This is a genomic window from Candidatus Mycoplasma haematobovis (assembly GCF_001645765.1).
Classification (GTDB): Bacteria; Bacillota_I; Bacilli_A; order Mycoplasmatales; family Mycoplasmoidaceae; genus Eperythrozoon_B; species Eperythrozoon_B haematobovis.
Genome location: NZ_LWUJ01000010.1, coordinates 115344 through 173014 on the forward strand (window position 1 = coordinate 115344; position 57671 = coordinate 173014).

81 protein-coding genes (2 of these 81 cut by a window edge) are annotated in these 57671 nt (G+C 32.1%); 50 read left to right on the forward strand and 31 right to left on the reverse strand.

Going from position 1 to position 57671, the window contains the following annotated elements; translation table 4 throughout:
* A protein-coding gene (locus A6V39_RS01180) for a hypothetical protein (RefSeq protein ID WP_187149848.1) crosses the window boundary here: on the forward strand, positions 1 to 420 show its 3' portion. Its footprint begins 252 nt before the window's first position; the window shows 420 of its 672 coding nt (coding positions 253-672); the start codon falls outside the window, past its left edge; the stop codon is at positions 418 to 420.
* 8 nt (positions 421 to 428) lie between these two features.
* Here A6V39_RS01180 and A6V39_RS01185 read toward each other — a convergent pair whose 3' ends face one another.
* Complete coding sequence (locus A6V39_RS01185) at positions 429 to 734, reverse strand: hypothetical protein (protein WP_187149849.1); 306 nt, start codon at positions 732 to 734, stop codon at positions 429 to 431.
* Between the two features lie 220 nt (positions 735 to 954).
* Positions 955 to 1626: a hypothetical protein gene (locus A6V39_RS01190; RefSeq protein ID WP_187149850.1), complete on the reverse strand. Its 672-nt coding sequence runs from the start codon at positions 1624 to 1626 to the stop codon at positions 955 to 957.
* A gap of 54 nt (positions 1627 to 1680) precedes the next feature.
* Between A6V39_RS01190 and A6V39_RS01195 the strand changes: the two genes are divergently transcribed.
* The 8 genes from A6V39_RS01195 (at position 1681) to A6V39_RS01230 (ending at position 6175) form a co-directional block, all read left to right on the forward strand.
* Positions 1681 to 2175 (forward strand): hypothetical protein, encoded by a 495-nt coding sequence (locus tag A6V39_RS01195; protein ID WP_187149851.1) that lies wholly within the window; start codon positions 1681 to 1683, stop codon positions 2173 to 2175.
* Positions 2175 to 2786, forward strand: a complete 612-nt coding sequence (locus A6V39_RS01200) for a hypothetical protein (protein ID WP_187149852.1) — start codon at positions 2175 to 2177, stop codon at positions 2784 to 2786. Before A6V39_RS01195 ends, A6V39_RS01200 begins: the two co-directional genes overlap by 1 nt.
* Before the next feature lie 226 nt (positions 2787 to 3012).
* A complete protein-coding gene (locus tag A6V39_RS01205; protein WP_187149853.1) occupies positions 3013 to 3666 on the forward strand; it encodes a hypothetical protein in 654 nt (217 codons plus the stop codon).
* A gap of 10 nt (positions 3667 to 3676) precedes the next feature.
* Positions 3677 to 4072 carry a hypothetical protein gene (locus tag A6V39_RS01210; RefSeq protein ID WP_187149854.1) on the forward strand — a complete coding sequence of 132 codons (396 nt, stop codon included), beginning with the start codon at positions 3677 to 3679 and terminating at the stop codon, positions 4070 to 4072.
* 32 nt (positions 4073 to 4104) lie between these two features.
* Complete coding sequence (locus tag A6V39_RS01215; protein WP_187149855.1) at positions 4105 to 4437, forward strand: hypothetical protein; 333 nt, start codon at positions 4105 to 4107, stop codon at positions 4435 to 4437.
* Between the two features lie 369 nt (positions 4438 to 4806).
* On the forward strand, positions 4807 to 5187 hold the full coding sequence (locus A6V39_RS01220) for a hypothetical protein (RefSeq protein ID WP_187149856.1): 381 nt from the start codon (positions 4807 to 4809) through the stop codon (positions 5185 to 5187).
* Positions 5188 to 5304: 117 nt separating this feature from the next.
* Entirely contained in the window at positions 5305 to 5580 is a 276-nt protein-coding gene (locus A6V39_RS01225; RefSeq protein ID WP_187149857.1) for a hypothetical protein, read from the forward strand.
* 232 nt (positions 5581 to 5812) lie between these two features.
* A complete protein-coding gene (locus A6V39_RS01230; RefSeq protein ID WP_187149858.1) occupies positions 5813 to 6175 on the forward strand; it encodes a hypothetical protein in 363 nt (120 codons plus the stop codon).
* Here the strand turns inward: A6V39_RS01230 and A6V39_RS01235 are convergent.
* On the reverse strand, positions 6168 to 7097 hold the full coding sequence (locus A6V39_RS01235; protein ID WP_187149859.1) for a hypothetical protein: 930 nt from the start codon (positions 7095 to 7097) through the stop codon (positions 6168 to 6170). The genes A6V39_RS01230 and A6V39_RS01235 overlap by 8 nt on opposite strands.
* A 63-nt stretch (positions 7098 to 7160) precedes the next feature.
* On the opposite strand from A6V39_RS01235, the gene A6V39_RS01240 reads away from it, so the two are divergent.
* Positions 7161 to 7634, forward strand: coding sequence for a hypothetical protein (locus A6V39_RS01240; protein ID WP_187149860.1), 474 nt, complete (start codon positions 7161 to 7163; stop codon positions 7632 to 7634).
* Between the two features lie 2 nt (positions 7635 to 7636).
* Here the strand turns inward: A6V39_RS01240 and A6V39_RS01245 are convergent, their stop codons facing one another.
* A complete protein-coding gene (locus A6V39_RS01245; protein WP_187149861.1) occupies positions 7637 to 8221 on the reverse strand; it encodes a hypothetical protein in 585 nt (194 codons plus the stop codon).
* Between the two features lie 407 nt (positions 8222 to 8628).
* On the opposite strand from A6V39_RS01245, the gene A6V39_RS01250 reads away from it, so the two are divergent.
* The gene (locus tag A6V39_RS01250; RefSeq protein ID WP_187149862.1) at positions 8629 to 9120 is read left to right on the forward strand and encodes a hypothetical protein; all 492 of its coding nucleotides are present in this window, start codon (positions 8629 to 8631) and stop codon (positions 9118 to 9120) included.
* A gap of 31 nt (positions 9121 to 9151) precedes the next feature.
* On the opposite strand, the gene A6V39_RS01255 is transcribed toward A6V39_RS01250, so the two are convergent.
* Positions 9152 to 9715 (reverse strand): hypothetical protein, encoded by a 564-nt coding sequence (locus A6V39_RS01255; RefSeq protein ID WP_187149863.1) that lies wholly within the window; start codon positions 9713 to 9715, stop codon positions 9152 to 9154.
* Positions 9716 to 9732: 17 nt separating this feature from the next.
* Here A6V39_RS01255 and A6V39_RS01260 point away from each other — a divergent pair, with 17 nt between their 5' ends.
* On the forward strand, positions 9733 to 9873 hold the full coding sequence (locus tag A6V39_RS01260; protein ID WP_187149864.1) for a hypothetical protein: 141 nt from the start codon (positions 9733 to 9735) through the stop codon (positions 9871 to 9873).
* A 292-nt stretch (positions 9874 to 10165) separates the two neighbouring features.
* A complete protein-coding gene (locus A6V39_RS01265; RefSeq protein ID WP_187149865.1) occupies positions 10166 to 10711 on the forward strand; it encodes a hypothetical protein in 546 nt (181 codons plus the stop codon).
* 1 nt (position 10712) lies between these two features.
* Here A6V39_RS01265 and A6V39_RS01270 read toward each other — a convergent pair whose 3' ends face one another.
* Both A6V39_RS01270 and A6V39_RS01275 read right to left on the reverse strand, forming a co-directional pair.
* The gene (locus A6V39_RS01270; RefSeq protein ID WP_187149866.1) at positions 10713 to 11645 is read right to left on the reverse strand and encodes a hypothetical protein; all 933 of its coding nucleotides are present in this window, start codon (positions 11643 to 11645) and stop codon (positions 10713 to 10715) included.
* A gap of 3 nt (positions 11646 to 11648) precedes the next feature.
* Entirely contained in the window at positions 11649 to 12467 is an 819-nt protein-coding gene (locus A6V39_RS01275; protein ID WP_187149867.1) for a hypothetical protein, read from the reverse strand.
* Positions 12468 to 12567: 100 nt separating this feature from the next.
* Between A6V39_RS01275 and A6V39_RS01280 the strand changes: the two genes are divergently transcribed.
* The 4 genes from A6V39_RS01280 (at position 12568) to A6V39_RS01295 (ending at position 14540) form a co-directional block, all read left to right on the forward strand.
* Entirely contained in the window at positions 12568 to 12879 is a 312-nt protein-coding gene (locus A6V39_RS01280) for a hypothetical protein (protein ID WP_187149868.1), read from the forward strand.
* Between the two features lie 206 nt (positions 12880 to 13085).
* Positions 13086 to 13472, forward strand: a complete 387-nt coding sequence (locus tag A6V39_RS01285) for a hypothetical protein (RefSeq protein WP_187149869.1) — start codon at positions 13086 to 13088, stop codon at positions 13470 to 13472.
* Positions 13473 to 13503: 31 nt separating this feature from the next.
* A complete protein-coding gene (locus tag A6V39_RS01290) occupies positions 13504 to 14001 on the forward strand; it encodes a hypothetical protein (protein ID WP_187149870.1) in 498 nt (165 codons plus the stop codon).
* Positions 14002 to 14066: 65 nt separating this feature from the next.
* Positions 14067 to 14540, forward strand: a complete 474-nt coding sequence (locus tag A6V39_RS01295; protein WP_187149871.1) for a hypothetical protein — start codon at positions 14067 to 14069, stop codon at positions 14538 to 14540.
* Between the two features lie 13 nt (positions 14541 to 14553).
* Here the strand turns inward: A6V39_RS01295 and A6V39_RS01300 are convergent, their stop codons facing one another.
* The 4 genes from A6V39_RS01300 to A6V39_RS01315 form a co-directional block, all read right to left on the reverse strand.
* A complete protein-coding gene (locus tag A6V39_RS01300; RefSeq protein ID WP_187149872.1) occupies positions 14554 to 15477 on the reverse strand; it encodes a hypothetical protein in 924 nt (307 codons plus the stop codon).
* A 50-nt stretch (positions 15478 to 15527) separates the two neighbouring features.
* Entirely contained in the window at positions 15528 to 16475 is a 948-nt protein-coding gene (locus tag A6V39_RS01305; protein WP_187149873.1) for a hypothetical protein, read from the reverse strand.
* A gap of 100 nt (positions 16476 to 16575) precedes the next feature.
* Positions 16576 to 17499 carry a hypothetical protein gene (locus A6V39_RS01310; protein ID WP_187149874.1) on the reverse strand — a complete coding sequence of 308 codons (924 nt, stop codon included), beginning with the start codon at positions 17497 to 17499 and terminating at the stop codon, positions 16576 to 16578.
* Between the two features lie 72 nt (positions 17500 to 17571).
* Positions 17572 to 18516, reverse strand: coding sequence for a hypothetical protein (locus A6V39_RS01315; protein WP_187149875.1), 945 nt, complete (start codon positions 18514 to 18516; stop codon positions 17572 to 17574).
* 58 nt (positions 18517 to 18574) lie between these two features.
* Here A6V39_RS01315 and A6V39_RS01320 point away from each other — a divergent pair, with 58 nt between their 5' ends.
* On the forward strand, positions 18575 to 18994 hold the full coding sequence (locus tag A6V39_RS01320; protein ID WP_187149876.1) for a hypothetical protein: 420 nt from the start codon (positions 18575 to 18577) through the stop codon (positions 18992 to 18994).
* Between the two features lie 5 nt (positions 18995 to 18999).
* Here the strand turns inward: A6V39_RS01320 and A6V39_RS01325 are convergent, their stop codons facing one another.
* Positions 19000 to 19917 carry a hypothetical protein gene (locus A6V39_RS01325; protein WP_187149877.1) on the reverse strand — a complete coding sequence of 306 codons (918 nt, stop codon included), beginning with the start codon at positions 19915 to 19917 and terminating at the stop codon, positions 19000 to 19002.
* Between the two features lie 100 nt (positions 19918 to 20017).
* Here A6V39_RS01325 and A6V39_RS01330 point away from each other — a divergent pair, with 100 nt between their 5' ends.
* On the forward strand, positions 20018 to 20563 hold the full coding sequence (locus A6V39_RS01330; protein ID WP_187149878.1) for a hypothetical protein: 546 nt from the start codon (positions 20018 to 20020) through the stop codon (positions 20561 to 20563).
* On the opposite strand, the gene A6V39_RS01335 is transcribed toward A6V39_RS01330, so the two are convergent.
* The 11 genes from A6V39_RS01335 to A6V39_RS01385 are packed head-to-tail and all read right to left on the reverse strand — an operon-like array spanning position 20547 to position 32625.
* On the reverse strand, positions 20547 to 21545 hold the full coding sequence (locus tag A6V39_RS01335) for a hypothetical protein (RefSeq protein ID WP_187149879.1): 999 nt from the start codon (positions 21543 to 21545) through the stop codon (positions 20547 to 20549). The two genes, A6V39_RS01330 and A6V39_RS01335, sit on opposite strands and share 17 nt — an antisense overlap.
* Positions 21546 to 21591: 46 nt before the next feature.
* A complete protein-coding gene (locus A6V39_RS01340; RefSeq protein WP_187149880.1) occupies positions 21592 to 22998 on the reverse strand; it encodes a hypothetical protein in 1407 nt (468 codons plus the stop codon).
* 44 nt (positions 22999 to 23042) lie between these two features.
* Positions 23043 to 24113, reverse strand: coding sequence for a hypothetical protein (locus A6V39_RS01345; RefSeq protein ID WP_187149881.1), 1071 nt, complete (start codon positions 24111 to 24113; stop codon positions 23043 to 23045).
* A gap of 3 nt (positions 24114 to 24116) precedes the next feature.
* Positions 24117 to 25202, reverse strand: a complete 1086-nt coding sequence (locus tag A6V39_RS01350) for a hypothetical protein (RefSeq protein WP_187149882.1) — start codon at positions 25200 to 25202, stop codon at positions 24117 to 24119.
* Between the two features lie 43 nt (positions 25203 to 25245).
* A complete protein-coding gene (locus A6V39_RS01355; RefSeq protein WP_187149883.1) occupies positions 25246 to 26649 on the reverse strand; it encodes a hypothetical protein in 1404 nt (467 codons plus the stop codon).
* Positions 26650 to 26683: 34 nt separating this feature from the next.
* On the reverse strand, positions 26684 to 27673 hold the full coding sequence (locus A6V39_RS01360) for a putative sodium/potassium/calcium exchanger (protein WP_187149884.1): 990 nt from the start codon (positions 27671 to 27673) through the stop codon (positions 26684 to 26686).
* A 23-nt stretch (positions 27674 to 27696) separates the two neighbouring features.
* Positions 27697 to 28719, reverse strand: a complete 1023-nt coding sequence (locus A6V39_RS01365; protein WP_187149885.1) for a hypothetical protein — start codon at positions 28717 to 28719, stop codon at positions 27697 to 27699.
* 20 nt (positions 28720 to 28739) lie between these two features.
* The gene (locus A6V39_RS01370; protein WP_187149886.1) at positions 28740 to 29801 is read right to left on the reverse strand and encodes a putative sodium/potassium/calcium exchanger; all 1062 of its coding nucleotides are present in this window, start codon (positions 29799 to 29801) and stop codon (positions 28740 to 28742) included.
* A 25-nt stretch (positions 29802 to 29826) separates the two neighbouring features.
* Entirely contained in the window at positions 29827 to 30786 is a 960-nt protein-coding gene (locus A6V39_RS01375) for a midas domain-containing protein (RefSeq protein ID WP_187149887.1), read from the reverse strand.
* A gap of 24 nt (positions 30787 to 30810) precedes the next feature.
* A complete protein-coding gene (locus A6V39_RS01380; protein ID WP_187149888.1) occupies positions 30811 to 31842 on the reverse strand; it encodes a hypothetical protein in 1032 nt (343 codons plus the stop codon).
* 21 nt (positions 31843 to 31863) lie between these two features.
* The gene (locus tag A6V39_RS01385; protein ID WP_187149889.1) at positions 31864 to 32625 is read right to left on the reverse strand and encodes a hypothetical protein; all 762 of its coding nucleotides are present in this window, start codon (positions 32623 to 32625) and stop codon (positions 31864 to 31866) included.
* A 256-nt stretch (positions 32626 to 32881) separates the two neighbouring features.
* Between A6V39_RS01385 and A6V39_RS01390 the strand changes: the two genes are divergently transcribed.
* From A6V39_RS01390 to A6V39_RS01480, 19 genes are all read left to right on the forward strand, one after another.
* Complete coding sequence (locus A6V39_RS01390) at positions 32882 to 33139, forward strand: hypothetical protein (protein ID WP_187149890.1); 258 nt, start codon at positions 32882 to 32884, stop codon at positions 33137 to 33139.
* 53 nt (positions 33140 to 33192) lie between these two features.
* Positions 33193 to 33432 (forward strand): hypothetical protein, encoded by a 240-nt coding sequence (locus A6V39_RS01395; protein WP_187149891.1) that lies wholly within the window; start codon positions 33193 to 33195, stop codon positions 33430 to 33432.
* Positions 33433 to 33823: 391 nt separating this feature from the next.
* The gene (locus tag A6V39_RS01400; RefSeq protein ID WP_187149892.1) at positions 33824 to 34168 is read left to right on the forward strand and encodes a hypothetical protein; all 345 of its coding nucleotides are present in this window, start codon (positions 33824 to 33826) and stop codon (positions 34166 to 34168) included.
* Between the two features lie 118 nt (positions 34169 to 34286).
* Positions 34287 to 34448: a hypothetical protein gene (locus A6V39_RS01405; RefSeq protein WP_187149893.1), complete on the forward strand. Its 162-nt coding sequence runs from the start codon at positions 34287 to 34289 to the stop codon at positions 34446 to 34448.
* Between the two features lie 92 nt (positions 34449 to 34540).
* The gene (locus A6V39_RS01410; protein ID WP_187149894.1) at positions 34541 to 34924 is read left to right on the forward strand and encodes a hypothetical protein; all 384 of its coding nucleotides are present in this window, start codon (positions 34541 to 34543) and stop codon (positions 34922 to 34924) included.
* 106 nt (positions 34925 to 35030) lie between these two features.
* The gene (locus tag A6V39_RS01415) at positions 35031 to 35342 is read left to right on the forward strand and encodes a hypothetical protein (protein ID WP_187149895.1); all 312 of its coding nucleotides are present in this window, start codon (positions 35031 to 35033) and stop codon (positions 35340 to 35342) included.
* 203 nt (positions 35343 to 35545) lie between these two features.
* A complete protein-coding gene (locus A6V39_RS01420; RefSeq protein ID WP_187149896.1) occupies positions 35546 to 35815 on the forward strand; it encodes a hypothetical protein in 270 nt (89 codons plus the stop codon).
* Positions 35815 to 36195 (forward strand): hypothetical protein, encoded by a 381-nt coding sequence (locus A6V39_RS01425; protein ID WP_187149897.1) that lies wholly within the window; start codon positions 35815 to 35817, stop codon positions 36193 to 36195. Before A6V39_RS01420 ends, A6V39_RS01425 begins: the two co-directional genes overlap by 1 nt.
* Positions 36196 to 36248: 53 nt before the next feature.
* The gene (locus tag A6V39_RS01430; protein WP_187149898.1) at positions 36249 to 36719 is read left to right on the forward strand and encodes a hypothetical protein; all 471 of its coding nucleotides are present in this window, start codon (positions 36249 to 36251) and stop codon (positions 36717 to 36719) included.
* The gene (locus tag A6V39_RS01435; RefSeq protein WP_187149899.1) at positions 36719 to 37171 is read left to right on the forward strand and encodes a hypothetical protein; all 453 of its coding nucleotides are present in this window, start codon (positions 36719 to 36721) and stop codon (positions 37169 to 37171) included. The genes A6V39_RS01430 and A6V39_RS01435 overlap by 1 nt, the downstream gene beginning before the upstream one ends.
* On the forward strand, positions 37164 to 37598 hold the full coding sequence (locus A6V39_RS01440; protein ID WP_187149900.1) for a hypothetical protein: 435 nt from the start codon (positions 37164 to 37166) through the stop codon (positions 37596 to 37598). Before A6V39_RS01435 ends, A6V39_RS01440 begins: the two co-directional genes overlap by 8 nt.
* Before the next feature lies 1 nt (position 37599).
* Positions 37600 to 38037, forward strand: coding sequence for a hypothetical protein (locus A6V39_RS01445; protein WP_187149901.1), 438 nt, complete (start codon positions 37600 to 37602; stop codon positions 38035 to 38037).
* A gap of 9 nt (positions 38038 to 38046) precedes the next feature.
* Positions 38047 to 38346, forward strand: a complete 300-nt coding sequence (locus tag A6V39_RS01450) for a hypothetical protein (protein ID WP_187149902.1) — start codon at positions 38047 to 38049, stop codon at positions 38344 to 38346.
* A 107-nt stretch (positions 38347 to 38453) separates the two neighbouring features.
* On the forward strand, positions 38454 to 38927 hold the full coding sequence (locus A6V39_RS01455) for a hypothetical protein (protein ID WP_187149903.1): 474 nt from the start codon (positions 38454 to 38456) through the stop codon (positions 38925 to 38927).
* 39 nt (positions 38928 to 38966) lie between these two features.
* Positions 38967 to 39665, forward strand: coding sequence for a hypothetical protein (locus A6V39_RS01460; RefSeq protein WP_187149904.1), 699 nt, complete (start codon positions 38967 to 38969; stop codon positions 39663 to 39665).
* Entirely contained in the window at positions 39655 to 40113 is a 459-nt protein-coding gene (locus tag A6V39_RS01465; RefSeq protein ID WP_187149905.1) for a hypothetical protein, read from the forward strand. Before A6V39_RS01460 ends, A6V39_RS01465 begins: the two co-directional genes overlap by 11 nt.
* Positions 40114 to 40118: 5 nt before the next feature.
* Positions 40119 to 40574, forward strand: a complete 456-nt coding sequence (locus tag A6V39_RS01470) for a hypothetical protein (RefSeq protein ID WP_187149906.1) — start codon at positions 40119 to 40121, stop codon at positions 40572 to 40574.
* On the forward strand, positions 40561 to 41829 hold the full coding sequence (locus A6V39_RS01475) for an MIP family Ig-specific serine endopeptidase (protein ID WP_187149907.1): 1269 nt from the start codon (positions 40561 to 40563) through the stop codon (positions 41827 to 41829). Before A6V39_RS01470 ends, A6V39_RS01475 begins: the two co-directional genes overlap by 14 nt.
* Positions 41829 to 43172 (forward strand): MIP family Ig-specific serine endopeptidase, encoded by a 1344-nt coding sequence (locus A6V39_RS01480; RefSeq protein ID WP_187149908.1) that lies wholly within the window; start codon positions 41829 to 41831, stop codon positions 43170 to 43172. The genes A6V39_RS01475 and A6V39_RS01480 overlap by 1 nt, the downstream gene beginning before the upstream one ends.
* Here A6V39_RS01480 and A6V39_RS01485 read toward each other — a convergent pair whose 3' ends face one another.
* The 8 genes from A6V39_RS01485 to A6V39_RS01520 all read right to left on the reverse strand — a co-directional run bounded on the left by A6V39_RS01485 (position 43173) and on the right by A6V39_RS01520 (position 49723).
* Entirely contained in the window at positions 43173 to 44087 is a 915-nt protein-coding gene (locus A6V39_RS01485) for a hypothetical protein (protein WP_187149909.1), read from the reverse strand.
* On the reverse strand, positions 44077 to 44991 hold the full coding sequence (locus tag A6V39_RS01490) for a hypothetical protein (RefSeq protein WP_187149910.1): 915 nt from the start codon (positions 44989 to 44991) through the stop codon (positions 44077 to 44079). Before A6V39_RS01490 ends, A6V39_RS01485 begins: the two co-directional genes overlap by 11 nt.
* A gap of 41 nt (positions 44992 to 45032) precedes the next feature.
* On the reverse strand, positions 45033 to 45497 hold the full coding sequence (locus tag A6V39_RS01495) for a hypothetical protein (protein WP_187149911.1): 465 nt from the start codon (positions 45495 to 45497) through the stop codon (positions 45033 to 45035).
* 2 nt (positions 45498 to 45499) lie between these two features.
* Positions 45500 to 46042: a hypothetical protein gene (locus A6V39_RS01500; protein WP_187149912.1), complete on the reverse strand. Its 543-nt coding sequence runs from the start codon at positions 46040 to 46042 to the stop codon at positions 45500 to 45502.
* A 33-nt stretch (positions 46043 to 46075) separates the two neighbouring features.
* The gene (locus tag A6V39_RS01505) at positions 46076 to 46972 is read right to left on the reverse strand and encodes a hypothetical protein (protein ID WP_187149913.1); all 897 of its coding nucleotides are present in this window, start codon (positions 46970 to 46972) and stop codon (positions 46076 to 46078) included.
* Positions 46973 to 46978: 6 nt separating this feature from the next.
* Positions 46979 to 48265: a hypothetical protein gene (locus tag A6V39_RS01510; protein WP_187149914.1), complete on the reverse strand. Its 1287-nt coding sequence runs from the start codon at positions 48263 to 48265 to the stop codon at positions 46979 to 46981.
* 128 nt (positions 48266 to 48393) lie between these two features.
* Entirely contained in the window at positions 48394 to 48600 is a 207-nt protein-coding gene (locus A6V39_RS01515) for a hypothetical protein (RefSeq protein WP_187149915.1), read from the reverse strand.
* A gap of 4 nt (positions 48601 to 48604) precedes the next feature.
* On the reverse strand, positions 48605 to 49723 hold the full coding sequence (locus A6V39_RS01520) for a hypothetical protein (RefSeq protein WP_187149916.1): 1119 nt from the start codon (positions 49721 to 49723) through the stop codon (positions 48605 to 48607).
* Between the two features lie 53 nt (positions 49724 to 49776).
* On the opposite strand from A6V39_RS01520, the gene A6V39_RS01525 reads away from it, so the two are divergent.
* The 12 genes in view from A6V39_RS01525 to A6V39_RS01580 are tightly spaced (at most 9 nt apart) and all read left to right on the forward strand, a layout consistent with a single transcriptional unit that may run on beyond the window.
* Entirely contained in the window at positions 49777 to 50418 is a 642-nt protein-coding gene (locus tag A6V39_RS01525; RefSeq protein WP_187149917.1) for a hypothetical protein, read from the forward strand.
* A gap of 3 nt (positions 50419 to 50421) precedes the next feature.
* Positions 50422 to 51123: a hypothetical protein gene (locus A6V39_RS01530; RefSeq protein ID WP_187149918.1), complete on the forward strand. Its 702-nt coding sequence runs from the start codon at positions 50422 to 50424 to the stop codon at positions 51121 to 51123.
* Between the two features lie 3 nt (positions 51124 to 51126).
* Positions 51127 to 51771 (forward strand): hypothetical protein, encoded by a 645-nt coding sequence (locus A6V39_RS01535; RefSeq protein ID WP_187149919.1) that lies wholly within the window; start codon positions 51127 to 51129, stop codon positions 51769 to 51771.
* 2 nt (positions 51772 to 51773) lie between these two features.
* Complete coding sequence (locus tag A6V39_RS01540) at positions 51774 to 52457, forward strand: hypothetical protein (RefSeq protein ID WP_187149920.1); 684 nt, start codon at positions 51774 to 51776, stop codon at positions 52455 to 52457.
* 3 nt (positions 52458 to 52460) lie between these two features.
* Positions 52461 to 53180, forward strand: a complete 720-nt coding sequence (locus A6V39_RS01545; RefSeq protein ID WP_187149921.1) for a hypothetical protein — start codon at positions 52461 to 52463, stop codon at positions 53178 to 53180.
* 2 nt (positions 53181 to 53182) lie between these two features.
* Positions 53183 to 53899, forward strand: a complete 717-nt coding sequence (locus tag A6V39_RS01550) for a hypothetical protein (protein ID WP_187149922.1) — start codon at positions 53183 to 53185, stop codon at positions 53897 to 53899.
* A gap of 3 nt (positions 53900 to 53902) precedes the next feature.
* Positions 53903 to 54562 carry a hypothetical protein gene (locus A6V39_RS01555; RefSeq protein ID WP_187149923.1) on the forward strand — a complete coding sequence of 220 codons (660 nt, stop codon included), beginning with the start codon at positions 53903 to 53905 and terminating at the stop codon, positions 54560 to 54562.
* A gap of 9 nt (positions 54563 to 54571) precedes the next feature.
* The gene (locus A6V39_RS01560; RefSeq protein WP_187149924.1) at positions 54572 to 55234 is read left to right on the forward strand and encodes a hypothetical protein; all 663 of its coding nucleotides are present in this window, start codon (positions 54572 to 54574) and stop codon (positions 55232 to 55234) included.
* Positions 55235 to 55240: 6 nt separating this feature from the next.
* Positions 55241 to 55921 (forward strand): hypothetical protein, encoded by a 681-nt coding sequence (locus tag A6V39_RS01565; protein ID WP_187149925.1) that lies wholly within the window; start codon positions 55241 to 55243, stop codon positions 55919 to 55921.
* Between the two features lie 6 nt (positions 55922 to 55927).
* A complete protein-coding gene (locus A6V39_RS01570) occupies positions 55928 to 56572 on the forward strand; it encodes a hypothetical protein (protein ID WP_187149926.1) in 645 nt (214 codons plus the stop codon).
* Between the two features lie 6 nt (positions 56573 to 56578).
* Positions 56579 to 57256 (forward strand): hypothetical protein, encoded by a 678-nt coding sequence (locus A6V39_RS01575; RefSeq protein WP_187149927.1) that lies wholly within the window; start codon positions 56579 to 56581, stop codon positions 57254 to 57256.
* 6 nt (positions 57257 to 57262) lie between these two features.
* Positions 57263 to 57671, forward strand: the 5' portion of a protein-coding gene (locus A6V39_RS01580; protein WP_187149928.1) for a hypothetical protein. 269 nt of this gene lie beyond the right edge of the window; only the first 409 of its 678 coding nucleotides appear in the window; the start codon lies at positions 57263 to 57265; its stop codon lies off the right edge, out of view.

Genomic DNA, 57671 nt, shown 5'->3' on the forward strand with positions numbered 1-57671 from the left:
GATTTACCTGAAGATTTAATAGCTTTAAAGACCGAGAAAACTTGAAAAGACTTACAAGTTTGATGTTCAAGAAACAGTAATAACAGTTTTGAAAGGGAAGACGCTCCTGATTTTCGGAACTTCAAGAGTTTTTGTACTTGAAAAGTAGGTGACAAAACTTGAGATAAAAAAATAGATGCTAACAAAGAAGCTACACATGAAGATTGAGGTACTGCACATGCAAAACTAAAAGCCAAACAGGGTGTAGAAGAGGCTAATTTATCAGAAGGATTGAAAACTGCAAAACAAGCGACCGCGACAGAAAATAATCACGAAGATAGAAAAGCAATGCACTTGTGATGTACTAGCGCTTACAAAGAAATGTGAACAGACGATAATGCAAAAAGTTTTCTAGAAGTCAAAGAATATTGCAGAACTTAATAATTAATTTATTTCTTATTAGATAAAGCATCAACTAATCCATCAGCATCACAATTATTATCGGTACATGGCATTGTAAGCGCTTCAATGAATTTTTCAGTTAATGTTTCAATTTTTGCCTCTTTAGATCGTTGATAAGCTTTTTCTGCTGCAATTATTCCTAAAAACTCTGCTTTTGCAGAGGGCTTCTTAGATGGTCTTTTTCTTTCTTCATTTACGTCTGCCTCAAGATCTTGAATATATTTTGCAATTGCTTTTTTTGCAGAATTTTTTAAGGTTTCAAAAGAAAAATTAGAGGCAAGTAATCCTTTCAAAACAGCATTAACTGTATCGCTAAGTACAGCAGCTGGAGTAGGTGGCTGACCAGTTTTTGATGGCTTAAATTTTTGCTTTATCTCTTCTGCTGTTAATTGCTTTTCCTTCTCCTTTTCTTCCTCTGTTTTTTCTGCCTTATCAGATTTTTGCTCTTCTGTTTCAGCTTTCTTCTTTTTCTCTTCTTGATCTTTAATTAACTCTTGAGCTGCTTCATGTGCCTTATCAGGATCATCTAAATACTGTTCTAAAATCTCTTCAATTCCTTCTGCACCTAAATCTTCAAAAGCGTCTGGGATTCTCTTGAACTAAAGTATTAAAGTCATTTATCATTTCTTCAAATTTAGGATGTCCCATTAAATCACCTAATTTACTTCAATTAGCACTATTTCCAAACATAGCTCACAAAGCAGATCCTCCTCCCCCTCCTAAGAAAGTGCCTCACTTAAATAAAGATAACCTTAATTCCTTTCAATTCTTTACCATCTCAGGAATATTCCCAATAAATTTAAGAAACTTATTCGCAAATCATTCATAAACTATCTTTGCCCAAGCAACTAATTTCTCATAAAGCTCTAATGTCCCTGACTTAATTCCATCAATATTAAAGAATGATTGAAATCACTGTTGAAAATCATCTTTCTTGCCTACAACACTAGCGCCTCATTCACTAATAGTATTTCCTAATGCATTAATTCCTTTTCCAAAAGGAGTTAATGCTAATTGTGCAAAAGCTGGCCTAATTGCTTCATTTAATTTTGTAGAAATACTACTATTAAATACTAAGACAGAGCCAGATCCTACAATTACTGTTCCAGCTAAACAAGAAACTAATAATTGACGACAATTAAAACTTAATAATTCTGAAAATGGGGGAGTGAGCTTTAAATACAAAGTATTATTACCTAAATAAATATAGTTGCTTTTTAAAATTGAGATATTACTTACATGTCAGAATGACTAAATAAATGTTCTGTTGGTAGTTTAGTTTTTTCAGGATTATTAGGTTTAGGTGTAGCAGTACATTACAGAAGTAAAGTAACTATTGCAGAACACTTAAATAGTATGGGCTTACCCATACTAACAAAAGGTAGTCATGAATGAGGTAATGTATTCAAGCAATATCAAAAAGAAAAAAGTACATTAAGGATATCTGATCTTGAATCAGAAAATTGAAGTAATTTAAGAGATTGATGCCTAAATAAATCTAAAGAATACTTTAGTCATAAAAATAAAGATCTATTCTTCAAAATAAGTGCCTGATGCACACATCCCTATACCATTAGTGGATGAATAGAACATAATAAAAATAGATCCTTAATTAAAGACCCCCTAAAAAAACCACATTGTGAAACAAATAAAGATAAACATTTCAAACATGAAGAGGATCAAATTTATCTACAATTCATAAAAGATTGTACTACTTTAATAACTGATAAATAATGGCCCTATCAAAAGGAGGAATAATTACTGCTGGCCTACTGTCTACTGGAGGTATTGGTGGTTCAATAGCATTAGGATATTATTTAACAAACACTAGTAAAGAAACATTTAGAGATAAATTATCGGGAACATTATTAACTAATGAACAAGCTGATGATGCTAAATGAACCGCAAGAGTAACACTATTATCAAACGACAACTCAAATACACTAACACAAGAACTCAGAACAATAAAGGGTGAAACAGGAAATGATAAAGTACAAAAAATTAAAAATTGATGCAACAAAAACCTTAATAATAATTATTCTGACGATCAACAATTGTTAACAAACCTTCGAAAATATTGCGCTTACAATGTTAAAGACAAACTAACTAAAGCAATAGACACTGGTTCTTGGGATGCCAACACACACGATAAGAAACTTAAAGATGCACAAGAAAAAGACTTATCTGACAACATGAAAAACATCAAAATTAAGTTAACTACTTCGGGCACAGGGGCTAATACAAACGCACTTAAAGAATGGTGTGTATCGCTTGATAAAGTTGTATTTAAAGGCACAAACGACCAAAATTTCAAAGATGCTCAAGAATATTGCGAAACTCAATAGTTATGCATTACTTAGCTAAAGCAGAAATAGCTACTTTAGGTGGAGGTATTGCTGATTACTTACGCATGACAAAAAGACTTTTGTAAGTGAATTAAGCATATCTGTTCTTAAACTTACAGGAAATACAGATCAAACTGCCTGAAAAGCAAGAAAAAATACTTGAAAGGGAGATAATAATAATTCTTTTGTTAATGCTTCCACATATTGCAAAAACACATAGTCTTTAGTGAAGTCTATTGCAGTTAAAGTATTAATCGGAACGTTAGTTGCTGGAACAGTAGCAACAGGAGTTGTTTTTGCTAACTTTGAAGATAATTATGAAAGTTACTTAAGGAAACAAGGAAGAGAATTATTAACAAGTGGTTCTGATAAATGAAATACTTTAAAGACTAAATACTCAAAAGAAGGGGATGGGTTGTTAATAACTATTGAAGATAAGCCAGTTCAAAAAACTGATTTACAACCTGAACAACTAAAGGAATGGTGTTTAGCAAATAATAAAGGTAAGTTTACTAATACAAAAGATGAAATTTACCAAAGAGTATCGGCGTGATGTACTGAACCAAAAACTATTGTTGAAAAAATAGGACTAGAAAATATACTAGATGACACAGAACCTGCTACACCTTCTGGAACGGGTGTTGCACAAACTCTTAATCAAGCATTATGAACGAGAAAAGCACAAAATTACAATACAGAAGGAAATACAATATTAATAAAACAAATAAATAATAGTAGTGCAGAAGGAACAGAAGATATTAGAGTTAGCGCGGCTACCGAAGCAATACTAAGAGCTTGATGTAGATTCTCAAAAAACAAACATTTCAAACATGAAGAAGATGCACGTTACAAAGCTTACTTATCTTGATGTACTAAATAACTCAATTTAATTGGCTTCCATAAAGATTGACAAAACTTTAAAAAACATGGTAGTAATAGGAGGAACAGTCTCAACTGTGGCTTTTGGCTTTTCAATGGTATCTTCCAAAGCTAGCATGAATAAATCAATTAGTCTAGGATATCCGACCAGCAAATGAACTCCAAATGTAACAAATATTGATAGTGTTGATAACATTGAAGATCTTGAATTGCAAAAGGGGTGTAAATTCGTATTCTATAACAAAAGCGAAAAACAAACAGCATTCAGTGGTGGATTAGTAAAGGATGCCAGAAATTATTTAAATGGTGTTAGTGATGAATCAAAAAAACAAAAAATAATTGAAGAGGTTAGGAGAAATAAAGACAATTGTAACAAAGATGGATTTATTTACATTGAACTAGAATAGTGACCTTAAAAGGGGCAAGAATTGTAAGAAATATGTTATTAATTGGGGGAACTACCTCCACTATATCTTTTGCTTGTTCTTTGGCTAAATCAAGGTCTAATTTACCACATTTAGATTATCAAGCATACGAAGTGGGCAAAAATATAAAGACTATAGGTAGCATTGATAATATTGAGGATTTTGAAGCAAACAAAGGGTGTAAATTTTTCTTCTATCCAAAAGGAACTGGTAGATTTGATCAAAAAGAAATAAAGGATGCTAGAGGATTTTCAAAAGGAACAAACGATAGTGCAATAATAAGTAAAGCAGAGGAAAATAAAAGTAAATGCGCAAAAAATAGCTTTGTCTACATTGAAATACCGTAATAACTTTAAAGGACGCCCAAATTGTTAGAAATATGTTGTTGATCTGAGTGACAACAACTGCTTTTGGCTGTGCTTTGACTAAATCAAAAGATAATTTTAGTGCAATTAGACTATTCATTAAACAGCAGTAAACCTAAAGAAATAAAGGCCATCAGCAATATAAGATAATATTGAGAATTTTGAATTTCAAAAAAGTGCAAATTCCCATTCTACAAAAAGAAAGGAGGTAAATTTGACCCAGCAGAAATAAAAGGGGATAAAGAGTTTTCAGAATCAACAAAAACACAAGAGAGTGAAATAGTTAGCAAATTAAACACAAATAAAGAAAAATGTGAAAAGAATAGATTTGTCTATATAGGAGTTTCCATAATGACTTTAAAGGGTAGCAGAACTGTAAAGAATATGGTAGTAATAGGAGGAACAGTCTCAACTGTGGCTTTTGGCTTTTCAATGGTATCTTCCAAAGCTAGCATGTCTAAAATACACAATCTATCTTACTCAACAGATAAAGTAGGAAAAAATATAACAACTATTAGCAATTTTGATCAAATTGAGGATTTTGAATTTGCCAATGGTTGCAAATTTCTATTCTACAAAAAAGGAGATAAAGATGCCTTCAAAAATGGGGAAGTTAAAGGGGCTAGAAGTTTTTCTTCAGGAGAAAATAATAATCAAGAAGAAATAATTAAGAAAGTGCAAGACAATAAACAGAATTGTACTAAAGATAGATTTATTTACAGCGAAATTTAATGACCCTTAAGGGTAGTAGAACCTCCAAAAACATGATTGTTATTGGAGGTACAGTATCTATTGTGGCTTTTGGCTTTTGGCTTTTCAATGGTATCTTCCAAAGCTAGCATGTCCAAAGTGGCTAGTTTAAGCTACCACAATGGTAATTGAACTCCAAATGTAACAAATATTAGTAGTATTGACAATATTGAAGATCTAGAGCATTCAAAGGGATGTAAGTTTCTTTTCTACAAAAAGAACGAAAAAACTAATGCCTTTTCTCAGGGAAAAATAAAGGATGCAAGAAGTTATTCAACAGAAAATAAAGATAAAGAAAATAACCAAATACAACAAGTAACAACTCACAAAGATAAATGCGAAAAGAATAGATTCATTTATATTGAAATGGATTAATAGATTTCAAAATAATACATCTTTAAACAAGTAAAAGCAAAAAAAGAAATACATTAATAAATATGGAAAATTTACTTATTGCAATACTAATAATGCTATTAACTCAATTACTTAGAATTTAAAAAATAAGAAATCTGATATAATGCAGGAGGCTTTATTGTGTGTTCTTTATTGTTCCTTTTCGAATAGTGTTTTTCTAAATCAGGGCTTTAGGCTTAGTCCTTTGCTGTAGATGTTTATTTGATTATCCAAGACATCACTTGGAGTGTTGGCTGGTGCGCTGTCAATAACTGGTTTATCATTAGTTCATTCTTTAAAGATACCTACAATAAAGGAAGAAATGCTTAATTCAAGAAGAGTGCCTTTTGAAGGAAACTGAAATATCAAATTTATCTCAATGAAAAAACGTCCATGATTTAATAATCTTGAACAAGCTCTAAAAAAAGAAAATCCTAATCTAAGTTATTCTGATATGGAAAAAAATGGTGGCAACTTACTAGAAAAATGATGTAAATCTTTCTGAAATGAAAAAATTTCCTTTAATAAAGAAGAAAAAACTCTAAGTAATGCAAAAAAGTGGTGCTCAACTACTTAGATTTTGCTCTTTCTGTAATTCGTTGGATTTCTTGTAACACTTCTTGCAATCCCTTTAAAGTATTTTTTAATTCTTCTTGATTTACTGTTTCTTTTGTTTTACTTTGCATAGATTTTGCTTTCTCTAAATAAAGTTTTGCCCTTTTCTCTAAACTATTTAATTTCAATGCTCCTACTAGATCCTTTGTTCCAAGCCCTTTATTTGTACTATTCTCAGCCATTTTGTCAATTATTTCAACAGTTTCTTTAGGTTTAGCGCTGAAAGCATCCAATATATTTCCTACATCATCACTACCTAATTCATCCAAAACTTTTGGTTGTTTCTGTATTAAATTACCAATTGAAGAGGCAAATTTACCAAAATCCTCTTGTCCCATAGCTTCAAATAATTTGGTAATTAATAAAGCATCTCCTCCCTTGGCATCAAAAATATTTTTCAATATTGAAAGCAAATTAATTGCTTGCTCGCCATGTTTAGCTATTCATTCTTTAATTTTCTTTCAATCAAATTCCTGAATTTTTGAATAATATTCTCGAAAAGCCTCTAATGCAGTTGAGCCCCATCCATTTAAAGTAGTAAACATAGTCCTAGAACCATTTTGTAACTGATCTAATTTCAAATATTCCTTAGCTTTTTTACTTCATCCTTCTGTCTTATTTATTGCTGTTTTTGACCAATCAGATAAAGTACCAAATAACTCTGTTATTCCTTTGCCAAGCTTACTAGTAACAGGTTTAATTATTACATTAGCTTTACTAACTATTTCTTGTAATTTCTTATTTAATTCAGTATTTTTCCCACTTACATTTGAAGCTAAACCAACTGAAGATACTCCTGCTACTCCCAAAAGAAATGCTGGCTTTAAAGTACTAGAAAAAAGATAATTGGATAGGGGGGGGGTTGGAATTCTTATTGAAATCATGAATCTACTCTTTTATTTTCTAAAAAAATAAAGATTAAGAGTATAAAGAGCTAAGAATAATACATGTTCAGAGTCTTAATTAAATGCATTGGAATTTCTGGGATGTGTGGATGTGCAGTTTTAGCATCTACATCATTTACTAACGAAGACGAAAGAGAGTCGCCACATAGAGTTAGTTTAAATTCAGCAACTAAAAAAGTAGAAGAAATTACGAAACTAGAGGACATAGACGTTTGGGGTAAACAAAATGGTTGTAATTTTGTATTTATTGATAATTGAAAAAGCAAATTAATTTACAATGCCGAAGGATTTGCAACAGCTAAGGGGGGAAAAGAGAAAAAAATAGAGCCAAGTGAACAAGAAAATGAAATTACTTGAGAACAAGCAATTGTTCGAGATGTGAAAAAATTTCAACGTTACTGTGGCAATAAACTAAGAACCTTTAGCTTTCAATACAATAGTAAAGATAAAGAATTCTTTATCGCAAATCCTGATGATACTCCTGCAAAAATAAAAAACAGTAAACCAAATGCTTAATTTTATTTTGAATAATTTCCTAAAATCCGTTTAATTTCATCTAATAATTTATTCAAAGTTTCATGGGCCTTTTTGGCTTCTTCTTTTTCTCTTTCATCTAATTGAGATTTTAGAGTAAATTTCTTAGCATTTTCAATAGCTATTTGTACTCTTTCTCTTAAAGCAGAAGGTTTGAGAGCATTCATTAATGTATCCTTATTTGCTTTTTCGGTTTCAGGCTTATTTGAAAACTCTTTAATAATTTTTGTAGTTCCTGTTGGATCGGCATTGTAAGCATTAACAAAATCACCAAAATCCTTTCCATCCATTTCTCTAAATACATCTCCCTTCTTGGAAGCTAATTCTCCAGTAGCTGAAAGAAACTCTCCAAAATTAGGCTTTTCTAAAGCCTTAAATAACTGAGCTAACATAGACTCATTACCATCAAATCCTCCTTTGAAAATATTGCTCATGAAAGACAAGATATCTTTAGATAAAGAACCATACTGACTAATCAACTCTTTAGTCTTTGTCCAAGAAAACTCCTTAATTAAATTTGGGATATTCCTAGCTAAGAAAGGATAAGTCTTTGTTATTCATTGCTTCAATAAACTAAATATTTGTTTCGTTCCTTCTGGGACAGTATCAATTTTTGTAATCTCTTTAATTAACTTAATAGCATTATCTTTTTTATTAGTAACTACTTTAGCTCAATCGCCTAATTTTTCAAATAATCCACTAGCTCCTTTAGTAAATTCTTGAATAACTGGTGCAAATGGTTTAGATACTGTATCAAATGTTTCTTTAACTTTATTAATTGATTCTTTTGAAGGCGTTGAAGTGTAAAGAGCTAAAGAAGAAGTAGTTGCTACACCTAAAAATAAAGCTGGCTTAAACGAGGAAGTAGTGAATCAATTTCCTAAGGGGGGGGGGTGTGATTCTTAAAGGAATCATAAGAAATTCTTTTTGTTGAAAACTACAATAACCTATTTACTATAAAAATGAGGAATATACTATGTTCAAATTATTAATTAAGTACATTGGAATTTCTGGGATGTGTGGATGTGCAGTTTTAGCATCTACATCATTTACTAACGAAGACGAAAGAGAGTCGCCACATAGAGTTAGTTTAAGTAAGCGAGAAGGACGAATAACAGCTGTTAATAAATTAGAGGATATTGATGTATGAGGAAAACAAAATGGATGTAGCTTTGTCTTCATAGAAGATTGGAACAGAAAACAAATTTACAATGCCGAAGGATTTGCAGGCAAGAAAGGAGGAAAAGATAAAGAAGCATTCAAAACAACAAAAGACAATAGTAAACAAAATACTTCAACTACTTGAGAAGAAGCAATTGTTAAAGCAGTTAATGACTTTAAAGATTACTGCAAAATAAAACTAAATACATTCAGTTTTCAATGAAGCGCAAAACACAATAAATTCTATATAGCTGATCCAAATATTACTCCTAGAGCAGAAGTGGAACAAGTAGCAAGTAGAAGATAATCTTATTTTAAAGACCCAGACGATTGAGTCCTTAGTGTTTCTTTAATCATCTCTGATAATTTTTGTAATTCTTCATAAGCTTTTTTTCTTCAGTTTTGTCTGACTTAGTTAATTTTTGTTTAGCTGTAAAGTATTCGGCACGCGCAATTGCAGCCTTTATTTTTCCTATTAAAGCTGACGGTTTAAGGGCCCCTATAACATCATCTTTCTTAACTGTTCCTTCTGGTTTTTTTGCAAACTCTTGCAACTTTTTTGTTGTATCTTCTGGGTTTTGATTGTAGGCATGCATTAAATCTCCAAATTCCTGACCTGTCATACCTTTAAAAGCCTCGACTTGTTTTGAAGCCAATTGACCCACTGCAGATAAAAAATCGCCAAAATTCCCTTGCCCTAAAGCCTTAAATAACTGAGCTAACATAGACTCATTATTTTCAAAACCACCTTTGAAAATATTGCTCAAAAGAGAAAGAAACTCTGTAGCCTTTGACCCATATTCATTAATCAAAGGTCTTAACTTTTCTCAGAAATCTTTACTTCATAAAGAAGAAACATATCTCTTTAAGAATTCATAAGCAGTATTACCTCAATTAATCAATATACTAAATATTTCTTTTGCTCCTGCAAGCTACACCATCCAGCTTAGCTAGCTTTATTCAATTAGATACATTATCTTTTTGATTAGCTATTAATTTAGATCAATCACCTAAAGTTCCAAATAATCCCTTAGTTCCGTCTAAGACTTTATTTGCATAAGGTTTCAGTGGACCGGTTGCTTTATCTATATTACTACTTAAAATTCCAACTACTTTTTCAGGTCCTCTAGAAGTTGAAGTGACTAAAGCTATTGAAGAAGTTACTGCTACTCCTAAGAATAAAGTGGGTTTAAGAGATGCAGTACTAAATCAGCTCTCTAGGAGGGGGGGGTAGAGAATTGCATGCCTTTTAGAAAAGAAAATATATAATTTATTCGCCCAAAGCTTTAATAAGATTAATAAACGCCCCTATTTAGTATTAATATTTACTTAAATTAGTCTGGGGATTCCCAGTGAGTTCCGTTACCAAATCTGTACTAGTATCATCTACTCTGATAGTACTTACAAATCTTAGTTATTCGACCTTTAATGCATTATTAGCTAACCCAAATATGGGGACATATTTGGAAGCACAAGGCTATACTCCGCTATTCAATGCTAAGAAAGAAGGCTTTACTAAATGGAAAAGAAATTACTTAATTTACAAAGACGAACTAAGGCAATTAATTCCAGAATTAGAGGATAGCGATAAACATGGTGGTTTTCTTTTGAAACAATGATGTAGAGTAAGACTAAATCAACCCTTCTCTAAAGAAAACTACTATTACTTTGATTTAACTAAGAAATACTGTACTATGAATATACAGAACACTATTCTAGAGGAAGATGACATAAGAACTATAGATGAAATACCTATTGAAAAACAAAAAGAATTATTTAATAATCCAGAACAACTACTAAGTCAATGTAAAGATTGATTCAGAATTCCTTACACCTATCAAAATTATGAATTATTTACAAAAACCAAGAAAACTTGTGCAACAAAAAACTGAATCTAATTTACTTACTTAAACCTAATTGTTTCTTGGCGCTTGCAATAGTAGATTGAAGCTCTCTTTGAAGTTTTTGAAGATTATCAAAGACTTCTTTTGCTTCTTTTTTCTCCTCGGGAGACATGCCTGCACCTTTGCCTATTAATTCAGTGGCCCTTTTTTTAACTTCTTTTATTTTTCCAATTAATGAATAAGTTTTCAATGATGACATCAAATCATCTTTTCCTTTAATTACTCCCTCTTTTCCGAACTCTTTCATAACCTCTACTGTTTTATCTGGTTCAGATTTAAAGGCACTTAATATATCTCCTGCTTCTTGTCCAGATAAATCAGAAAGCACTTTTCCATTATTCTTTGCAATATCTCCTATAGCTGATGTAAAGTCTCCAAACTTTTCGTGCCCAACAGCCTCAAATAACTTAGCTATTAAAGGAGTGTCTCCTCCTGTATTAGCTTTAAAAAAATCACTTATTACAGATAAAGAATTTCAAACAATTGGAACATATTTTGAAAGAATTTCTTTAATTTGTTTTCATTCTTTAAGAAATGAAGGTAATATATCTTTAGCAAACTTAACTGCTGTTTCCGATCATTGTTTAAGATTACTAAATATTATTTTTGCGCCAGAAGCAACTTTTTGAACAGTAGGATTACCAGAAACCCATTCGCTAACTTTATCTTTCTGATTTACTACTATTTTTGCTCAATTGCTCAGCGATGTAAATAATTTACTAACTCCTCCACCTATATACTCTGTTGCAATATTTAATGGACCGCTTACTTTACTAAGAATTTCCTTTATTTTTTGTTTACCCTCAGAAGAATCTGAAGATAAAGAAGAATAAAGACTAGCTGAAGAAATAGTAGATAAAACAACAAATAATACAGGCTTTAAATTAAATGTAGGTGTCAAGAAGCTACCACTTAAAGACAACTGCATTAACTAACTCTTTTTCTTTATTAATTCATCAATCTCTTTCTTTAATTCAGTTAACTCTTGAATAGCTTTCTTTGCTGCCTCTTTATCCTTATTCTTTAATATTTCTTGTGCTCTTACCATCAAACCATTAACTTTGTTCTTTAAGTTAGCTATTTTAAGTTTGTTTAATAACTCCTGTTTAGTGGCTCCATTTTTATTACCTATTTCTTTAAGTACTCTTGAAGTTCCTTCTGGATCAGAGGCATAACTATCAAATATGTGGCCCATCTCATTTGCATTTAATGAAGACCATAAATCAAAACTATTAGAGAATAATACTCTTAAGCTTTTTAGGAACTCTAATAAATTCCCATTGGAAGTAACTTCAAATAATTTGGCAAATATTGAATTACTTCCAAATAACCTTAAAAGTAAATCACTATTCTTTATTGAAGATTTTATCTTCTCTAAACTATCTCATTCTTTCTGTAAAAGAATAGTTGCTTCTTTAAGTGATTCATATACAGACTCTGCTCAAGTGTTTAATTTATTAAATAATATCTTTGCTCCATCTGGCACACTCCCTCCTTCCCAATTATTTATTACTTCTTTTGAGTTATTAGCAATACTCTTTGTCCAAGTACTTAAATTTTCTCCTATTTTTTTAGTTCCTTCAAATACTTCTCCAATTTCAGGAGTATTAACTCCTACATAAACTTTCTTTACTTCCTCTTTATTAGACTTAATAGATAATGCTGATCCTAATGCTGTTAAAGTTGAAATACTGAATAAGATAGCAAACTTAAAATGTAGCGAACTAACTCAAGAGCGCAGTAATAACACTTACCATAAACATATGCTAACAAATTTAAGTTCAATACATCAGAGTTATTTATTTTCATTATTAAAATAAGGTGAATTTTCTATAGTTAAATAAGTAATAATGGCTTTTCTTAGTTATTTAAATTTTGCCGCAACATTAGCAACCTTTGGTTGTATTTCTTTTGCAGCAAGTAATTTTGGAGTTAAGTTAGGAAAAATTGCTGGTATCCAAAATACTCTAGGATATCAATATGTTTCTAGCTCTCAATACAAAGACAAAATATATGAGGCAATATCAAAGGCAAATGCCTCAATAAATGGTGCTCCTGATTGAGCTAAAGATAAGACAAAATTAGAAAAATGATGTTCAAATCACGAGAAATCTACAAGATACTGAAAAGATACTGAAAAGATACTTCGAAATATTGCTTAATAAAGAATACTGTTAGACATCAGTTATTAGCAAATGGTTCTACTTTAAAAGAAAATATAGGAACGGATGAATGTACTAATGAATTATTAGATTCATATTCTGATAATAGTAAGGAGTCTGTAAATTACTTATTTGCTAAGAATAAATGTGTGACATCTCCACAAACAGCATCAAAATAATTATCTATTAAAGAATAAGGTGTTAAATTGGGTAAAGTTACCAGTAACCAGAATACATTGGGATACAAATACATTTCTGATATCTCTGAAACAGACCGAAAAAATAAACTATACGAATCAATAATCAAAACTGGAGCCCCTAGTTGAGCAAAAAATAAAGAAGATTTAGAAAAATGATGCAAAAGTTATGAAAAATCTCCTAGATATTGAAATGATGCCTCAAAATATTGCATTTTGAAAAATAATATTAGACATCAATTGATATCAGATGGATTTGAGCCAAATGAAGAACAACCAGCTAAGTGCGCTAAAGAACTATTTGATTCTTATTCTGATAGTAGCAAAACATCTGAAAGCTATTTATTCGCTAAAAACAAGTGTGCTACTCAGTTTCCCAAACCAAAAGCAAAATAACCATTATTTCAAACTAAATTAATAAATCTATATGTCTTTCTTACAGCACTTAAATTTTTTTACGACAATTGCGACTTTTGGATGTGTATCTTTTGCAGCAAGTAATTTTGGAGTTAAATTAGGTAAGATTTCGGGAAATCAAAACACTTTAGGCTACAAATATATTTCAGAATCAGAACATAAAGATAAATTGTATGAATCAATAATTAAGACAAGTAATCCTACTGTAGCAAAAACAGCCGAAGAATTGAAAAATTGATGCAATAAATATGAGAAGTCTCCAAGATACTGAAAAGATACTTCGAAATATTGCTTAATAAAGAATAATATTAGACACCAACTAATAAGCAAAGGCTTTACAATAAAAAATCCACTATCTCAAGCGGTCGAAAAACCAGAGGAGATGTGCACAGATGCATTGTTAGATTCATATTCCGATAGCAATCACGATTCTGCAACCTACTTATTTGCAAAGAGTAGATGTGTTGATACAACAAAACCTCCAGCAGCAGCAGCAGCTAAGAGATAGTTGTTTATTATCTAGTAAATACGAAAGGTTAATTTAAAAACAAGAAGCGTATATTACTTAATTCAGTGTCATTTCTTAGCCATCTTAATTTTGTTGCAACATTAGCAACCTTTGGTTGTATTTCTTTTGCAGCAAGTAATTTTGGAGTTAAACTAGGCAAAGTCGTTAGTCGCCAAAATACATTAGGATTTAAATATATCTCTGATTCAACACACAGTGACAAACTATATGATGCAATAGTTAAAGTAAACTCTTCTTTAAATAACGTACCTTCCTGAGCTAAAGACAAAGAGCAGTTAAAGAAATGATGTTCGAGTTATCAAACATCTACAAGATATTGAAAAGATGCATCACAATACTGTCTAATAAGGAACAATGTTTGACATAAATTAATCGAAAATAATATCGAATTAAAAGAAATACCTGAAATCGGAACCAATAATGATTGTAATTATGAATTGCTTAATGCATATTCTGATGGAGAAAATTCTCTTTCTTATTTAATAGGTAAACAAAAATGTTCAAAACCAAAAAAATAACAAATAATTATCTTTATTTTGATTTGTGCTGTTGTTTGATTGTTTCAATTTCCTGCATAACTTTCTTTAAGTTTTCAATTACAGACTTTAATTCGCCTTGATCAATTGGTTTTCCGGTTCTTTTTTGTTCCTCAAATTCCTTTGCTCTACCTAAATAATGTTTTGCCCTTCACATTAAAGATCCTTTATTTAAAGCACCCATTAATTGATCTTTATCTAATTTTCCTTCCTTTTGCTCTAATTTTTGTAATGTTTCAACTGTTCCTTGTTCATCTCCATTAAAGGCGTCAAATATCTTTCCTACATCATCACTATTTAAGTCATTAAATGCTTCTGGCTTCTTCTGAATTAAACCTCCCATAGCGGATGCAAATTCTCCAAACTTCTCGTTGTTTATCGCTTCAAATAATTTAGTAATTAACAAAGTATCCCCACCTTTTGAGTCAAAAATATTCTTTAATAATGAAAGAAGATTCACTGCCTTATCTCCATATTGTGCTATTAATGATCTTATTTTTTCTCAATTTATTTTGGCTATTTCTGGAACATATTGTTTAATTACATCTCATACTTGTCCTGATCAAGTCCCTAATTTAGAAAGCATCATTTTTGCTCCTGTCGGAATCTCATTAATCTTTGCATAATCCTTTAATTTATCTCTTCACTCTGAAGATTTGTTAACTACTTTCTTTAATCAATCTTCTAAAGTTTCAAATAACTCTGAAATGCCCGTTCCTAACTTCTTTATTGACTCTTGTTCGCCTACTTTCTTAACAATGTCATCTACCATTGATTTAGCTAAATTATTACTAGAGCTTAAAGTAGAAGTTAGACCAACCGAAGATATTCCTGATACTCCTAAAAGAAAAACTGGTTTAAGTAAAGAAGAATAAAATCCAGCCTTTAGAGGGGGGGTTGAAATTTGAAGAGGAATCACTATCTATTTCAAAAATCTAATTAAGAAAGTCCTTAAAAAGTTAGTACTAACTAAGTTAATTTATATTTTGCAGTTATTTCACTAATTTCCGCTTTAACTTTTGTTAATTGTTCTACAAGTTCTATTATTTTTTGCTTATCTGTTGGCGATTTATCAACGCTGCTACCACTACTATATTTAGCAATCATTTTTTCTGCTTCCTCTTTGTAACGCATAGCTCTTGCTTCAAGAGAATTCTTATTAAATGCTGCCATTAGCTTATCTTTTGAGACTTTACCAGTTTCTTCTTTTCCTAATCTTTCCACTGTTTCAATAGTTGCATTTTGATTAGAGTTAAAGGCATCAAACATACTACCAATTTCATCCATATTTAAATTATCAAAAGCATTTGGTTGTTTTGAAATTAAATTACCCATAGCAGATGCAAATTCACCAAATTTATCTTTGCCAAGAGCTTCAAATAATTTAGTGATTAATAAATTATCTCCGCCTTTTGAGTCAAAAATATTCTTTAATAATGAAAGAAGATTCACTGCCTTGTCTCCATATTGTGCAATCCCGTTTCTTATGCTCTCCCACTCAATTGATTTCAATTTTGGCGCATAATCTTTAATAAATTCACCTAATTTTTCTGTTCAACCTTCAATACTTTTAAACATAATTTTTGCACCTGATGGTATTTTGCTCAATTGAAGATAATCATTTAATTTATCCTTTAAGCCTTCAGTACTATTAACTACTTTCTTACTTCATTCTCCTAAAATTCCAAACAAACTACCTATTCCTTTTCCTAAAGTATTATTTATTGGCTCAATAACTACAGAAAGATGAGATTTGACTTTGTTTAAAGTGTCCTTGGTCCCTTGGTCGCTAGTATTTAAAGAAAAAGCTACTCCAACTGATGTAATGCTGGAAGTACCAACAAGAAATACAGGCTTAAGAAAAGAAGAATAAAGGCCAGCTTTTAGAGAAGGTGCAGAAACCTGTAATTGAATCATCGACAACTTAAATAATGAAGGCAATTAAAGAACAAATGAAAGGTAAATTTTAAATTCTTAAACTTAACAAAAGACGTTGATGTTAACAAAAAAATAATGCTTATTTTTTTGAATGTTTGCTAGTTATTTGCTTAATTTCCTGCATAACCTTCTCTAATTGACTAATAACTTCTTTCAAATTTTCTTGATCGATTCGTTCTCCGCTTTTTTGTTTTTGAAGAATTTCATTTGCTATTGCTCCATAACGTTTTGCTCTTGCCTCTAAAGAATTCTCATTAAAGACAGCCATCATTTGATCTTTTGTCACATTCTCTGATCTTTCCCCTAATTTTTTCATTTCCTCAATAGTATTTTCTGGTTTAGCATTAAATCCATCTAACATTTTTCCCATATCATCACTATCTAAACCATCAAAAGCTTCAGATTTTTTCTGCATCAAATCACCCATAGCAGATGCAAATTCTCCAAACTTCTCGTTGTTTATCGCTTCAAATAATTTAGTAATTAACAAAGTATCTCCTCCTTTAGAATTAAGAATATTCTTAAGCATAGAAAGGAAGTTGAGGGCTTTATCTCCATGCTTAGAAATTCATCTCTTTATTTGTTCTCAATCAAAAGATTTAAGTGTTGGTAAAAATTTCTCTATTGTTGGAGCTAACTGTTTTGCTCATGAATTGAGACTACTAAATATGGCTCTTGCTCCATCTGAAACCTTACTAATCTGCAAATAATCGTTTATTTTCTTTCCTAGTTTAAAATTTCCAATAGTTTTGCTTCAACCGCTCAAAATTTCAAATAAACTTCCTGTTCCTTTTCTTAATTCTGAAAGAACAGGTTCGGCAATTTCAGAAACTTTAGTTCTAACTTTTTCAACTGTTTCATTCGCCTTAGTATCTTTTGCATTTACTGTTGACACAAAACTTGCTGAAGTAATTCCTGCTACTCCTAAAAGAAACACGGGTTTAAATAGAGAAGAATAAAAACCAGCCTTTAGAGGGGGGGTTGAAATTTGAAGAGGAATCACTAATTAAATTCCCTAATGAGAACAAAAAAATTAAGAAAGAAATTTTAAATCCAAAAACTATTACTTATTGTGTTATTTAATTTTTTCAACAGCCTTTTGAATTGTCACGTTTAACTCCTGATAAAGTCTTTGAAGTTCTGTTTGAGCCGCTATCGCTTCTTTCTTTTCTTGCTCATTTTCTAATTTTTGTTTACTTAAAAAGAACTGCGCCCTTGCAATAGCATCTTGTATTCTTCCAGCTAATGAAGCAGGTTTAATAGGTTCCATTAGTTGCTCTTTTTTAGCTGTTCCTTCCGGCATATTTGTGACACTCTCAAGAAGCTTTCTAGTTCCTTCTTGATTAACACTAAATGCATTGAATAAATCACCTACATCTTGAGTAGTCATTTGACTAAATACTTGTTGTTGCATAGTAGCAAAATTACTGAATAACGACATGAAATCTCCAAAGCCATTCTTATCCATAGCTTTAAAAAGAGTGGATATTAAAGGAGTGTTACCATTTAAATTTGCATTAAACAAACTACTAAATATACTCAATATATTCTTAACTAAAGGTGCAGAAGATTTAATACCATCTCTAATAGCTGTGTAGGTTTCTTTTTTTATTAATGATGGAGCAAAAGACTTTGCCATACTAAATATGGACTCTGATCATTTTGATAGTGTACTAAAAAGACTCTTTGCCCCTTCTGGAACATTACCAGAAGCAATACCTTTAGGAATTCACTTTACTATTGCTTTACCAACATTGCTACTTAACTTTGATCAATCGCCTAAAGTATTAAATAACTTCAAAGTACCACCTCCCAAACGTTGGGCAAAAGGCAAAAGGGGTTCAATTGCTTTCTGTGTAGCATTTTTTAAAGTCTTTTCTGCTTCTGCTGGAGGCTTAGAAATAGTAGTAACTACAGCTATAGAAGAAGTACTTGCTACTCCTAAAAATAATACTGGCTTTAAGGAACTAGAAAGAGTCCAATTATTAAAGAATGGTCTAGATAATGAAACGGCAATCATTATTAGTAGGATTAAAAAGAAAGTATGCTCAAATTATTAACTAAATTTACAGTAGTTATTGGGTTGTGCGGTTGTGCTATCTATATCGTATACTAATCAAGAAGCATCAGAACCTATACATAAAGTAAGTTTTATTAATAGAGATAAACCAATAACAGAAATAACAAGACTAGAAGATGTTGACGCATGAGGCAAACAACATGGTTGTAGCTTTGTTTTCATAAAGGATTGAAAAAAGAAAGAAATCTATACAGCAATGGGATTTGCAGATGCAAAAGGGGGCAAAACTAAAAATATTGGACGTAGCAACATCAGTTGAGAAAAAGCTATTGTTGAAGCTGTTAATGAATACAAGAATAATTGTCCTTCCAAATTAAAAGTATTTACTTTCAAATGAAGTTCAAGAAAGGGTAAATTTTATATAGGAGATCCAAGCGACACACCTAAATACGAAAGTAAAAAGCTTTTTTCCTTTTAGAAACGTTATTTATTTTTTTTAGCTTGTTGGATCAAACTATTTAGCTCTTCAGATAACTTTTTCAAATTGTCATAAACTGCTTTAGCTCTTTGTTTCTCTTCTTCGCTTAATTTTGAATGTTCTTTCGCTTTAAATTCTTTTGCTTCTTCAAGAGCTGCTTCAATTTTTCCCATCAATGTAGATGGTTTAAGAGCATTCATTAAATCTTGTTTCTTGACAATTGGTTTATCAGCAAATTCTTGCATAACCTGTGTTGTTTGTTTCTGATTAGCATTAAAGGAATTAACTAAATCTGAAACATCTTGGCTATTCATTTGACTAAATACATCTGGCTTCTTAGAAGCTAAATTCTGAAAGGCAGAGAAAAAATCACCAAATCCTTCTTTACCTGCAGCCTTAAATAACTCACTTAACAATGAAGTGTCTCCGCTCATATCTGCTTTCAACATATTGCTAAATAAACTAAGAATATTTCCCAACATAGGAGCATATTCTCTTAGCTTTTTCAAAGGATCTTCAGATAATAAAGGTTTAATTAAATCTTTCAAAAAACCATAAGCTGTTTCTCCTCATCCCTTTAAAGTAGCAAACATCTGTTTAGCTCCATTTGGTACATTGCCTGTAATAAGCTTTTTAGAAGCTCATGTACGTGCAATTGCTGCATAATTAGATCCACTTTTTGTTCAGCCCTCTAATTTTTCAAATAACTTAGTTGTTCCTCCTGTTAACTTATCGGTGAAAGGTGAAAGCGGTTCTGTTATTGTTTTAAGAGTACTATTAAATTTGTCTTGTAAATCATTATTTTTTGAAGAAGTAGAAGAATAAAAAGCTATTGAAGAAAGTCCTGCAACCCCAATTAATAAGAATGGTTTAAATGCTGAAGCAGAAAACCATACAGATGGTTGTGTAATAGTCAGTTGCATGAGAATAGATTTTATTTCTTAATAAATAAAGAATATTCATGAAAGTAGTGCTACAATAAATAGTATCTGTTAATATTAATTAAACTATCAGGGATTCTTAGTGAATTCCATCACTAAATCTATATTAACTTCGTCTGCGATAGTAGTACTTTCCCAGCTTGGTCACTCTATCCACAGCTTCCTTTTCTCTACTCCTAATATAGAGGTCTTCCTTGAAACTCAAGGATACACGCCTCTATTCAATGCAAAACTAAATAACTTCTCTAAGTGGAAAAGGAATTATCAAATTTACAAAAATGAATTAGTAAAGATAATTCCAGAAATAAAAGAAAATGATGAAAATGGTGGCTTTATCTTAAAGCAATGATGTAGAGTTAAGTTAAATCAAGAATTCATAGGAAAGAACTATTCTTATTTTGATTTAACTAAGAAATACTGCACCCTTAATATACAAAATGCTATTCTGGAAGAAGAAGGTGTAAGAACCATAGATGAAATATCAATTGATAAAGGAAAGCAATTATTTTCAAACTACGAAAGAGTCTTACAAGAATGTAAAGATAAATTCAGATTTCCCTATATTCCAAATAACAAACCAATATTTACAGAAACAAAAAAAGATTGCTCAACTAAGAACTGACTTTAGCTTGTAATTGTCCTATTAGTCCAGATATTTCATCAAATAAGCCTTGAAGTTTTTCTATTTGCTCCTCTCTTCCCAAATCAGATCTACCTACCGAATCATCTAATACTCCATCACTTCCATTAGCCTCTGAAGAATTAGGATTAATGGAAGAAGAGTCTTTTGGTTGATTTTCAATAGGATTTGTGCCTTTACTTTCCTCTAAATTTCCATTTGCAGAAACGCCTGATGAAGATTCTTGTTCTTCTGATTCATCTCCCTTGCCATCAGTAGACTCTTGTGTTTGTTTATCTTTTTCACATGGATTACATTGTTTTGAGGAACCATCGTCACTTTCGCCTGAAGGCCCCATATTACTTTGCACTTGTTCCTTCGTTACAGGACTATTCAAAGACTTAGCATCTTCTTCCGGAGTTTTATTTTCATCTACAGGTAAATCGCTTTTTTCACCAGTTCCCAGTATATCTTGAGTACTCTGACTTACGCTTGTTTGTAATTTATCGCCCCCCGGACCTTCTTCTTCATCTTTAGTTTTTTGTACATCTTCGCCTTCTCTTGAATGTTCATCCTGCGTTAGTAACTGAATACTTGGGTTATCAGCTTGAACATTACCCCATTCACCATTAAGTCCTTGTCCATTATTTTGTTGAATGTCTTTGTCTATATTGATTGGTTTTCCTTCTGGATTTGATGGTCCCTGACCACTAACTAAATCTATTTTGCCCTCTAATACTTTTTGAATTTCTTCAAACTGTTCTTTAGTTACTGGTGATACAGTTCCATCATTAGTTCCGTTTTCAGCATAATAATACTTTCTATTTTGAAAATCATCCACCTTTACTTCAATATCTTGCAATATCTCACTTACTTCTTGAATTACAGGTTTGTCATTTCTACTAAAGATAAGCATTCCTGAAGTTACAGAAGCTGCAACTCCAGAAGTAGTTAATAAAGCAAAAATCTTTGCCACATTACTGTACAACATAATTGAACTTTTACTTATTGTTACCTAAATAACAACACTTCCCAAACTATGACCTTGAAATTAAATTTCCTAAACTATTTGAGGTTTTAGCCAATTTACTTGCTCAATCTCTTAACTCTGAAACGCTAAGACCATCTGCATCTCCACCCGTACCAAGATTTGAAATTGCATCAAAAACATTATTTAAAGCACTAAAGTCAAAAGGCACATTAGGAAGGTCAAGATCTGGCAAAGGTGGCACTTTTAAATCTATTTGATCACGTGATGTGTGTAATTGATCTGAACTAACTTCATTTTGTGCAGGTAACTGATCCGCTTTCTTGCCTGTGCTATCTGAACTTGATTCACCCCCAGTAGATGGTGATGTTTCAATTGTTGATTTTGTTAATGGGCTTGTAGATTTCGCTTCTGGAGAAGTTAAATCACCTTTTACTTGTAAATCTTGACCATTTGAAGGCAAATCACTGTTATCTATTTTCGAATCCTGTAATTTGTTTTCAACAATAATATTCTCATTATTTTCCGCATCATCAACTGTAATTTCATTGCTCAATTCACTATCTTGTCTTTCTTGTTTAATAGGATTGTCATGTGATAAATCTTTTTCGCCCTCTTTATTTCCTTCTTCTTCAGATTTGTGTTTAGATTCTTCAAATGAAACTTTAATATCAGGAATTTGTGGAGCTTGAATGCTAGATGGTGAATCAGAAATACTTGGAACACCACTTGGTAATAAATTATCAACTAATTCTTTTGCAACTTCTTGTAAGTTTGAATCTGTACCTAAATCTTTAAGCAATCCAGATTTTTGCAATGCTTGAGCACTATTTGAAGCTTTTTGTGCAGTATTCTCCATAGACTTAAGATTCTCTTGCATTTGTGAACCATTTAACCCACTAATGTTTGGAACATTAGGATTTCCAGAAACATCAACATTTGGAATATCTCTTGAAGAAAGACTATCACGTCCCTCCATGCCTCTAACTGTCTGTTGTTGTTGTGATCTAAGATCTTTTCCAAATCTACCTAAATTATTAAGTGTGTTTGGATCTAAATTTCTTAATTCATCTTGTGAAAATTTGCTATCTTTAAATAAATTATTAAGTATAGCTTTAGGAAGTTGATCTAAAAATTCTGCCGCTTGTTCAGGGGTTTCGAATTCTGGGAATGTTTCTAAAGAACCATTCTCCTTCAAATGTTCAAGTAATTTCTTAGCTTTTTCTTCATCTTCAATAGTAACATTTTCTCCTGTACCATCTTTAGAGTAAAGCATAATACTCTCTTTGAAATCTTCGTTTAAAGTTACAAAGTTATCTAAATTTATTTCTTCTGGTTTTGCTTGTGCATCAGGGTCATGTTTCTTATGAGATATTAAAGAAACAGTGGTTAGTGTTGCAGTAGTTACACTAATGATTGGTAATACAACTTTAAGAAATTTAATAAATGAAATCATTACTTAAATAAGAAAGTGATTTTTAAAAATGAAAGTTAACTGTATTAAACACTTATTTGAAATAGATTCTTTAAAGTACCTAATACATCTTCAAGCTCTTGCCCCATTTTTTCAATTGCTTGTAATTGTTCTTGTGTCATTGGCTTCTGGCCATTTTCACCTGATACACCATCCTCATGACCTTTAGAAGAACTATGAGATGAATCATCTCCCTTTCCGCTTGTTTCTGGTAGTAAAGATCCTTCATCCCTTGATGAATCACCAGTAGAAGAAACTCCTTTTTGGCCATCTCCTTCACTTTTTGATTGTCTAATATCTGCTTCTCCAGTTTCAGACAAACTATCATCGGATGATACCTGTTCTTGATCTTCTTCTCTTACGCCACTGTCTTTAGAAGCAGATTGTTTTGGCTCTATTTTTTCCTGCTTTTCAATTGACATTTTTCCCTCATCTGAATCCCCTCCGTCCGGAGAAGATTTTTTAGACAAATCTTGTCCCTTACTTTTTGAAATCTCTTGTTGCCCTAATCCTTCGTTGTCTTGAACGGGATTTCCTTCTTCTTCAGTTCTCTGTTGGTCTTTGTCTAGCTCTTTAAGAGAGTTTGAATCAGTGTTTTCCCCTTCAAATTTATCATCTCTATCCTCCGCACCATTCGCTAAAGGATCATTTTTCTCTATTTTTTTAGAAATACCTTCCTCATTTTGTGTTGATCCACGGCTAAGAAATTTCTCAACATCCTCCATTGAAATTTGACTCTGATCGCCCTCCGGCACAAATTTCTTAAATTCTTCTTGCAAGTTTTGATGCGGTTTATCTATATTAAATGATGAACTTGATTCTTTAGAAAGATTATCAAGTAGCTCTTTAGATAATCTTTCTAAATCTTCTTTGCTAATGGACTTGCCTTCATTTGTCCCGTCTTCAGAATAAAGAATAATTTGTTCTTCAAATTTTTCTTTTGGCTTTTCAAAATCCTTTAAGACTGTATCTTCATTTGAACTATTTAATTTTGGATCTTCCTTTTTGGAAGATACTAATGAAACAGTAGCTATTGTTGCAGATGTTACTGTGGCAACGGGCAACGCAATCTTTAATAACTTAACTAAAGGAAACATTATCTAAATAACAAATCTAGATTTAAGTTGAGATAGAACATCTGTTACTTGACCATACAGCCCCTCTAATACACTCAATTGTTCTTGATTTGTTAATGAAGAGCCTGCTGTTTCTTCATCTAATACACCATCTCTATCTCTATCTCTTGACGAATTATTCTCTGTTTTAGATTCAAAATTAACTTCGCCTTTTTCCTGTTTTGTATTTTTTTCTTTTGACTGTAGTTCCTTAGGTTCAGAATCAGTCTTAACCCCTAAATTTTCATCGCTTGTTTGATCTAATTCTTTATTTTCCTCAGAATCTCTAGAGCCTTTTTTGGCTTTTGGACAAGGTTTACACTCCTCAGAGCCGACATCTGAATCTCCTTCGCCAGATATTAACTCTTTACTTTCAGAACCATCTTGTTTATCTTGTATTTCTGTTTGTTTTGATAATGAGTCTTTATTTCCCTTCTCAATATCAACTTGAATTGGTTTTTGCTCTCCTTTTTGTTCCCCATGATCATTCTTTAAAACTGAGCCAGATTTCTCTCTATCTGACTCTTCATCTGAATCATCTCTTTTTCCGTTCTCTTCTTTTCCTTTTTCTGGATCTAGATCTGATTGTTTTTTGCCATCTTTTGCATCGATAGATGATACTTGTTTCTTTCCATTAGCATCATCTAAATTTTCAGGGTTATCTTCGGATCTATTTTTCTGTAAGGAAAGCTGAGGAATACTAATACTATTATCTCAATTATCATCTGTTATTTCAGCATTCCTATGAGCGTCTGGTGATTGTTGATCCCTTTCTGATAGTCCTACAGATTTAGCTAATTTTTTTTGACCCTTTAGTATTTCTTGAATTCTTTCATATTGCTCTTTTGTTATCTTGGGTCTCTTACCATCGCTAGTTCCATTCTCATCATAAAAATATTGCTCTTTTTGAAATTCATCTGCTTGAATTTCAATATTTGTCAATATTTCACTTACTTCTTTAGTTACAGGTTTATCATTCCTATTAAAGATAAGCATACCTACAGTTACAGAAGCTGCAACTCCAGAGGTAGACAAGATTGTTAATAATCTTGCCGTATTACTAAACAACATGAATCCACACTTTTACTTAGTATCTCCTTAGAGAGCTAAATAACTATGAATTTTTTATTAAATTATCAAGCTTTTGTTCAGTTGTAAACACACTATCTGCCAATGTTCTTAAATCACCTAAACTAAGATTTTCTTCACTTCCCCCAGTACCAAAAGGATTGTTTTTGAATAAATCACCAAACATGCCTTGCAAAGAAGAAAGATCAGGAAGAACTAAATCAGGCATGGGTGGGATTTCTAAGTTCAAATCAATAGTTTCATTTGAGCTCATATCATTTGGTAATTTAGGTGCCCCCAAGTTTGTAGATCTGTCGGACATATTATGTGGAGCTGGTGGAGCTGGTGGAGCTTCATTTCCTTTAGCATTTTGTGATTCATGGCTTTGAGTTGGTTCTTTCAATTCTGGAGAATCTTTTGGTAAAGAAACATCTTCAGGAATTTCATTTGTTGATTCATAAGAATCTGGTTTTGCAGGAGACGTTTGAACCATATCTTGTTGTAATTCATTATTTGTTTCTTGTCCAGAATCATCAATACTTGATGGTTGTGGTTTTTGAGCATCACTATCGCTTCCACGATCTTGTTTTTCAGAAGATTCAAGTTCTGCATTATCTGATTGGTCAGTATTCTTACCGAATCTAATATTCACATTCATATTTGGAACATTTGGATATGGAATATCATTAGCCCCTATTGGAGGAATGGCAGGTGCCGGCATTCCTTGTTGCATATTCCTTCCAAAATCAGACAATGTATTTGCCATATTATTCATAGTATTTAAAGTTTCTTCATCCATTCCGCCCATATTTGAAGGATCAATATTAGGCATATTCTTCATTGGTCCAAAATCAGGCTGTTTCAAATCTGGTTGACTCTCCATATTCATAGACATTTTTGGAGTATTAGGAGACTTACCATTAAACATATTCCTTGGTGGATCTTGCATACCAGAACTCTGAGGATGATTCATATTTTGGCCAAAATTAAACTGTGGAGACTTCAATACTTTTCCTAGTTTTCCTTCTTTGCCAAATTTACTTGAAGCTAACTTAGATAACTCTTCCGGCGATAAATTACTTCCCTTTAATAAATCACTTAATATCTTCTCTGGCATTTTCTCAAGAAATTCCATTGCTTCTTCAGGAGATTTAAAGTCTGGTAAATCGCCTTCAGATTCATCTTTTTTTAAATTATCAATAAGTTTCTTTGCTTTTTTTGCATCTTCAACAGTAATATTCTCTCCCTTACCATCAGTAGAAAAAAGCAATAGCTTTTCTCTAAAGTTTTCATCTATAGTTACAAAGCTATTTAGATTTATCTCTTCTGATTTTGTCTTTTCATCAGGATCATGCTTCTTGCGAGACACTAAGGAAGCAGTAGTCAACGTTGCTGTAGTTGCACTAATAATTGGCAACACAATTTTGAGAAACTTAACAAATGAAATCATTATTTAAAGAACTTTGTGCTTTTTAGGAAAGAGACTATATTTGAAAACTATCACCTAACAATTTCTTTAAAGAGTCTAATGCTGTTGAAGCTTCAGATTCTATTTCTTTAAATCTCTTAAGTTGTTCCTCTGTTATAGGTTCCTTTCCATCTTCTTGGCCGCCAGAAATAGAATCAGAAGAACCTATATCGCTAGATCCATCTTGGTTCTTAGATGATTCTCCACCTAAAGAAGATTGTGAGTCTCCTTCATCTTTTTGTTCGCTTGGCGAATCTTCTTTTGTTCCTATTTGATCTTCATCGCTTTTGCCTTCGTCCTCTGGAATAATTTGATCTTTAGTTTTCGCAGAAATATCATTTGGCTCTGAAGAATCATTAACACCATCACTAGGTTCTTGAATATTTGCTTTAACAGAATTTTCTTCACCCATTTCTGAATCTACTGAAGGTTGTGGTGAATCTAAATCTTTTTTGTGCTCTTCTTGGCCTTGCTTATCTAGACTATTTTGTTTTGATTCTTCATCATTTTGATTGCCTGTTTCCCCGCCTTTTTCTTCTGCCACTGTAGGAGCTTGTGCACCTCCCTCTGGAGTTTTTTCATCTACTTCAGGAACAGAAACCAATGGTAAAGAAGGTTCATCAGAACTATTTGTATCATTTTGAACTCCTTTATCTTCTTGTGGAGATTTAACAGGATCTTTAGGTGGAGTATCTAAATCATTTTGTGATTTTGGGCCAGAATCTTTATCTGATAACTTATTTTCTTCTTTAGCCTTAAGTATCTTCTCTAAATCTTTACTATCAACACTTACGCTTTCTTCTTGGCCATCTTCAGAATAAAGCATAATGCGCTCTTTAAAATCTTCAACCGGTCTTTCAAAATCCTCTAAGACTTTATCTTTGGCTTCCTTACTTAACTTAGTATCATCTTTTTTGAAAGATACTAAAGAAACAGTAGCTATTGTTGCTGCAGTTACTGTGGTAACTGGCAACACAATCTTTAAGAGCTTAATAAAGGGAAACATTATTTAATATTCTCTTTAACAAACTAAACCAATAAACCTTCCAACTCCTGTAAAGTGTTTGAAACGTCTTTTCCTAATTGAGATATTCTTTCCACATCTTCTGGAGTCATTTCATCAGTTCCCTTTTCTCCTGCTAGGACATCCTTAAATCCTCCTGCGTTCTGCTGTGAAGAATGTAATTGCCTTTGGTCAGTTAAAGAATTGTTTGCTTCTTGATTTTCATTTGACTGAATAGAGTTTGGATTTTCTGAATCTTTTCTTTCACTATCTGAACTATCTGAACTATCTGAACTATCTGAACTATCTGATTTTGAAGTTAAAGAATTCTCTGTAGATTGCGACAGGTCTTCTGATGAAGAACCTTCTTCGGATTTTAATTCTGATTTTATTGGCTCATCTTTGCCATCGCTTACATATGATGGCGCCTCATCTCCTGATTCCTCAAAATTATTTTCAAAAGTATCTTTTGATTTTGCAGATGTTGAAGAAGGTTCTGCTGAAGATAATGTCTGTGATTCGCCATCTTCTGCACCTAAATCGGTTTTTTCTTTATTTTCAGAATCCTTTTCTCCTTCTGGTGCTGGTCCCTTTGTTTCAACAGATGTAGGATCAGGATATTCCTTAATTTGAGGCTCATCAAAAGTAAAAGCGTTTGTTTCTTTTGATGTGTCTTTTTCGTCTTTTGGTATATTTTCAATATCTCTCTGTAATTTCTTAATTAACTCAGAGGGATCAGTAACAGTGTCGCCTTCTTCTCCAACATTCTCTTTAATGCCTTCTTTTTTAAGTCTCTCTAATAACTGTTGTCTTTCTTCATCATTTGCAACCTTTATCCCATCTCCTTTACCGTTTTCAGCATAAAGCATAATTTGCTCTTTAAATTCCTCGCTTGGTTTTTCAAAATCCTCTAATACTTTGTCTTCTGCTTCTTTATCTAATTTATTATCTGTTTTTTGAAAAGATACTAAAGAAACAGTAGCTATTGTTGCTGCAGTTACCGTGGTAACTGGCAACACAACCTTTAATAATTTAATAAAGGGAAACATTTCTTAAAGCAACAAAATAACTAGAGTTTAGACAATATTTCACTTAATGCATCTTTTGCTGAACCCAGTTCATTTTGTCATCTTTGTAGCTCTGCTAAATCAAACCTAGTTACATCAGAATCGCCAAATAAATCACCTTCTCCTCTATCCTGCTGTTGATGGTTTTGGTGTCTTTCTGATTCTTTATATGACCCTCTTTGATCTTGATTACTGTTTTCAAAACCTTCACTTCCTTGTTGATGTTGATTGCTATCTTTGCCCGTCTCTTTTGGATTATCTTTTTCATCTTCTTTATGTTCTAAAGTCTTTAATTCAGAACCTGATTCAGAATCATCATTTTGTGGTTCAGTTGTTTTTGCTTCTGTTAAAGAATCTCCATCTTGTTCTTCGCTCTGTTCTTTTCCGGCTTCACCTAAATCATTTGAATTATCTTCATTAATTTCATTTGTTTGTGGTTCTCCCTTTAATTTTCCTTCCCCTTCCTGTTGAATATCTCCACCTACTTCTCCCTCTTTGGTGCCTGCTTTTTCATCTGATCCTTGAACATTGCCCAAATCAGGATTATCTGATTGATTTGAAGAATCTAAGCCACCACCAGATTTAACATCTGATTGTTCTTTATTTGAAACTGACGTTTTTGCCTCTTGAGATTGTGGCTCTCCTTGGCTAGTATTCTTCTCTGTTTTTGGTAAATTTATAGATGGCTCATGAACTTCTTTACTATCAGTTGGTTGCGAACTAGATTCTTGAGGTCTGGAATCTACATTTTCTGGTACAGTATCTCTTCTTTCTCCCTGATCAGTAATTTCAGCACCTTTTGCCATCAATTCCTCTATTCTTTTTGATTCTGCTTCGCTTAATTCTGTTGTTCCTTTACCTTTCCCGTTTTTGGCATAAAATATTTTCCTGTCTTTAAAATTCTCGTTTACTTCTGAAAAATCTTTAAGTCCCTCATCTAAATCTTGTTCTTTATTATTAAGGTCATTCTTGCTCGAAGACACTAAGAGTGTTGTTGCGATCGTTGCAGATGTTACTGTGGCAACGGGCAACGCAATCTTTAAGAATTTAATAGAGGAAAACATCAATTACCTTTTAAATACTGAAAAACTATCCTAACAACAAACGTTTCAAATCATCTAATGCTTTTGCAGCGCCATCACCTAACCTAATAAGTTCATCCAATTTCTCTTTGGTCACGGGTTCTCTACCTGACTCATTTGATACACCATCTTGTTCACCTTGTGAAGAATTTGATTCATCTCCTCCGAAATTATCTCCTTTAGATTCTTTTTGAGCATCAACCTTTGATGATACATCCTCATTATCTTCGGATCCATCACCATTTTCCTGAACACTAGGCAATGTATCTTTTTCTCTATCTAAACTATCTGTCTCAGTACTTTCTCCATTTTTTTCTGGCATATCTTGAACAGGTTCTTGCGATTTAATATCTGCTGTTGGCACGCCTTCATCACTATCAACAGATTCTCCAGTTCTTTTTGGCTCACTAAATTTCTTTTCTGAATCGCCTAAATTTTCAGAGTCTTCTGCGCCTTCTTGAGGAGTGCTCTTTTCAGAATCGTCATCTGTTAAATCACTTGAAGGGTCCGGCATTGGTGGTAAATTTATCTGCACATCTGCCTCCGGCTGACCTGAACCGGAAAGTTCGCCTTCTAAATCAATTGCTTTTGGAACATCTACTGCTTTATTCTCTATTTGTTGACCTTCTGATGGATCATTTGACCCTCTTTCTCGAAGTTCTTTAATAGGTTCATCAGTTTGTTTCAAATGACCTTTATTTTTCTCTAATTCTTCAAGAAGTTGTTGTTTTTGTTTCTCATCTTTAATAGCAACATTATCACCTTGTCCATCTTTAGCATAAAGCATTGTTTGTTCTTTAAATTCTTCAACTGGTTTTTCAAAATCCTCTAAGACTTTATCAGTGGTTTCTTTATCTAATTTATTATCTGCCTTTTGAAAAGACACTAAAGAGACAGTAGCTATTGTTGCTGCAGTTACCGTAGTAACTGGCAGTACAATTTTTAAGAGCTTAATTAAAGGAAACATTTTTTAAATTAACAAATTATGTGATTAAATCTCAGATAATATTGCATTTAAAGCATCTTTTGCTAAACCTAACTCATCTTGTCATTTTTGTAGCTCCTCTAAATTAAACCTAGTTACATCAGAATCGCCAAATAATTCATCTTGTCCTCTGTCGTGTTGTTGAACTTTATTACCTTTTGATTCCCTAGATAATTCTCCTGATTCTTTATCGTCTTTTGTATGATTTTCATTATCTTGTTTAAGGACTGAATCAAATTCATTATTTTCTCCAGAAGCTACTTGGACAGATGATTGTGACTCATGTAAAGTTTTTTCATTCCTTTCATCCTGTAAATTCCCGTCTCCTTGACTTTGATTATTTTTGACATCCTCTTGGGATTTAGCCTTTAAACTTTCTTCTCCTTCCCCAGAATCTAGATCCTTTTTGCCTTCCGCTTCATTTGGTTCGTTTGATAATTGATTTTTTTGTCCCTCATCTTCTGAACTAACATCATCAACTAAACCTCCTTTTTCTTTATTTTCACTACCTTCTCCATCGCTATCAGCTACTTCATCAGAATTATCTAGTGCGCCTGAAGCATTTAAATCACTATAAACTTCACTGTCTTTTTCTTTGTTTAATGGAGATTGCACTTTAACACTAGGTTCCATTATTGCATCATTCCTAGATTCTGTTGTTTCTTTTGAAACCTGATCTCCTTGCATTTGCGCATCAGGCTTTGGTAATGAAGTTCCTGCAACATCAGGAACGCTATCAGATATATTTCCTATATTGTTAATATCAGCCCCTTCATCTATAAGTTTTTGTAATTTTTCAGATTCTTCTTCTCCTAAAGCAACTGTTCCGTCTCCATCTCCCTGCTTAGAGTAAAAGATTTTCTTCTCCTTAAAGTCTTCAACTAAATTTACAAAATCAGTAAGTATTGAATCCTTTTCTTTTCCTGTATTTGACAAATCATGCCTACTTGAAGAAACTAAGAATGTTGTTGCGGTCGTTGCAGATGTTACTGTGGCAACGGGCAACGCAATCTTTAAGAATTTAATGAAAGAAAGCATCAATTAAATAATACTTTTAAATTAATCAATAAATTCCTCAGTTAAGTCTCCATCTCAAAATCCTGAGAAAGCTGAAGCCCAAACTCTTCTTGAGCCAGAAGATGGAATTCCTGTTGTTTCTCTTCTATCTTCATCGCTACCAGAACCAACAACTGCAGAATTGCTTGGATCATTTTGAACTTGATTTGCGTCTCCACTACCATTATCGTTTCCTGCACTATCTTGAGTTCTATCTCCTTGTTTTCCTTCCTCTTGGTCTCCTGCTTCTTGACCCTGTATATTATTTTGGCCCCCCTCAGAAGATCCTTGTGTAAGGGATGAAAGATTATTTAACAACCCTTGTAAATTTCCTAAAGTATCTCCGCTTGGTAAACCTTCACTTCCAAGTACGTTTACTATATCTGTTCCACTAGATCTTGGTGTTCCTTCATCAGCAACTGGTTCTTTTGGACCATCTTCAGAATCTTGTCCTTTACCTTCTCCAGAACCGCCCGCACCTTGTGCTCCCATATCTCCTTTTTTGACTGTATAGACTAGATCGCCTTTTCCATCTTGTTTTCCTTGACCTTTTCCTCCTTTACCATCAGCTTCATCTTTCTTATTTCCTTTTGCACCTTCTTTGCCTTCCTTTGATTTCTCTCCTTCTTCCTTCTGTTCATCCGCTGTTTTTGATAATAAAGAAGTAATAGGGTCAGGAATTTCTTGAAAGATAAGTAATCCTGTAGTTGCTATAGGAACAGCAATAGATAATTGTGGTAAGAAAGAAGTAATTTTTCTAGCCATAGTAGTCTCTCTTTATAGTTAATTAAATAATTTAAGAACCCAAACTACACACAAGTGCAGATACTTTTTGTGAATGTTTTAGCTAAAATAGGATTAGGTTGCAGAGTTGCAACTAGTCTTACGGGTATGGGATATGGTATCTATGATAGTAATAAACAAAACATAAAAACAACCAAATTGTAGAATTATCCTCTTTAGATGAATTTAATAACAACTACCAATTCATTACTTCATTCTTTAATTTTTCGGTAAAGTCATGGTTTTCTGAATATCTAAATTACTAAGAATTACTACTATCACTTCAATATTTGGTATAGTTGGTGGTAGTATTGGATACTTAACTAAAAATGACAATAGTAAAGAAAAAATAGAAAAAACTGAAGAAAAAGAAATAAGGAAAGGTCCAAAAGGACCTTATTGTAAGAGACTTGGTTGAATGTCCAATTACGATTGATACAATGAAGAACACTGCAAAAAAAGGATTGATAGATTAAATAGGAAAAGGCAAAGCTAATTACAAAAGTTTATTGGTCAATATTTCAATAATTTAAAGGACAAACTCAATCAATGTCTACTTTTCCCATAAAGGTTGCTTTAGCAGATAAAGGAATATATTACTTACTTGAGGGAAGTACCAAAACTGCAACAAAACCTTCAACCAGTTCTCAACCAACAGCTATTAAATCATTATTCCAAGCTACTGGAAAACCAATCTTAACTAAAGAAGGTAATGTTGGTAAATGAAATAAGAGTTGAAAAACATTTAATTGTTACAGGAACTGGTGTTGGTATTTATTAAACGACTAAATCTGAACAAGAAGAATAAAGTTAAATCAATTTCAGCTGATACCCCAAAACAAAAAACAATCCATAACTACTCTTTTGGCTGGAGTAAAGTTATTGGGAGCAACTACCGAAAATGATACTGCGTAGACAGAAAGATGAAAAGTTTTAAACAAGAGCATAATGCTAAAGAACCTGCTATTCCTTGAAAAATAGAAGATTGAAGCAACAAGAAAAAACTGCTGAGTGATTAACAAAATTTAAAAAATTATGCAAAAGCGGAAGTGTAAGTGGAAAATGACAGTAATCTTCTTTGCAAAGCAGTAAATAAATATTGCGCTAAACAAATTGCTAATAGTGTGAAAAGTCTAAATCTCAGAAGGCCAACTTAAAAGAAAATAAATTTTAAAAATCAATGACTAGTTGACTAGTTTGAAATGCAGGATTATTAGTTGCTATTTCTAGCATAGGTGCTGTTGGTGGAGGTATTAATAATTTAATTAATAAACAAAAAGTTGAAATTCCTGAAGAGATCATAGTTCTTGTTGAAAAACCAAAAACATTAACAGAAACAATTCCAGATGTGCCGCAAAAACAAACTCCTGCGACTGGTGTTCGAACTTCTGGTTTTTGCAGAATGCTGAGATGAAGTTTGCCACATCATACACTTAAAGATGAAGAAAAATGCAAAAAACGACTTGAAATACGATTGGGCCGAAGTTCAAGAACAACTAATATCAATCAAAATAATAGAAGTTAAATAATTTAAATTAATATGACTAGTCAGCTAGTCAAAATCTTAAAAATCTAATTTGCTATCTCCCTTATGCTGGGGCCGAAAAAGGTTATTTAGCAAGTAAGTTAAAATAGTTTCGCAGATGAGAAAAGAAGCAAAAGTAGCTATCAAGACAAATACGAAATGGGTAGCGGAGGATGTCCTTTTTGCTTGCCAAAAACTTAAAGGGGTTATAGGTTTGTATTCTTTGGATCAAGAACAATGTAAAGAAAAACTGCGAGAAAGAGTGGGGGCAAAAGTTTAGCAGAAGGAAAATTTATTTTGGATTACTCTAACCATACAGAAATAAGGCCAAAATTATCTAAACTGAAGCTCACTCTAGTAAGTCTTGGTACAATGGCAGTTATTGGGTTACTAACTTCAGGAATTCATAGTATCCCTCCAAACCAAAGAGTATCAAATATTACTAATAGATCAGTAGGTAAACAACCTATTTCCTTCCTACTAAGCTCTGAAAACCTTAAACTACTAACCAAAAATCAAGACAACAAAACTAAATGAAACCCTAAATGACAAAAGTTTAGATCAACACACAGAGCAGATAACACATATACACCTGCACCACCATGAGGCTTTAAAGACTGAAATAATATTAAGAACAGTATTGATGCTCCTGAAGAATTTAAAGATTTATGTAAAAGAAATGGCAGTAAAGAAGTATTTAATGAAAACGACTTACTCTACCTAAACGTAAAAGATTTTTGTTCAGAAAACAAATAAAGACTATTATTTACTAAAAGCTGTGGGAAAGTTGGATTGTTGTTTCTCTTTAAGGAACAAAGACAACAAGGAAGGCATTTCAAAGAATTAAGTTACTTTAATTAATATGGCTGGTTGGCTGGTTTGAAATACAGCAATATTAACAGTCTTTACAGGTCTTGGTGTTCTTGGAGGAAGTATCAATAACTTAGTTAATAAACAAGAAGTCGAAGAGATAGAGAATTCTGAAGACCCAGAAGAATTAATTACAGAAGTAACTTTCGCACCAAGAAGGCCAATACCTAATAAAGTGGTGCGCCAAACTGGCTTTTGTCAATGACTACATTGAAATGGTAAGACAAAACAAAGAAGAAGGAATGAAGATTGATGCAGAAAACAAATGGAAAAGAATGGATGAATAGAAAAAATTAATAAATAATCCCTTATTAATTTACAAAAGTAATTCTAAATTCCTAAAATCACTAACAAACCTAAATAGTTAATCATACTTTAAAGCTTGCTTTAGTAGGTGCTGGAATATCAAATGTAATTAGTATTTCTCTTTATTTCAAATCTAGTAATACTGAAATAACTAGTGAAACCAAAACTAAATCAATTCCTGAATTCTTAAAGGAAGATGGTTTGCAATTAATTAAAGAACCAAATAACGGTGAATGAACTAATAAATGAGGTGCTTTCATAGATGCACACCAAAAGGCAGATCCACAAGGCATATGAAAGATTTCAGACTGAAAAAACAAAAAAGCACAAAGATCAAATGTTCCCCAAGAATTCAAAACCAATTGTAGTAATAATGGCTCCAAACAAGTAGTTGATAAGAAAGAAGGTATCTATCAAAAAGTAAAAAGTTATTGTACTAAACCTCTACCTGCAACACCTACCAAAAGATAATGCCTAGTTTACTTGCAAAATCATTAATAGCAATTATTATTGCAACCACTATTAGTGGTTCTGCTGCTTTAATATCTAGAAAACTAGCACTTAAAGAAATACCAATAACTGAATTACTACAAAAAGATTCAAAAACATTACTTACTTCAAGAGATAATGACGATATTTGAAAAAGAGCTTGACAAGCATTCATAGATGCTCATAACAACAAAGCTTCTCCAAATGGTATATGAAGTGTTGATTCTTGAGAAACTACCAAAAATGACAGAAATACTGTTCCTCAAAAATTCAAAAATAATTGTTCAACAAATGGATCAAAAAAAGTAAAGGATAGAAATGATCCATTATACGTAGCAGTATTAAGTTACTGTACTAAATAAGATATACAAATTAACTATTTCAAATAATTGTGTTACAAGAAACAAAATAACATATGGCAATTAATCCTACTCTGAAGATGGCTTCAATTGCTGTGGGTGCTGGGGGAGTAGTTACAGGTGGTGCTATTGGAATTTACAATCACATAAATAAACCTGCTGAAGGAGTGAAGGAGTCTATTGATTCTTCCACAAAGACACCTTTAGATACGCCCCCTTCACCAACTAAAGTAAATAAACAATCAATTGCTAGTTTATTTGAAGGAAGTAAAAAAGAATTACTAGAGGCAAGTAAAGATGCTGAAAAATGAAACCAAAACTGAACTTCCTTTAAATCAAAATACAACAAAAACAACATTGCAACTTCATCTTGAAAATTTGATCATAATTGAGATACAACTCCAGATAACACTGCTCCTGAAGCGTTTAAACAAAAATGCCTAGCTAACAGCAAAACAGAAGTCGAAAACAAAAATAACGAACTATTTAAAGAAGTAGAGCAATACTGTACTAAAGATAAAGGATAATGACAGGCTCTTCCTTGAAAATAGCTTCAATTGTTCTTGGTACAGGTGGTGTAGTAACTGGATTAGGCGTTGGTATTCATCAAATGTCTAAGCCTGCCAAAGCAATAGAGAATAAAGAAACTACACCCCTAACTGCTGTTCCTCCTAAAGATCCAGAATCAAAATTAATTACTGATTTACTTAAAGAAGATAATTTAGAGCTTATCCAAAATGGAGACGATGAGGCAACAATATGAAAACCAAAATGAAAGGCTTTTAAAGCAAAATATGAAACAATAAAGGCTAGATGAGAAATATCAAATTGAGACGAAATAAGTGGGCAAGAAGATTCAACTCCTCAAGCTTTCAAAACAAAATGTAATGAAATTGGAACTAAGCAAAAAGTTAATGACAAACAAGCAGAAATCTATAAAGAAATAAGTCTTTACTGTACCAAAAAGAAAAGTGGTTAATATACCTGCAAAAGCTTTAGCTATTGGAGGTGGTGTTGCTACTGTTGCCGGTGGTGGCATAACTTATTTAGTAATTAGTAACAAACAAGATACTCCTACCAAACAAATAACACCTATTACTAAATTAACAAAAGCAAAGAAAATTAAATCCTTATTGGGGGCTCGTAAGCGCTTGTTAAGAAAAGAAAGTGGAGATAACAATAATTGAAAACAAAGATGAACAAGTTTCAAACAAGCCTATAGTGCAAAAGATCCAAGTGAAATTCATGCATCTTGAAGATTTAACAATTGAGGTGCGTCAAAATTACTAGACGATGTTCAAGAAGAATTTCAAAACAAATGCATAAATAATAGTGAAGATAACGTAGAGCAAGATACAGATCCAAGAGTTACTGCAATCAAAACTTACTGTACAACAGACCAATAAAATGACTGGTCCAATTAAAGCTCTTATAGGTGGGGCGGTAGGAGCTACTGCAATTGGAGGAGGTGCAACTTACTTTATTATCAACAACCAAAAACAACCAACTAAAGTCACAGATACTCCTAAAGAGGCACAACCAGCCCCAAAACCATCAATAGTTCAGTCATTATCACAAGATAAAGAATTACTTAATATTAGTGGAAGTGATCCAAAATGGAACGAAAATTGAGGCACATTTAAAGCATCATATGCCGGAAAGTATACTACTAATTCAGCATGGACTTTTGAAAACTGGGATACTTTACAACGCGATGTTAATGCTCCTGAAGCATTTAAACAAAAATGTCAAACTAATAGTGGCAAACCTAGAGAAAATAATGATACATTATTACAAGAAGTAGAAAAATTCTGTGCTAAAGACAAAAATAAAAATCCTGGTTAATTAAATTTATTGTGGCTGGCTGGCTGGCTGGCTAAAGGAATAATAATTTCAACTATAGTTTTAGGTTCTGGTGTTGCAGGTGGTAGTATTGGATATTTAACTAACAAAGAAGAAAAACAAGAACCTCCTACAGTTAAAATTGAAACTATTACTAATAAAGTAGAAAAAACAAAACAAACTATCAGAGTACCAAAAGACTTTAGTTTTTGTAGATGATTACACTGAAATAATTGAACTAAAGATAGAAAAAAGAAAGAACACTGATGCAAAAAACAAATGGAAAAAGAATATATTATTGTCTACAAATAACACACTCAAACATTACAAAACAACTTTAAATTTAGTTTAAATTACAAAAATAATAATTATTAATTACAACAATCTTTACAAGAAAAGAATAATTAAATATTAATCGAATGGCAGTTAGTCCTACTTTAAAGATTGCTTCAATAGCCGTTGGAGCGGGAGGAATAGTTACCGGTGGTGCTGTTGGTATCCACAATTATTTATCTAAATCTAATGAAGAAGGAAAGAAGGAAGATAGTGCTACCTTATTGCCTGAAAAGGATGAAAAACAAACAATAACTCCGGTTCAAAAATCAATAGCACAATCTTTGCCAGAAAATAAAGTTCTACTTGTGGCTGAGGAGAGTAATGATCAATGGAATACAAATTGAGGTACATTCAAAACAGCATACTCTCAGAATCATGCTAGTGATCCATTATGAACTTTCAGCAATTGAGATGAATTACAACGTGAAAACGAAAATGTTGCACCACAAGCATTTAAAGACAGATGCAAGACTAACGGTGGTAAATCTCGAGAAAATAATGACAAGCTTTTTGGGGAAATTCAAAAATATTGCACTAAAGACAAAAGTTCTGGCTAATTAATAATCATTCGAAAATATAGTGACTAAATAGTTAATATGGCAAATTCAATTTCAAAAATAGCTCTAGCTGGACTTGGAGTAACTGGTATTGCTGGGGGCGTGGGGGCTAGTATTCATTATTCATCTCAAAGCAAAAAAGAAACAATAGATAATACCACTAAACATTCCATAATAAGCTTACTATCTTCAGAAGGTAGACAATTATTAACAAAAGGTCAAAATACAGAAAAATGAAAATCACTTTGAACTTCCTTTAAAGAGAAATACAAAACTGACCCTGTCACAATTCCTGTAGCTCCTTGGAATTTTGAAAATTGAGATAGCTTGAAAAATGAAGAAAATGCTCCAAATGACTTTCAAGACAAATGCATAAATAATAGTAAAGGAGATGTTGAAAGTGTTAACGATGAACTATACCAAACAATCAAAACTTACTGTACAGCAGAAAAACAATCAATTAAATCCATATTAAGTAGTAAGAGAAAATCAATACTTGAAAAAACAACAGGAAATAAATCAAAATGAGACAAAAACTGAGGTGTATTTAAGGCTGACTATGCAACTTTAAATTCGCCATCATGAACCTTTGAAGAATGAGAAACAAAATATAAATCTCTTGATGCTGCTCCAGAAGATTTTCAAAATAAATGTTCAAAAAATAGTGATGAAGAAGTAATTGACGAACATGACAAACTATACAAGGAAATAGTTAAATATTGTGTAGATGGCGATTAATCCGACTCTGAAGCTGGCCTCAATTGCTATAGGTGCTGGGGGAGTAGTTACAGGTGGTGCTATTGGAATTTACAATCACATAAATAAACCTGCTGAAGGAGTGAAGGAGCATATTGAACCTTCTTCAAAAGCACCAGTTGATGCCTCTGTAGTTAAAAAAGCAGTTTCTGAATGGCTTAAAGGCACAAACCTAGAATTATTGTCAGAAACAGATAATAAAGATCAAGCATGAACACCAAAATGAGAATTATTCAAAAGAGAACATACAACCGATCCAACTGGAGATTGAAAAATAGAAAATTGAACTACTGTTAAAGAAAACGATACAGGATTCGATAAATTTAAAGGGCTATGTTTAACGCATGGACAAAAAGAAATAGAAGAAACTAATCCTATTCTTGAAAAAATAAAGAAATACTGTACAAAATCAACTAGCCCAACACCATAATAAACATGGCAATTAATACTGCCTTAAAAATAACACTTACAACTGTAGGTTTAGGAGGGGCTGTAACAGGTGCTAGTATTGGGGCTTACAATCATTTTTCTAAATCAAACAATAAAGAGCAAGAAAGCAAGAATACTAATGTTACAAAAACTTATTCCATTACTTCCTTATTAAAGGATAATAAGTTGGAGTTAATTTCTCCAACCGACGACAAAGTCAGTGTTTGAACTCCAAAATACAATCAATTCAAAAATGACCATACATCCAAAGTCCCTACAGGAATTTGAACAATAGAGCACTGAGATAGAGTAAAGGATCAAGATGAAGGATTAGATACCTTTAAGGAATTATGTGAGATTAATGGAAAAAATAATGTTGAAAACAATAAATCAGAAGTTTACAAGCAAGTAGAAAAGTATTGTACAAAACCATTAACACAAATACCAAGTGAGCAAAGCTAGAGTAGTTATTCCTGGTATCCTAAGTAGCTTATTGGCAACCTTAGGAATACTTAATCTTTCATCTTCAAAACAAGAAGGCATCACGCCTTCTATGGAGCTTACTGGAGCTAGTGAAGAAGCCAAACAAATACTACAAAAAATAAATGACTATAGCTTCAAGCTATTTATGCCATGCAATGTAGGTACGGGATGAATTCTAGACTACATAATTCCAGAAGATGGAAGCTATCCTACTACTTGATTTATTGCTACTAATGCACACGTAGTAAGTAGATACAAATTTAAAGAAGCAACATACGGTCAAGAAATACCAGACTACACTAAAGGAGCTATGAGAATTCCAGATAATGTAACTATGGATTATTCACAAGTAGACTTATTTACTGGTCTATCTTGTACATTAGCAGATAACTTTGGTTTCAATGGCTTTAACTTATCAAAAGAAAGTACAGGAAAACAGTTCAATAGTAATAGAGATGCTGTATCTATGAATCACATTAAACCTCCTAAATTATTCTATGTACCAACTAATTTCTTAGGCCAAAGAGAATCTATCCCTTACACTAATTACCAAAAAGACTTTGCTGTATTAGAGATTGAATTCACTAGCCCTGATATAGCTCAAAAACTAACTAATAACTTCCATAACAAATACTACAACAAAGGCAATGCATTAAACCTATTTGATGATGATTTACTTACTAAGAATAGACAAGGCATTATAGATCCAGATCTTGATTATTATTCCTTTGCATATCCTTCTGAAAGAGGCAAAACCTTTAATGCTTCAACTAACTACAATACAAGAAATAATAGAGCCTCACAATTAACTTACACTCATCCTCAATATAGCTTTATTAATGAAAATAACCAATTAATTAGAGGACATGCAAATTCTTCAGAACTAGAAAAAACAAGTACAGGCTCCAAAACAAATTGAAATAATAAGTCTATGCATAATATAGGCTACCATTATGTACTAGATAACATGAATATGACCGCTGGTTCTTCGGGAGGAATATTTGCAGACAAACACGGAAATATATTAGGTATTAATAGACTACATGATCCTCATAACAAACATGCCTTTATTGAACCTCTAAGATCTGCTGGAGCTATGGTTGATGGTAAAGAAGTATTACCTAAATATGACTTAATTAGGGGTGTAGATGGTCAAGTATCCTCATATAAATCTCAACTTGAAAAATATCATAATGGCAAAAGAACCTTCCTTTCCGAAAGGGGCTGAAAATAATGAATAATAAAGTTATTTCTTCCATCCTTGGAGTAGGTGTGCTAATTGGAGGTTGATATCTTTATCCAAACAATTCAATACTAGAACCAGAATTCCAGAATGTTTTTGGGGAAAATAAAGCATTCTTTCAAAATTCTTTTGATACTGATATTGAAGAGAAAGTAGCTAATATTGCTTTAGTTAATGATGGAGAAGCGGGCAGAAAAGCAATTGAAAGAATAGATAATCATACTTTCAAATTCCTAACTTCTTGTGACGTTGGAACTGGATGAGTATTAGATTATCTTGTTCCTGAAAATGGTGGATATCCAACAACATGATTTTTTGCAACTAATGCACATGTCATTCAAAACTTTCAATTCTCAAGTAATCCATATGAACAAGAATTGCCAATAAGCTTAGATGCAGTCAAAAGTTTAAGAAATAAGCATACAAAAACAAATTCAAAACTATTTGACACTAATGCATGTAATGAATCAAAAAGAACTGGTTACAGTGGATTTAATTTAGCTACAGGAGATACTGGATCAACAAATGAAAGAGATAAAGACGGCATTTCCTCTTCTGGTATGAAAGAACCAAAGTTATTCTATATTCCTATTAATTTCCTAGGTAAATCAGGTCGAAAATGAGAAGCTCCAGGCAATGCTGACTATTACAAAGATTTTGCAGTAATTGAAATTGAGTTTGAAAGTGTAGAGGCTGCAAAAGCAGCAACTAATGGTTTCTATGACAAATACAAACCAAGTACTGATGAAGGATTAGATTTATCTAAAGACGAACTTATGAGCCAATATGATTTGAACGAATTGGCCCTTCTTAACACTAACTTCTATTCTTTAGGATATCCAGATCTCGAGAATCAAGGTCAAAGATTTGCAAAGAGAGATAATTTAGACAAAATAACTGGTAGCGCTTCTTTAATTAGTTTTGGTATTGAAGGCACTCCTTTAATAGGTAATAATAACAAATTACCTATTAAAGGTCACATAAGTGCTAATGGTAGAGAAATACAAAACCCAAATTCAGCACTAATTTGAAATGGTAAGAAAATGTATAGCATTGGTTATGAATACTTAATTAGCAATATGTCTATGGGTTCTGGTGCTTCTGGCTCGTTAGTTACTGATAAAGATGGCAATGTGCTGGGAATATATAGCAACCATTATGCAGCTATTAATCATGGTGTAGTAGTTCCTTTAAGATCATCTGGTATTAAGGATATTCAACCTCAATATGATTTAATTAGAGGCGCTAATGGTCAAAAAAGCTCTTTCAGACAGCAAATTGAAAAGTATTACAAAGGAAGAAATACTTACCTTAAATCTAAAGGTTGAAAATAATTAGTCTTTCTTTTTAGGATTTTCTTCAATAGCACATATTCCCCTATATTCTGAATACTTATCTGGATAATTTCCTTTTTCAGACAATTTCTTTTCGTCTAAATCTTTACAATAATTTTCATATCTTTTCAAAAATTCTGATTTATCTACCTTTCAAGAATTTAAAGCTATACCTAAATTTTTAGCTCAGTTTTCTGCACCTCCTCCGATTGCTTCTAATCAATTACTTCCGGTATTACTATGTAAATCACTATAACTTTTATTGTATTTTTCCTCCATTTCTTTTTTGCTAATTTTTCTGTATCCTTCATGTACTAATTTCTCTGAAAACTTAGAATAAGGCTTTTTGTGACAAAAATTATTAACATTTTTTACTAAAGCATTCTTAGGACTAGTCTGCAAAGAAGTTTCACATCAAGTTTGATAAGCTTTTGCTCTTTCCTCTAAAGTATCATTTGTAGCTCCTATTAATCCTCAGAATTTATCATTTCCCTGAACAGCTGTTGCAGTTTGATATTCTTCAAGTTTTGTCATCAAGTCATCAATCTTATTTCCATTTCTTACCATTTGTCCCTTTACTGTTTGAACATTGTCTATACATCACTTATTAGCTTTTTCAATATCAGAAGAATAATCAGTCTTTTTGAAAGCTTTAGTACAATAGTCCTTTATTACTTTTCAATAATCGTTCTCTAAAGTATCACTTGAAACAGTAAAGATATCTTTGAAATTTCCCCTATTTTCTTCATAAATAGATTTTCATAGAGCTTCATCTTCTGTCTTGGCTAACTTAAAACCCTGTCACTCTAAATACTTACCTAAATTGGCTGGTTTTAAAAAAAATACGTAACCAGCCATTGCTCCACCTGCGGACAAGCAGGCGGAAACAATGCTCGCTAAAGAACTAGTTTTCATTTTTCTTTACATTAGGACCTTCCTTAGCACAAATACCTCTATATTCAGAATATTTCTTAAGATAATTTCCTTCATCAAAAAGAGTTAATTTGTCTCCCGCTTCACAATATTTTTTATAGTTTTCTACAAATTTCTCCTTTGTAATTTTCCACGTATCTGCCCTTAAATCAAAAGAAGTAACTCATTTGTCTGAACCCCCACCAATTGCCTCTAATCAATTACTTCCAGTATTTTTTTGTAATTGATCTACTTTAAGTGTTGTATATTGTGCATCAATATCTTCATCACTTAACCTTACATATCCATCATGTAACAATTTTTCACTAAAGTTTGAATAAGATTTCTTATGACAAAAACTATCTACATTCTTAACTAAATCATCTTTAGGTTGCGAATTCAAAGATTCTGTACATCACCTTTGATAAGCTTTTGCTCTTTCCTCTAAAGTATCATTTGTAGCTCCTATTAATCCTCAGAATTTATCATTTCCCTGAACGGCGGCGGCTGTTTTAAATTGCGCCTCCTCTGTCATCATGTCATCCACTTTAAGTTTATTTTTGATCATCTGACCTTTAACTGTCTTTACATTATCTACACATAACTTCTTAGCGTTCTCAATACCATTATTATCGTAATCAGCTTTTGGTATAGCTTCAGAACAATATTTTTTTATTCTTCTTCATTTTTCATCTCCCTCCTCATTAGGAAAAAGAGTCTTAAAATGTTCTTGATTTTCCTCATAAATTGATTGCCATAAAGCATCATTATCTGTGGATGCTAAAGTAAGTCCTTGTCACTTTAGATATTCTCCAAGATTCTTAGGTCTTAGAAAGATATATCCTACCACCGCTCCACCTGCAGACAGGCAGGCGGCAATGATACTAGTTATAGAGCTGGTCTTCATATTTTCTTATTTTTAAAATAACAATAAATAATAGCTATCCCCTAATTCACTTTAGTACATTCTTTTTCAAATTTTTTAAACTCTGTATCTCCCAAATATAACTCATCTTTCTGGGTATTACATTCTTCTTTATTAGCTTGAAACTTATCCTTACCTAATTTATCCTCATAAGTTAAAGCACAATAAGCTTTGAAATTCAAGAAATCATTACTTGTGGCTCCTTCAAAAGCTTTACTATAAATTTCTCTACATGCATCTTTCATTGTTTCAATCTTTCAAGTTTCTTTAGCTTTAGTTAGTTTAAGACTATCTCCATGTATTTTTCCTTCCTTTAACTTGCCTCACTTCTCTTTTCAAAAGTCTTCTTTACTTAAATCTAATAAAGACTGCTTAAATTTAGTTTCAATATTCAACTTAACTCCAAAATCATCTCCGTATACCAAATAACTAGCTAATACACTAAGTGATCCTATTAAACCTAAAAGTCCAAGAGACTTTAGGCTCACATTTATTTAAGACAGTACCTATTGAAATGGCTTGTTTTGATTTTTTCATGAATTTTTTTAGACATTTTTCTACACCACTTAAATAAATCATCTTTTGCAATATCTTCATTTTTTTGAGACTTAATAACCTCCAATTCCAAAATAGAATGTTTTGCTTCTTTAAATACCTTCCAATTTAGTTCTTCTTTTTTAGAAACCATGTCTTTATTTAGCAGTTTTCTATCTAAGACGTTCAATGAGCAATAATTTCGAAAATCTCTATATTCATCGGACTTTTTTTCAGTATAAATAGATGCATATATTTCTTTACACCCCTGCTTAAATAAAAGTTTTGATTTTTCTTCATCGCCTGCCTTCTTTTTTTCAAAAGCCTCCCTTAAAGTCTTACTCTTAATGTCTTCAGTTGATACCCTGAAAGTAGTTCATTTTGAGTCTCACTCGCCTGTATCCATAATTACTGCATCCGAAAAGGCTATACCTATAGAATTTTGTGAAACGTTTGGAAAAAGAAAATAAGTTCCTGCTAATACTGATCCAGTAATCACAACTGATATGGTGGGCTTTAAAAAACTATACACTTACTTCTTGGGGTTAATAGGTCTTGAACAAATACCCCTATACTCTGAATACTTACTTGGATAACCGTCTTTCTCGAATAACTTTTTAACATCTCCGCTTCCGCAATAACTTTTATATTGTTCTTCAAACTTTTTCCTTTCTATCTTTCAGTTTCCTTTCGTTATGCCTAAATTTGGAATTCAATTTTGAGGACCACCTCCAATTGCCTCTAATATATTACTTCCAGTATTTTCACGTAATTGTTCTACTTTAAGTTCGTCGTATTTTTTCTTTATCTCTTCATCATTGAGGCGAACATATCCATCATGAGTTAATTTGTCTTTGAAATTGGAATAAGGTTTTTTACGACAAAATGTATCTACATTACCTACTAAATCATCTTTAGGTTTTTCCTTTAAAGAAGAATCACATCATGTCTGATAAACATTAGCCCTATCATTTAAATCCTTGCCATCAACTCCAATTAATTTTCAAAAATTCTCATTTCCCTGAACAACGGCAGCTGTTTTGAATTGATCCACTTCCGTCATTAAGTCATTAACATTTTTCCCTTGTCTTATTAGCTGCCCTCTTACGGTACGTACATTATCAACACATCATTTAGTAGCTTTTTCAATATCAGAAGAATAATCAGTCTTTTTGAAAGCTTTAGTACAATAGTCCTTTATTACTTTTCACTGATCTGTCTCAGTAGAAGAAAAATCACTATTGAAATTATCTTTATTCTCATCATAAATGGACTTCCACAAATTATCTTCTGTGATTGAAGCTAACTTAAGACCTTGCCACTCTAAGTATTTCTCTAAACTCCTTGGCTTTAAAAATATATATCCCGCCATTGCTCCACCTGCAGACAGGCAGGCGGCAACAATGCTCGCTAAAGAACTAGTTTTCATGTTGCTCTAATTTTTAAAGGAGCATCTAGTAAAGTATTTAGAGTAATCTAACTCATAAATAGCTTTACTCCCTTCAGTATTACAATACTTTTCATAAGCGTCGGTAAATGCATCTTGATTTTTTCTCAATTCAAGTCCTCCCAAATCTCTAATTAATGTATTAGATTCATAATCCTTAAACTTATCTATTCCTAAAGATACATAACTATCTCTTAACTGCTCTCTAGTAAACTTAGTTCTTCCATCATATTTCAATCTTTCTTCTCCTGTTCTGAATTCCTTAGCAAAACAAAAAGCCTTAGTATTAATTAATCTTGCTGAAGAAGGCGCTTTAGTTAATGATTCTTCACATCATTCTCTGTATTTCTTAATAGGATCTGTTGCTTCTCTTTTTTCAGCAGAAATAATTCAACTACCTCATCTATCTCTTCATGAGCCTCTTGCCAATGTCTCAATATCTTTTTGATTAATATCAATTTTTCTCTCTCCTTGATACATTTCATTAACTTCTTTAGTGCTTAAAGGAGAACAACTAGGACAAAGAATATGTCTTATGAATAATGAGTCTGGCAATCTTCTTGTTTCATAACCTCTATTCTTAAAGATATCGGATTTAGTATTAATGTAATTTAATATCCTTAATTCTTCAACAGCTACAGGAATTAAATTACCAACCTCTAAATATTGATGTTGTATATATCTATCAACAAAAGGAAAATGTAAACCTCATAATGCTGCTTGTTCATATTGCCATACTTTATTAAAGTTTCAAGCTATACTAAAGTGATATCAATGTTCTTTATGTTTCTTCCATACAGTAAATCCTGTTGCTTTATCATTTAATTTCCTTACATCAGAAGTAAAGAACTCTATCTCTCCTTCTTTAGCTCACTTAGTAAATTCTTCCTTTAAATTCTTAATACTATCACTATTTCATACATCCGAAAATACATAATTCTTTCTTATTTCTGCTTCTTCATTACTATAACCAATAGTATCAAAGGAAGGTTCTTTTCCCTTGAAACTAGTGCTACTTTCTTTAAATCCTTTAGGAATTGGAGAGTCTTTGGTAGTAGAGAAATCTATTGATCAAAATGCTTCGCTCTTATTATCTTTATCCTTTAAATAAATAGCTCCACTACTAAATATATCTGCAATATCTACTATTAATTTAGCTGAATCTGTCTTTACTTGTTTTTCTTTAATAACAGTAGAAACACCAATAATATTTAAGAATTCATAATTACTTTTTCTTAGAAAAAGGGCTACTTTGTATTGCTCTTCCTCATCCATTAATTTATGATCCAGCCCTTCTCTTATTAATTGTCCTTTAACTGTCTTTATCTGATCTATACAGTACTTCGCTACTCTATCTAACTCTTCGTAATTATTACTCTTTAATTCATTGGAGCAATAGTTCCTTAGTTCCTTAGTTCCTTAAATGAAACAAAAAAACCTCTATTCTCTTCATAAATAGCTTTTCAAGTACTCTCATTATCGCTAACTAATTTGTATCCTTGTCACTGTAAATATTGAGCTATATTTTTAGGCTTTAATAATTCATAACTAGAATAAGAAACACCTGCTACTCCTAATAAAGTAGCGCTAAGAAAAGCAAAGGGCCTCACATCGTTATTTTATTACCCACCTACTAACCCAATAATCATGTCTGACTAAAATCTCCTTACCTTTTGCCTCTTTACATACTTTTTTTGCTACATCAGTATCAATAAAGTCCTTAAATTCTTTATAAAAATCCCTATGTCTAAATCTATATTCTTTTTGTAAATCTATTCAAATTGGATCTTCTGCTTTGTAATATACAATATTGCTATCGTTGTATTCTTTATGTACAAAATACATATTGCATGTATTTTCTTTTTCAAAATCAGATATTTCTTGTACTAATGGATTATTCTTCTTAATTTCTTCAACTCTTTTTCACGACTCTTTTAATTCTCCTATATCAGCACACCTAGCTCTAAATTTAGAATATCCCTCTGGATAGAAGCTTTCATCCCCTAGAGATCTCTTAGCTTCTCTTTCACAATATTCTCAATAAGCATTAGTAAATTTAATTACATCTTTCTTTAAATCAAGTCCATTACCATTTGAAGAAATATCTGCCAGTAATGTATTCCCCACATTATTAGCTAATTTACTAATCTGTAATTCTTCATACCTTACACTTAATTGATCTTTATCTAATCTCTTGAATCCTTCATGTGCTAATTTTTCAGATGCTGTTTTGTAAGGTTTAGGTATACAAAAAGTCTTTACGTTAGTAATTAAATTAGGATTAGGTTTCCTACTTAAATTACTTTCACATCATTCTTTGTACTTAGCTACACTATCAACTATCTCTAAGAACTCTTTATTACTTGATCGTAATACAAGTGCTAACTTGTATTCCTGTTCTGTCTTAATTAACTTATTACTAATACCTTCTCTAATTAATTGACCCTTTACTGTTCTTACTTCATCAACACAATACTTAATAACTCTATCTAATTCACTTAATTCAAACTTACCTAATGCTTTACTACAATAACTCTTTAACTCTTGTACTTCTTTAAATTCTCCACCATATTCTTCATATACAGCATCCCATACTAAATCATCTTTAATAAGACTATATCCCTTTCACTCTAAATACTGTCCTATATTCTTAGGTCTTAATACTTCATAACTTGCATATGCTCCAGCTGTTATTCCAAATAATAAAGAGATTCCTATTAATGATCCTCCCATTATTAACTAAATTTTATTATTTACTAATAAAAGTCTCAATCACTTAATTAATAATGACACCTTTAGTTAAAGCTGGAGTAATAGGAGGTATTTTAACTTCTTTAGCTGGAGCAGGCTATGCAAGTACTTACTTATTCCCTTCTCCAACAAAAAAAGTAAGTGATCTTATTACTAGACAAGACCTTTACATGTTACTAAAGACTGGAAATAATGAAGATACTACGCATTGAACAAAAGCTTGAGAAGCTTACAAAAAGGACAATAATGGAAACGAAAATGATATTTTTGGGTTGGAGGGTTGGAAGTCAGATGGTTCTGTAGATGTAACTGCTAAATTAAAGGAAAAATGTGGTATTTTAAAGGGCTCTCTTGTTTATGACACTGATGATAGCCAATACAAAAACATAACTAAATATTGTGGTAGAGCAATAACAGTTGAAGACGAAGCTAAAAAAGATTCCACATTAACAATTATTAATACAGAAACTAGTGGAACTGCTGGTGATTGAGATAATAAACATACAAATAGGAGTAATCTAAAAGCGTACATTGAAAAATTAGGAATGACATTTTCCGGAATAAACGCAAACCAAATTAAAGAAGGTTGCAAAGTTGCCAAAACTAAAGATAAAGTAACAAACAAAGATCAATACAGTGGAATTTATGAAGCATACAAAAAAGTATGTACTAAGTAAATAATGTCATTACCAATTAAAGCTGGAATAGGTGTTCTTACAGCAGGTTCTATTGCTGGTGCAAGTTATGCAGGTGTTTCTTATTTTTCAAAAGAAGATAAACAAGAAATAAATAATACACAGCAAGGAACAGCAATAAATACATTAATAAAGGAAGAATACAAATTTAAACTATTAGACACTACTGAAGGAGCCGGCAATAAAGACGAATCTCATTGAACTACAAATTGAGAAACTTACAAAACCGATAATACTAGAGCAAACACAAACGTTTTAAATTTAAAGGGATGAGATAAATCCAATCCAGGAGATTCCGCAGAAGCACTTAAAGCAAAATGTAAAGAATTAGCAACTGAAAAAGTTTCCGATAAGTCTAAAGATCTTTATCAAAATGTAACTAAATATTGTGCTAGAGGAGTTACTGTTGAGGAAGAAGCAACAAAAAAAGGTAGAATCATCCTAAAAGTTGAAGCTTCAAGTAAAGATGAAAGTATTTGGCAATCAAGACATTCGAAAGCAACAGATCTAAAAAATAGTCTAGATTTGTTAGGAATAACTGAAAGTGACTTAACTGCAGAAAAAATCAGAACCGGATGTGGAACTGCTAAGGCAAAAAACAAAAAAGAAGAGTCCAGCAAATATCAAGAAATCTACGATGCTTATGTCAAAGTATGCACTAAACAAGACGACGATCCTTCCAGTTAATACATGGCTTCACCTGCAAAAATTGGAGCATTTGCTTTAGTTGGTTCTTGTGCTACTGCTGGGTGTGCTGGAGGAATTTATTTAACTAGTGGAACACCAATTAAAGATTTAATTAATGAAGAATACGAATACATATTATTAGACACAACTGCGGGTTCTGGTAATAAAGATGAAACTAAATGAGGGGAAGTATGAAATAGTTACAAAACAAACAGTAATGATATATTTAAATTAACGGGTTGAGATGCAAGCAAAACAGATTTGAATTTGAAAGAAGAACTTAAGAAAAGATGTAATGAATTATCAGGTTCAAAAGTTTCAAATAAAGAAAGCGACCTGTACAAACATGTAACAAAGTATTGTAGTAGAGGAGTTACTTTTGAAGAACAAGCAAAAAAAGATAGACTAAATGTATTAGATACTAGCGGCGCAACTCATGCAACTATATGAAGCAATAGACATAGAGACAAAACATCAATAAATGCTCACTTAACAAAATTAGGAATAACAAGTAATAATTCAGACGGTAGCAATATCAAAACTGGTTGTAATACTGCTAAAGCCAAAAATAAACAAGTTGAAGATTATTCAAATGTCTATGCATCTTTCAAGGAAGTATGCATTAAGAAAGCAGGAGATCCAAATTAACAATGTCTTTACCAGTTAAATTAGGAGTAGGAGCTCTTACTTTAGGTTCTGCTGTTGGAGCAGGATATGCAGGTATTTCTTATTTCTCAAAAGAAGATAAGAAAGAAGAATTAAATAATACGTTACAGCAAGGTACAGCAATAAGTAAATTAATAAGCGATAGATTTGATTACGTATTACTAAATACCACCGAAGGAGACAACAATCCAGATAAGAAACATTGAGATACTATTTGAACTAATTACCAAAGAGATAACGGTACTGGTACAGATGTTTTTGAATTAGATGGGTGATCTAATAGAGGGAGTAATAATTTAACTGAAGCACTTAAGACTAAATGTAAATCTTTATCAACAAGTACTGAAGAATCACTTTATGACAATGTAACTAAATACTGTTCTAGGGGAGTAACCTTTGAAGAACAAGCAAAAAAGGATGAATCAACAATTCTAGAAACTGTCAAGGCAACTCATGCCAAAATTTGAGCTCAAAGACATGAAGCTAAAGGCTCAACAGATGCACATCTAAAAAATTTAGAAATAACAAGTAATAATCCAAATGGAGATGATATCAAAACAGGTTGTGGTAAAGCGAAAGAAAAGAACAAACAAATAGATAACTATGAAAATATTTATGCTTCCTACAAACTAATATGCACAAAACAACCAACAGATACAGAAGCTTAGCATATGTTGCCATCATTAAAACTTGGAATAGGAGTAGCTACAATTGGTACTATAGCAGGTGCTGGCTATGCGGGAAGTACATATTTTCTAAATAATGACCAAAACAATATCGATAACAATAAAGACACAGATAAAGAAGAAGATAACCCTATCACAACAACATCAATAAGAACTAAGATAGAGAGTGAATTTCAATACATATTATTGAAGACAGAAGGCCAAACAGACGATTCATATTGACAAGAAAATTGAAAAAATTACAAAACAGAAAATACTAACAATGATACTGGTAAAGATATCTTTAAATTAGAGGGCTGAGTTAAAGGCGGTTCAAAAGATTTAGTAGAGCAACTTAAGAGTAAATGTTTAGAACTTTCAGGTGCAAACCTTTCTGGTGAAAATGATCCTACTTATTCAAACGTAACCAAATATTGTAGTAGAGGAGTAACTGTTAAAGAAGATGCTGAAAAGAAAGGCAAAACAATATTAGTTACTGATCCTAACGGAAGTCACAAAAATATTTGAAATACCAGAAACACAAACAAAGACTCATTGAAAGATAGTTTAGATAAATTAAATATTAAAGGGACTGATTTAAATGCAGACAAAATTAGAGAAGGTTGTGCCACAGCTAAATCACAAAATAAACAAGCACAAGAATACCAAAAAATATATGACGCCTATGTAAAAGTATGTACTAAACAGGACGGAGATACTGAGTAATTATGACATTACCTGTTAAAGCTGGTTTAGGAGTTCTTGCTGCAGGTTCAGTTGCTGGGCTTGGATATGCAGGAAATGCATACTTCATGAATAAAGAAGAAACAACACCAAAGGCAGAAGAATCAAGCGATACTGAACAGCAAGGTACAGCAATAAGTGAATTAATAACTAAAGAATACAAATACATATTATTAAACACTTCAGCAAATGATGACAATACAGATAATGAACATTGAAAAGCAAATTGAGAGAAATACAAAAGTGCAAATTCCCAAAAAGAAACAGGAAAAGATACCTTTAAATTAACTAGTTGAACTAAAGGAAAACAAGAAGACTTAACTGCGGAATTAAAGGCCAAATGTAGTTCTTTATCAGGCTCTCTTGTTAATGGTCGTGATAATGATGACTATCGTAATGTAGCAAATTATTGTGGAAGAAGTGTTACAGTATATGATGAGGCTAAGAAAAATAATTTAGAGATCATTGATACTGAGAAAAGTGTAATTGATGCAACGTGAAGTAAGAAGAACACTAACAAAGAAAAATTAAGAACACACTTAGAGAAACTTGAAATAACTTATGACAATATAGATGAAACCAAAATTAAAGATGGTTGCAAAAAATCACAAACTAAAGACAAACAATTAACTGATTACCAAGCATATTACACAGCCTACACAAAAGTATGTACCAAACAACCAGAAGACGAACAGACTTAATTTATGACACCTCTACTAAAGATTGGAACAGGTGTACTTACTATTGGTACTATAGCTGGTGCTGGCTATGCAGGAAGTACATACTTCATGAATAAAGAAGAAACAGCACAAAAGCCTCAAGAATCAAAACCAACCATAAGACAATTAATTGAAAAAGATTTTGATTACATACTATTAAATACAGAAGCAACAGGCATTGATGATAGTGCTCACTGAAAAACAAATTGAGAAAATTACAAAAGAGATAACAATGATGTTCTTCAATTAGAGGGTTGAACTACAAAAAGGGCAGATGCAGATTTAACTCCTGCGCTTAAAGCAAGATGTAAAACATTATCAACCAACAATGACGATAATATTCTTTCAAATGTAACAAAATATTGTGGAAGAGCAGTAACTATAGCTGATGAGGCACAAAAAGAAAAACTTACAATAATTTCAACTGGAGATGCCACTGCTGATAGCACTACTTGACAATCCAAAATAAGTAAGAAACAACAATTAAAGACCTATCTAGATAAATTAAGTATTACAGACGACAATTTAAATGCAGCAACACTGAAACAAAAATGTAGTGATCTAAAGGGGAAGAAAAAACAAGAAGATGATTACTCCAATTTCTATGAAGCTTACAAAAATTTATGTACTAAGTTAGAGGGATAAAAGTAGTTAATGACAATAACTACTAAAGTCGGAACAAGTGCTATTATTGCAAGTTCACTTGCTGGACTTGGAGCTATAGGAGGTAGACAATTAAGGCAGGAGGAGTTAAGTACTAAACAACAAAAAACAAAAATAATTGATTTAATAACTGAAAGATACGATTACATAATATTAGATGATACTAATGAATCTAACAAGTATTGAGATGAAAATTGAAATGCTTACCAAGGAGATAACACCGGACAAGGGAAAGATATTTTTGACTTAGACGGCTGAACTCCAACAGACACTCCAGGTCTAAGGAAAAAACTTAAAGCTAAGTGTTCATTATTGGCAGATACATTTATTTTGAAAAGTGACAGTCAGACTTATGAAAATTTTGCTAAATATTGTGCAAGAAGTGTAACAATAGCAGATCAAGCTAAAAAAGAAAATTTAAGAATTGTGAATGTTGACAGTGACTGAAACATTTGAACAAGTAGAGATGGAGCAAGAAGAACTCTACGAGCAGAAATAGAGAAGCTAAAGACAAATACACATGGCCTTAGTGGTGCATATGAAATTAGAGGCCGTTGCAAAAATATTATTTCAACAAATAAGAAAAATACTGAATATGAAGATATCTTTAATGCTTACAAAAAGATATGCATTAAACAGCCTAACGAGCGTTAATAATTTATGTCATTGCCCACTAAATTAGGAATTGGTACTCTTGCATTAGGTTCTGCTGTTGGAGCAGGATATACAGGTATTTCTTATTTCTCAAAAGAAGATAAGAAAGAAGAATTAAATAATACGTTACAGCAAGGTACAGCAATAAGTAAGATAATTGAAGAAGATTATGAATATATATTACTAGACACTAAAAAAGGAACAAGCAATAATGACAAAGCATATTGAAATACTAATTGAAATAATTACAAAACTGATAGCTTAAGGTTAGAGAAAGATATTTTTAGTTTAGATAATTGAACTAAGACAAGCACGCCAGATTTAACGGAAGCACTTAAAGAGAAATGCGAGACTTTATCAAGAACCAAAATTCCTAGTAATAAAGATCCTCTTTATGGAAAAGTAACCAAATATTGTGGAAGAGGTGTAACTTTCGAAGAGCAGGCCAAGAAAGATAGATTAACAATTTTAGATACCGCAGACTCTAATAGTGGTTCAACAGTTTGAGCCGCTAAACACACAAATAGAGCACAGATAAGGGATAGTTTAACTAAATTATCAATAGAAAACGAACCTTCCAGTGCTGACATAATCAGAAAAGGATGTGAAACTGCTAAGTCCAAAAATAAACAAGTACCTGATTATCCAAATGTTTATGCTGCTTACAAGGCTGTTTGCACACAATAGTAAACAATGTCGCTACCTGTTAAAGCTGGAGTAGCTGTCCTTACAATAGGTTCAGTATCAACAGCCGGATATTTCGGAGGTACTTATTTATTTGGAGGAACTCCTATTTATGAACTAATAAGGAAAGAATATGAATACATATTATTGAAAACAGATAACAATGAAGATGACACAAAATGAGATGCCAATTGAGAAAGTTACAAGCAAGCTAATTTAAACCAAGATAAAGATACTTTTGGTTTAAATGGATGAGTAAAGGACGGTTCACAAAAACTGATAGATCAACTTAAAAGGAAATGCAAAGTCCTTGCTACCACAAAAATAAGTAATAGAAAAGATACTCTTTATTCACAAGTAACAAGTAACTGTGCCAGAAGTGTAACAATAGCGGATGAAACTAAAGAATTAAGAATTGTAAATACTAAAGAAGGGGACAATACAGATGAAGGCATATGGACAAACAGAAATAGAGATTCAAGTACTTTGCAAAATGAACTAGGTAAATTGGGTATTCAAATGCAAGGCATAGATGCTTCAAAAATTAAGAAAGGATGTAGGGATATTACAACAAAAAGTAAAAAAGATAATGGATACAAAGAAGCTCTAGAAGCATACAGGCGGGTGTGCATTAAAAAAACTGAAGAAAATTAGTTTCTTATGACATTAACTACTAAAGTTGGGGGTGGTGCACTTATTGCAAGTTCACTTGCAGGACTTGGTGTCGCAGGAGGTAGACAATTAAGGCAGGAAGATCCAAGTACTACACAACAAAAAACAAAAATAAGTACTTTAATAGCAGACAGATACGATTACATACTATTAAATGCTACCTCATCTAACGAAGATATTAAAGATTGAGAAACAAATTGAAACACTTACCAAAGAGATAACGCCGGACAAGGGAAAGATATTTTTGACTTAGACGGCTGAACTCCGACAGAAACAAAAGATCTAAAAGACAAACTTAAGAAGAAGTGTTCATTATTAGCAAACACATCTATTTCAAAAAATGATAATAAGACCTATGAAAATGTTACTAAGTATTGTGCAAGGAGCGTAACAATAGCGGACCAAGCAAAAAAAGAAAAATTAAGAATTCTAAGTGTTGAAAATAATAGTGGAGATGACTTTACTATTTTTGGAAGAAGAGCTGATGCAAACGGTGCTTTAAATGAAGAATTGAAGGCACTAAAAGTAAATGGAAACCATTTTAGAGCAGCGTACAAAATTAGAGATGCTTGCAAGACTATTGTTGCAACAAACAAAAAGAATGATGAATATGAAGATATCTTTAAGGCTTACAAAAAGGTATGTGCTAGACAACCTAGAGAATAATAAATAATGACACTGCCTACAAAGATTGGGCTTGGAGCTTTAACTGTTGGTACTATATCAGGAATAAGCTATGCTGGAAGTACATACTTCGTGAATAATGAATCAAAAGAAAAAAAGGATGAACAACAAGGAACAACAATAAAGGCTTTAATAGATAAAGAATACAAACATATATTACTAAGTACAGTTGCTGGAGATAGTAATACAGATAAAGAACATTGAAAAACTGCATGAGCTACTTATCAAAGTCAAAATAGTACAAATGAGGATATCTTTAAGTTAGATGGCTGAGCAACAAGAAATAATAATGATTTCACTGAAAAACTTAAAGCAAAATGTGGAGAATTAATAGACACAACTGTTCCAGATCATAATGACACTAATTATCAAAATGTAACCAAATACTGTGCAAGGA